The sequence below is a fragment of the Oryzihumus sp. genome, from assembly GCF_036391795.1.
Taxonomy (GTDB): domain Bacteria; phylum Actinomycetota; class Actinomycetes; order Actinomycetales; family Dermatophilaceae; genus Oryzihumus.
This window is the reverse complement of sequence record NZ_DASVZH010000155.1, coordinates 1-48,819: the sequence shown is the minus strand read 5'-3', so window position 1 is coordinate 48,819 and position 48,819 is coordinate 1. Positions and strand designations below refer to the sequence as shown.

55 protein-coding genes are annotated in these 48,819 nt (G+C 73.2%); 17 read left to right on the top strand and 38 right to left on the bottom strand.

Going from position 1 to position 48,819, the window contains the following annotated elements:
- Window positions 1-110 precede the first annotated feature (110 nt).
- On the top strand, window positions 111-659 hold the full coding sequence (locus VF825_RS09365) for a hypothetical protein (protein ID WP_331112515.1): 549 nt from the start codon (window positions 111-113) through the stop codon (window positions 657-659).
- Window positions 660-712: 53 nt separating this feature from the next.
- On the opposite strand, the gene VF825_RS09360 is transcribed toward VF825_RS09365, so the two are convergent.
- From VF825_RS09360 to VF825_RS09340, 5 genes are all read right to left on the bottom strand, one after another.
- Window positions 713-1,135 (bottom strand): arsenate reductase ArsC, encoded by a 423-nt coding sequence (locus tag VF825_RS09360; protein ID WP_331112513.1) that lies wholly within the window; start codon window positions 1,133-1,135, stop codon window positions 713-715.
- 11 nt (window positions 1,136-1,146) lie between these two features.
- A complete protein-coding gene (locus tag VF825_RS09355) occupies window positions 1,147-1,929 on the bottom strand; it encodes an aquaporin (RefSeq protein WP_331112511.1) in 783 nt (260 codons plus the stop codon).
- A complete protein-coding gene (locus tag VF825_RS09350) occupies window positions 1,929-2,267 on the bottom strand; it encodes a metalloregulator ArsR/SmtB family transcription factor (protein ID WP_331112509.1) in 339 nt (112 codons plus the stop codon). Before VF825_RS09350 ends, VF825_RS09355 begins: the two co-directional genes overlap by 1 nt.
- Window positions 2,268-2,342: 75 nt before the next feature.
- Window positions 2,343-2,843, bottom strand: coding sequence for an ArsI/CadI family heavy metal resistance metalloenzyme (locus VF825_RS09345; RefSeq protein WP_331112507.1), 501 nt, complete (start codon window positions 2,841-2,843; stop codon window positions 2,343-2,345).
- 29 nt (window positions 2,844-2,872) lie between these two features.
- Complete coding sequence (locus VF825_RS09340; protein WP_331112505.1) at window positions 2,873-3,082, bottom strand: hypothetical protein; 210 nt, start codon at window positions 3,080-3,082, stop codon at window positions 2,873-2,875.
- 93 nt (window positions 3,083-3,175) lie between these two features.
- On the opposite strand from VF825_RS09340, the gene VF825_RS09335 reads away from it, so the two are divergent.
- Window positions 3,176-3,538 carry a metalloregulator ArsR/SmtB family transcription factor gene (locus tag VF825_RS09335; RefSeq protein WP_331112503.1) on the top strand — a complete coding sequence of 121 codons (363 nt, stop codon included), beginning with the start codon at window positions 3,176-3,178 and terminating at the stop codon, window positions 3,536-3,538.
- 82 nt (window positions 3,539-3,620) lie between these two features.
- The gene (locus VF825_RS09330; protein WP_331112500.1) at window positions 3,621-4,751 is read left to right on the top strand and encodes an ArsO family NAD(P)H-dependent flavin-containing monooxygenase; all 1,131 of its coding nucleotides are present in this window, start codon (window positions 3,621-3,623) and stop codon (window positions 4,749-4,751) included.
- A 1-nt stretch (window position 4,752) separates the two neighbouring features.
- On the opposite strand, the gene VF825_RS09325 is transcribed toward VF825_RS09330, so the two are convergent.
- Window positions 4,753-5,277, bottom strand: a complete 525-nt coding sequence (locus VF825_RS09325; RefSeq protein WP_331112498.1) for a DinB family protein — start codon at window positions 5,275-5,277, stop codon at window positions 4,753-4,755.
- A 96-nt stretch (window positions 5,278-5,373) separates the two neighbouring features.
- On the opposite strand from VF825_RS09325, the gene VF825_RS09320 reads away from it, so the two are divergent.
- Together VF825_RS09320 and VF825_RS09315 are read left to right on the top strand one after the other, a co-directional pair.
- Window positions 5,374-6,114, top strand: coding sequence for a class I SAM-dependent methyltransferase (locus VF825_RS09320; RefSeq protein ID WP_331112496.1), 741 nt, complete (start codon window positions 5,374-5,376; stop codon window positions 6,112-6,114).
- Window positions 6,115-6,228: 114 nt separating this feature from the next.
- Window positions 6,229-6,792 carry a DUF4234 domain-containing protein gene (locus VF825_RS09315; protein WP_331112494.1) on the top strand — a complete coding sequence of 188 codons (564 nt, stop codon included), beginning with the start codon at window positions 6,229-6,231 and terminating at the stop codon, window positions 6,790-6,792.
- Between the two features lie 48 nt (window positions 6,793-6,840).
- On the opposite strand, the gene VF825_RS09310 is transcribed toward VF825_RS09315, so the two are convergent.
- From VF825_RS09310 to VF825_RS09295, 4 genes are all read right to left on the bottom strand, one after another.
- Entirely contained in the window at window positions 6,841-7,329 is a 489-nt protein-coding gene (locus VF825_RS09310; protein ID WP_331112492.1) for a GNAT family N-acetyltransferase, read from the bottom strand.
- 37 nt (window positions 7,330-7,366) lie between these two features.
- Entirely contained in the window at window positions 7,367-7,888 is a 522-nt protein-coding gene (locus tag VF825_RS09305; RefSeq protein ID WP_331112489.1) for a GNAT family N-acetyltransferase, read from the bottom strand.
- A 15-nt stretch (window positions 7,889-7,903) separates the two neighbouring features.
- Window positions 7,904-8,737: a class I SAM-dependent methyltransferase gene (locus VF825_RS09300; RefSeq protein ID WP_331112487.1), complete on the bottom strand. Its 834-nt coding sequence runs from the start codon at window positions 8,735-8,737 to the stop codon at window positions 7,904-7,906.
- A 73-nt stretch (window positions 8,738-8,810) separates the two neighbouring features.
- Window positions 8,811-9,317 (bottom strand): hypothetical protein, encoded by a 507-nt coding sequence (locus VF825_RS09295; RefSeq protein ID WP_331112485.1) that lies wholly within the window; start codon window positions 9,315-9,317, stop codon window positions 8,811-8,813.
- Window positions 9,318-9,585: 268 nt separating this feature from the next.
- On the opposite strand from VF825_RS09295, the gene VF825_RS09290 reads away from it, so the two are divergent.
- Window positions 9,586-10,074 carry an FBP domain-containing protein gene (locus VF825_RS09290; RefSeq protein ID WP_331112483.1) on the top strand — a complete coding sequence of 163 codons (489 nt, stop codon included), beginning with the start codon at window positions 9,586-9,588 and terminating at the stop codon, window positions 10,072-10,074.
- On the opposite strand, the gene VF825_RS09285 is transcribed toward VF825_RS09290, so the two are convergent.
- The 9 genes from VF825_RS09285 to VF825_RS09245 all read right to left on the bottom strand — a co-directional run bounded on the left by VF825_RS09285 (window position 10,071) and on the right by VF825_RS09245 (window position 16,596).
- A complete protein-coding gene (locus VF825_RS09285) occupies window positions 10,071-10,241 on the bottom strand; it encodes a hypothetical protein (RefSeq protein WP_331112481.1) in 171 nt (56 codons plus the stop codon). The two genes, VF825_RS09290 and VF825_RS09285, sit on opposite strands and share 4 nt — an antisense overlap.
- A 48-nt stretch (window positions 10,242-10,289) precedes the next feature.
- Window positions 10,290-10,982 (bottom strand): peptidase E, encoded by a 693-nt coding sequence (locus tag VF825_RS09280; RefSeq protein ID WP_331112521.1) that lies wholly within the window; start codon window positions 10,980-10,982, stop codon window positions 10,290-10,292.
- Between the two features lie 15 nt (window positions 10,983-10,997).
- Window positions 10,998-11,642, bottom strand: a complete 645-nt coding sequence (locus tag VF825_RS09275; protein ID WP_331112479.1) for a class I SAM-dependent methyltransferase — start codon at window positions 11,640-11,642, stop codon at window positions 10,998-11,000.
- Entirely contained in the window at window positions 11,639-11,881 is a 243-nt protein-coding gene (locus tag VF825_RS09270) for a hypothetical protein (protein WP_331112477.1), read from the bottom strand. Before VF825_RS09270 ends, VF825_RS09275 begins: the two co-directional genes overlap by 4 nt.
- Before the next feature lie 74 nt (window positions 11,882-11,955).
- Window positions 11,956-12,744 carry a DUF5995 family protein gene (locus tag VF825_RS09265; protein ID WP_331112475.1) on the bottom strand — a complete coding sequence of 263 codons (789 nt, stop codon included), beginning with the start codon at window positions 12,742-12,744 and terminating at the stop codon, window positions 11,956-11,958.
- A complete protein-coding gene (locus tag VF825_RS09260) occupies window positions 12,732-13,034 on the bottom strand; it encodes a hypothetical protein (protein WP_331112474.1) in 303 nt (100 codons plus the stop codon). Before VF825_RS09260 ends, VF825_RS09265 begins: the two co-directional genes overlap by 13 nt.
- A 78-nt stretch (window positions 13,035-13,112) precedes the next feature.
- The gene (locus VF825_RS09255) at window positions 13,113-15,893 is read right to left on the bottom strand and encodes a penicillin acylase family protein (RefSeq protein ID WP_331112472.1); all 2,781 of its coding nucleotides are present in this window, start codon (window positions 15,891-15,893) and stop codon (window positions 13,113-13,115) included.
- Window positions 15,894-15,942: 49 nt separating this feature from the next.
- Complete coding sequence (locus VF825_RS09250) at window positions 15,943-16,419, bottom strand: NUDIX domain-containing protein (RefSeq protein ID WP_331112470.1); 477 nt, start codon at window positions 16,417-16,419, stop codon at window positions 15,943-15,945.
- 9 nt (window positions 16,420-16,428) lie between these two features.
- Window positions 16,429-16,596, bottom strand: a complete 168-nt coding sequence (locus VF825_RS09245) for a hypothetical protein (RefSeq protein ID WP_331112468.1) — start codon at window positions 16,594-16,596, stop codon at window positions 16,429-16,431.
- Between the two features lie 702 nt (window positions 16,597-17,298).
- Between VF825_RS09245 and VF825_RS09240 the strand changes: the two genes are divergently transcribed.
- On the top strand, window positions 17,299-17,925 hold the full coding sequence (locus VF825_RS09240; protein ID WP_331112466.1) for a HAMP domain-containing sensor histidine kinase: 627 nt from the start codon (window positions 17,299-17,301) through the stop codon (window positions 17,923-17,925).
- A 353-nt stretch (window positions 17,926-18,278) separates the two neighbouring features.
- Here the strand turns inward: VF825_RS09240 and VF825_RS09235 are convergent, their stop codons facing one another.
- Together VF825_RS09235 and VF825_RS09230 are read right to left on the bottom strand one after the other, a co-directional pair.
- Window positions 18,279-19,043 (bottom strand): 3-hydroxyacyl-CoA dehydrogenase, encoded by a 765-nt coding sequence (locus tag VF825_RS09235; RefSeq protein WP_331112464.1) that lies wholly within the window; start codon window positions 19,041-19,043, stop codon window positions 18,279-18,281.
- Window positions 19,044-19,078: 35 nt separating this feature from the next.
- On the bottom strand, window positions 19,079-20,230 hold the full coding sequence (locus VF825_RS09230; RefSeq protein ID WP_331112462.1) for an acyl-CoA dehydrogenase family protein: 1,152 nt from the start codon (window positions 20,228-20,230) through the stop codon (window positions 19,079-19,081).
- A 56-nt stretch (window positions 20,231-20,286) separates the two neighbouring features.
- Between VF825_RS09230 and VF825_RS09225 the strand changes: the two genes are divergently transcribed.
- Window positions 20,287-20,862, top strand: coding sequence for a hypothetical protein (locus VF825_RS09225; RefSeq protein ID WP_331112460.1), 576 nt, complete (start codon window positions 20,287-20,289; stop codon window positions 20,860-20,862).
- A gap of 14 nt (window positions 20,863-20,876) precedes the next feature.
- Here the strand turns inward: VF825_RS09225 and VF825_RS09220 are convergent, their stop codons facing one another.
- Complete coding sequence (locus VF825_RS09220) at window positions 20,877-22,121, bottom strand: MFS transporter (RefSeq protein ID WP_331112458.1); 1,245 nt, start codon at window positions 22,119-22,121, stop codon at window positions 20,877-20,879.
- Window positions 22,122-22,201: 80 nt separating this feature from the next.
- Between VF825_RS09220 and VF825_RS09215 the strand changes: the two genes are divergently transcribed.
- Together VF825_RS09215 and VF825_RS09210 are read left to right on the top strand one after the other, a co-directional pair.
- Window positions 22,202-22,711, top strand: a complete 510-nt coding sequence (locus VF825_RS09215; RefSeq protein ID WP_331112456.1) for a MarR family winged helix-turn-helix transcriptional regulator — start codon at window positions 22,202-22,204, stop codon at window positions 22,709-22,711.
- Window positions 22,712-22,778: 67 nt separating this feature from the next.
- On the top strand, window positions 22,779-23,435 hold the full coding sequence (locus tag VF825_RS09210; protein WP_331112454.1) for a DUF421 domain-containing protein: 657 nt from the start codon (window positions 22,779-22,781) through the stop codon (window positions 23,433-23,435).
- On the opposite strand, the gene VF825_RS09205 is transcribed toward VF825_RS09210, so the two are convergent.
- The 3 genes from VF825_RS09205 to VF825_RS09195 all read right to left on the bottom strand — a co-directional run bounded on the left by VF825_RS09205 (window position 23,382) and on the right by VF825_RS09195 (window position 25,721).
- Window positions 23,382-24,164: an SGNH/GDSL hydrolase family protein gene (locus VF825_RS09205; RefSeq protein WP_331112452.1), complete on the bottom strand. Its 783-nt coding sequence runs from the start codon at window positions 24,162-24,164 to the stop codon at window positions 23,382-23,384. The genes VF825_RS09210 and VF825_RS09205 overlap by 54 nt on opposite strands.
- The gene (locus tag VF825_RS09200; RefSeq protein WP_414695811.1) at window positions 24,161-24,850 is read right to left on the bottom strand and encodes a uracil-DNA glycosylase; all 690 of its coding nucleotides are present in this window, start codon (window positions 24,848-24,850) and stop codon (window positions 24,161-24,163) included. Before VF825_RS09200 ends, VF825_RS09205 begins: the two co-directional genes overlap by 4 nt.
- Window positions 24,851-24,926: 76 nt before the next feature.
- Window positions 24,927-25,721 carry an MBL fold metallo-hydrolase gene (locus VF825_RS09195; RefSeq protein ID WP_331112448.1) on the bottom strand — a complete coding sequence of 265 codons (795 nt, stop codon included), beginning with the start codon at window positions 25,719-25,721 and terminating at the stop codon, window positions 24,927-24,929.
- 150 nt (window positions 25,722-25,871) lie between these two features.
- On the opposite strand from VF825_RS09195, the gene VF825_RS09190 reads away from it, so the two are divergent.
- From VF825_RS09190 to groL, 4 genes are all read left to right on the top strand, one after another.
- A complete protein-coding gene (locus VF825_RS09190) occupies window positions 25,872-27,233 on the top strand; it encodes a pyridoxal phosphate-dependent decarboxylase family protein (RefSeq protein ID WP_331112446.1) in 1,362 nt (453 codons plus the stop codon).
- A gap of 106 nt (window positions 27,234-27,339) precedes the next feature.
- Window positions 27,340-27,627 (top strand): DUF3263 domain-containing protein, encoded by a 288-nt coding sequence (locus VF825_RS09185; RefSeq protein ID WP_141786931.1) that lies wholly within the window; start codon window positions 27,340-27,342, stop codon window positions 27,625-27,627.
- Window positions 27,628-27,709: 82 nt separating this feature from the next.
- Window positions 27,710-28,174: a hypothetical protein gene (locus VF825_RS09180; protein ID WP_331112442.1), complete on the top strand. Its 465-nt coding sequence runs from the start codon at window positions 27,710-27,712 to the stop codon at window positions 28,172-28,174.
- Window positions 28,175-28,368: 194 nt separating this feature from the next.
- Window positions 28,369-29,994 carry a chaperonin GroEL gene (gene groL / locus VF825_RS09175; protein WP_331112440.1) on the top strand — a complete coding sequence of 542 codons (1,626 nt, stop codon included), beginning with the start codon at window positions 28,369-28,371 and terminating at the stop codon, window positions 29,992-29,994.
- A 100-nt stretch (window positions 29,995-30,094) separates the two neighbouring features.
- On the opposite strand, the gene VF825_RS09170 is transcribed toward groL, so the two are convergent.
- From VF825_RS09170 to VF825_RS09160, 3 genes are all read right to left on the bottom strand, one after another.
- Window positions 30,095-30,985: a hypothetical protein gene (locus VF825_RS09170; RefSeq protein WP_331112438.1), complete on the bottom strand. Its 891-nt coding sequence runs from the start codon at window positions 30,983-30,985 to the stop codon at window positions 30,095-30,097.
- Entirely contained in the window at window positions 30,982-31,515 is a 534-nt protein-coding gene (locus VF825_RS09165) for a SigE family RNA polymerase sigma factor (protein ID WP_331112436.1), read from the bottom strand. The genes VF825_RS09170 and VF825_RS09165 overlap by 4 nt, the downstream gene beginning before the upstream one ends.
- Window positions 31,516-31,683: 168 nt before the next feature.
- Window positions 31,684-31,977 (bottom strand): WXG100 family type VII secretion target, encoded by a 294-nt coding sequence (locus tag VF825_RS09160; protein WP_331112434.1) that lies wholly within the window; start codon window positions 31,975-31,977, stop codon window positions 31,684-31,686.
- Window positions 31,978-32,098: 121 nt separating this feature from the next.
- On the opposite strand from VF825_RS09160, the gene VF825_RS09155 reads away from it, so the two are divergent.
- The gene (locus VF825_RS09155) at window positions 32,099-32,875 is read left to right on the top strand and encodes a DUF4031 domain-containing protein (RefSeq protein ID WP_331112431.1); all 777 of its coding nucleotides are present in this window, start codon (window positions 32,099-32,101) and stop codon (window positions 32,873-32,875) included.
- 6 nt (window positions 32,876-32,881) lie between these two features.
- On the opposite strand, the gene VF825_RS09150 is transcribed toward VF825_RS09155, so the two are convergent.
- From VF825_RS09150 to VF825_RS09115, 8 genes are all read right to left on the bottom strand, one after another.
- Window positions 32,882-33,532: a hypothetical protein gene (locus VF825_RS09150; protein ID WP_331112429.1), complete on the bottom strand. Its 651-nt coding sequence runs from the start codon at window positions 33,530-33,532 to the stop codon at window positions 32,882-32,884.
- A 13-nt stretch (window positions 33,533-33,545) separates the two neighbouring features.
- Window positions 33,546-35,585: an AAA family ATPase gene (locus tag VF825_RS09145; protein WP_331112427.1), complete on the bottom strand. Its 2,040-nt coding sequence runs from the start codon at window positions 35,583-35,585 to the stop codon at window positions 33,546-33,548.
- A gap of 139 nt (window positions 35,586-35,724) precedes the next feature.
- Window positions 35,725-37,020 (bottom strand): S1C family serine protease, encoded by a 1,296-nt coding sequence (locus VF825_RS09140; protein ID WP_331112425.1) that lies wholly within the window; start codon window positions 37,018-37,020, stop codon window positions 35,725-35,727.
- A gap of 50 nt (window positions 37,021-37,070) precedes the next feature.
- On the bottom strand, window positions 37,071-38,549 hold the full coding sequence (locus tag VF825_RS09135) for a HAMP domain-containing sensor histidine kinase (protein ID WP_331112423.1): 1,479 nt from the start codon (window positions 38,547-38,549) through the stop codon (window positions 37,071-37,073).
- Between the two features lie 11 nt (window positions 38,550-38,560).
- The gene (locus tag VF825_RS09130) at window positions 38,561-39,268 is read right to left on the bottom strand and encodes a response regulator transcription factor (protein ID WP_331112519.1); all 708 of its coding nucleotides are present in this window, start codon (window positions 39,266-39,268) and stop codon (window positions 38,561-38,563) included.
- Window positions 39,269-39,318: 50 nt separating this feature from the next.
- Window positions 39,319-39,999 (bottom strand): HAD family hydrolase, encoded by a 681-nt coding sequence (locus VF825_RS09125; protein ID WP_331112421.1) that lies wholly within the window; start codon window positions 39,997-39,999, stop codon window positions 39,319-39,321.
- 39 nt (window positions 40,000-40,038) lie between these two features.
- A complete protein-coding gene (locus VF825_RS09120; protein WP_331112419.1) occupies window positions 40,039-41,691 on the bottom strand; it encodes a DNA repair helicase XPB in 1,653 nt (550 codons plus the stop codon).
- 143 nt (window positions 41,692-41,834) lie between these two features.
- Window positions 41,835-42,542, bottom strand: a complete 708-nt coding sequence (locus tag VF825_RS09115) for a hypothetical protein (protein ID WP_331112416.1) — start codon at window positions 42,540-42,542, stop codon at window positions 41,835-41,837.
- A gap of 84 nt (window positions 42,543-42,626) precedes the next feature.
- On the opposite strand from VF825_RS09115, the gene VF825_RS09110 reads away from it, so the two are divergent.
- Window positions 42,627-43,562 carry a hydroxymethylglutaryl-CoA lyase gene (locus VF825_RS09110; protein ID WP_331112517.1) on the top strand — a complete coding sequence of 312 codons (936 nt, stop codon included), beginning with the start codon at window positions 42,627-42,629 and terminating at the stop codon, window positions 43,560-43,562.
- Window positions 43,563-43,649: 87 nt separating this feature from the next.
- Here the strand turns inward: VF825_RS09110 and VF825_RS09105 are convergent, their stop codons facing one another.
- Entirely contained in the window at window positions 43,650-45,527 is a 1,878-nt protein-coding gene (locus tag VF825_RS09105; RefSeq protein ID WP_331112414.1) for an Ig domain-containing protein, read from the bottom strand.
- Between the two features lie 214 nt (window positions 45,528-45,741).
- Here VF825_RS09105 and VF825_RS09100 point away from each other — a divergent pair, with 214 nt between their 5' ends.
- Window positions 45,742-46,509: a TrmB family transcriptional regulator gene (locus VF825_RS09100; RefSeq protein WP_331112412.1), complete on the top strand. Its 768-nt coding sequence runs from the start codon at window positions 45,742-45,744 to the stop codon at window positions 46,507-46,509.
- Between the two features lie 82 nt (window positions 46,510-46,591).
- On the opposite strand, the gene VF825_RS09095 is transcribed toward VF825_RS09100, so the two are convergent.
- The coding region (locus VF825_RS09095; RefSeq protein ID WP_331112410.1) for a helicase-associated domain-containing protein at window positions 46,592-48,819 on the bottom strand (2,228 nt) is incomplete at its 5' end.

Here is a 48,819-nt window from a genome sequence, read left to right as displayed (position 1 = left end):
ATCGCGGGTGGCCGGCTCCTGCTCGCCACGGCAGCAGCCCAGGCGGACATGGCTCGCCCGAACCCGACAGCTGCCGGACGCCGGGCCGCTTCCTCGGGCAGCATGGCCCCATGACCGAGGTCCGGGGGGACGTACTGGCTGAGCCGACCACACCACGCCGCCAGCTCTGGCTGGTCCTCGCCGTGGCTGCAGCCCTGGCGATGGCCATCCCGTGGGTCGTGGCGGCCTCCCGGGGCGACCGCGCCGGCGGCGACCCGGGCGGACTGCGCCTGCAGGCCCTGCGGCAGGTGGCCGCTGCGCTCCCGGCCGGTGCCGACGTCGAGCAGCGCACCGAGGCGGCCCCCCTCTGGGGCTCCTGCGACGGCAGGCCGGGGACCGAGGGCTGGAGCACCGTGCTCGTCGCGTACCAGTTCACGGCCGGGCTGCCGAAGCAGAGGGTCCGGGCGCACGTGGCAGCGGAGATGACGGCGCTGCACTGGACGGCCGCGGGCAGCTCGCCCTCACCACTGGGGCCGGTGCTGGAGTGGACCAGGGACGTCCGGCCCGGCGTCCCGGCTCACGCCCAGCTCTCGCTCGGCCAGAGCGGGCCGGGGCACGCGCCGTACTGGGAGCTCACCGCGATGGCGCCACCGGAGGGTAAGGCAGCCTCGGGCTGCTGACCCCGCGACCCGGCGCCCCGGCATACCCCTGGTGGCGGCGCTCCCAGCGCCGCCTAGCGGGCCGGCCTGCCCGGTGTGGCCAGGAGCTCGGCGACCAGCGCCTCGACCCGGGACCGGATCTCGTCACGGATCGGGCGGACCGCCTCGACGCCCTTGCCGGCCGGGTCCTCCAGCACCCAGTCCTCGTAGCGCTTGCCCGGGAAGAACGGGCAGGTGTCGCCGCAGCCCATGGTGATGACGACGTCGGAGTCCTGGACCGCCTCGGTGGTCAGGACCTTGGGCGTCTCGGCGGCGATGTCGATGCCCTCCTCGGCCATGGCCGCCACGGCCGCGGGGTTGACCTGGTCCGCGGGCTCGGACCCGGCCGAGCGGACCTCGATCCGTCCGCGGGACAGGTGGGTCAGGTAGGCCGCGGCCATCTGCGAGCGGCCGGCGTTGTGGATGCAGACGAACAGGACGCTGGGCTTGGGGGTCATCGGCTGGCCTTTCAACGAGTTCGGGCCGCGTGGGGCGCGGGCTCGGTGGTGGCGGGCGGGCGGCTGACACCGTGAGGAAGGACGACGTCGTCGGCCACGGTGGCGACGTCGGGGTGGAGCAGCCGCACCAGCGCCAGGCCGACCGCACCGCCGACGACTTGGGCGACGACGAACCCCGGGACGGAGGCCGGGGCGATGCCGGCGAAGGTGTCGGAGAACATCCGCCCGACGGTCACCGCCGGGTTGGCGAAGGAGGTGCTGGAGGTGAACCAGTACGCCGACCCGATGTAGGCGCCGACGGCCGGTGCCGCCAGGGCTGCGCGACCTGTGCGGGCGAGGGCGAAGATGAGCGCCACCAGCCCGGCCGTGGCCACGACCTCCCCGAGCCAGAGGTTGGCGTGGGTGCGGTCGTGGGTGGCCAGGTGGGTGGGCACGTCGAACATGAGGTTGGCCAGGACCGCGCCCGCGACGGCGCCTGCCACCTGCGCCAGCGTGTAGGCCCCCAGGTCCCGCCCGCTGAGGCCGGTCCCGGTGCGGCGGCCCAGCAGCCAGTCCGCCGCGGAGACCACGGGGTTGAAGTGGGCGCCCGAGACCGGCCCGAACATGAGGATGAGCACGGTCAGGCCCAGCACGGTGGCGGTGGAGTTCTCCAGCAGCTGCAGCCCCACGTTGCCCGGCGAGAGCTGCTGGGCGGCGATGCCCGAGCCGACGACCACCGCGACGAGCATCGCGGTGCCCACCAGCTCGGCCACGAGCCGGCGACCCAGCCCGGGGGCGGAGGCGGACCCAGCCATCAGCAGGGCCTGCGCGGGGCGGTGCGGGCGGCCTGGGCCAGGGCGGCGAACTGGGCCGCGACGGCGTCGAGCGCCTCGGGCCGCAGCCGGTAGTAGGTGTAGCGCCCGCAGGCCTCGGTCTCGACGACCCCGGCCTCGCGCAGCTGGCGCAGGTGGTTGGACACAGCCGTCGGCAGTGCCCCGGTGGCCGCCGCCAGGTGGCAGGTGCACAGCTGCTCGGCGGCCAGCAGGGACACCAGCCGGGCGCGCAGCGGGTCGGCGAACAGCTTGACCGACGGCTGGTCCAGCACCGGCGGGTCGGCCGGACGCCGGTGATTCAGGTCAACGTGAGTAGTCATCGCACCATGAATCGTCGTGGCGCCCGGCCGCTGCCGTCAAACGAACACTCGGTGAACCCGGCAGGGTCGGCGCGGTCAGCAGCAGCCGGCCGCCGCCGCGGGCTCGTCGGCCCCACCGGCCCCGGTGGCGGTCCCGTCGGCGGGGGCGCTCGTGCCGCAGCACCCGCCGGCGGTGGCGGCCGGTCCGGCGCCGTGCCCCTCGAGCTCGGGCTGTGCGTCGGCCAGGACGACGTAGTTCTCCCACCGCTGCCCGTCCGGTCCGGTGACCCAGTGCTTGGACTGCCGGGCGTAGCAGCACACCACGTCCCCCTCCGTCTCCAGGCCCAGGCCGGCGGCCTCGAGCCGGTCGGCCTGCTCGGCGACCTCGTCCATCGTGGCGCGCTCGACCCCGAGGTGGTTCAGCGTGCCGGTCGCGGCCGGGTTCTCGAACAGCACCAGCTTCAACGGCGGGTTCTCCACCGCGAAGTTGGCGTAGCCCGGGCGGCGCTTGGCCGGCTCCGTCGCGAACAAGGTGGAGTAGAAGTCCACGGCGGCGTCGATGTCGTTGACGTTCAGGGCGAGCTGGATGCGGGACATGGTGGGTGCCTCTCGGGTCGGGGTGAGGGTCAGGCGCAGCAGGCGGCGGGGGAGGAGGGTGCGCGACGGGTGGCGCTCGCAGCCTCGCGGTGCAGGGGGCGGGTCAGCGCCGAGACGGCCGAGGTGAGCCAGGCGGTACGCGCGGGTGCGGGCTCGCGCAGCCAGGCGCGGATGGCCGTCCGCTGCACCTCCTCGGCGCGGGCCAGGGCCAGGGCGTGGGTCGTGGACACGGGCAACATCGACTTCTCCTTCGGTGAGCGGGACGACCTCTTCGATGTTCATAGAATCCCTAGATATTTGACGTTCGTCAAGAAGGTTGCGAGGATTTCTTCATGCCCAAGCCGTTGCCCCTCCTGCAGGACGCCTCACCGATCTGCTGCGCCCCGCTCGGTGCGCCCGCGACCCGGATGTCCCGGGACGACGCCGTCGGTCTCGCGGTGCGGCTCAAGGCCCTGGCCGACCCGGCCCGGCTCCTGCTGGTGGACCACCTGCTCTCCCAGCCGGACTACGAGGCCTGCACCTGCGACCTCGCACCGGTGGTCGGCCTGTCCGAGCCGACGACCAGCCACCACCTCAAGCAGCTGCTCACCGCCGGCCTCGTCACCAAGCGCCGGGACGGCATGAACGTGCACTACCGCCTGGTGCCCAAGGCGATGAACGCCCTCTCCCGCGTCCTCGACACGGGCTGCTGCTGATGGCCGGCCCCCTGGCCGGTGGCGCCGGCCCCGCCGAGCTCGCCGGGGACCGCCCAGCGTCGGCCGTGGTGTCCTGGCGGGCATGAGCGCGCCCGGGCCGCACGCGCCGGACCAGGCCGCCACACGGCATACCGATGTCCTGGTCATGGGCGGCGGCCAGGCCGGGCTGGCCGCCGGCTACCACCTTCGTCGGGCGGGACTCGAACCTGGCGGGGGCTTCACGATCCTGGACGCGGCGCTCGAGCCGGGCGGTGCCTGGGCGCGCATGTGGCCGAGCCTGCGCGCGTTCTCCCCGCCGGAGTACTCCTCCCTGCCCGGGTGGCTGATGCCGAGGTGGGACGGCGAAGCCTTCCCGCCGGCCGCCCACGTCGCCGACTACCTGGCCAGGTACGAGGCGCGCTACGAGCTCCCCGTCCTGCGGCCGGTGCGGGTCCGGTCGGTCTGCCGCCAGGACGGCGACCCGGGCGGGCTGCTGCGCGTCGACTCCGATGGGGGAGCGTGGACCGCAGGTGCCGTCATCAGCGCGACCGGCACGTGGGCGCGCCCCTTCGTGCCGCACTACCCGGGGCAGGAGCTGTTCCGGGGGCAGCAGCTCCACACGGCCGGCTACCGCAGCGCCGGAGCGCTCGCCGGCCAGGACGTGGTGGTCGTCGGCGGCGGCAACTCGGCCGCGCAGCTGCTGGCCGAGATCTCCACGGTCGCCCGCACCACCTGGGTCACGCCCCGCCAGCCCCGCTTCCTGCCGGACGACGTCGACGGGCGGGTGCTGTTCGAGGTCGCGACGGCCCGACGCCGGGCCCTGGACGCCGGCAGGGCGGACACCGGTGGTGTCGCCAGCCTGGGCGACATCGTCATGGTCCCCAGCGTGCGGGAGGCCCGGGCGCGTGGCGTCCTCGTCGCGCACCCGATGTTCGAACGGCTCACCGCGGAAGGGGTGGCGTGGTCCGACGGGCGCCGGTCGCGGGCGGACACGGTCCTGTGGTGCACGGGTTTCCGGCCGGCGCTGGGTCACCTCGCCCCGTTGGGGCTGCGGGGGCCGGACGGCCACATCGCCACCGACGGGACGCGGGCGATCGGCGAGCCGCGCCTGCACCTCCTCGGCTACGGGGACTGGACCGGTCCGGCCTCGGCAACGCTCATCGGGGTCGGCCGCACCGCCCGTGACGCGGTCAGCGAGATCGTCCATCGCGGCGTGGTGGCCGCTTCTTCGTGACTCATGCCGAGGCGCCCGGGAGGGTCAGCTGACGGCGGTGGTGGTCATAGTGCTGGGTGGCGTAGTGGTAGACGTCGCCGACGGTCATGACGTCCGTGAAGTAGGGGTCCCAGCCGACGGGGAAGTGCATGCCGCGGGCCAGGGCCGCGTCGCTCTCCCGCAGGAGCCTGGCCTGCAGCCGCGCGATGACGTGGTCGAGCACCCGTTCCATGCCGGCGTGGCCGAGCACACGGGCACCGCCGAGCGACCCGACGTAGTTGACGACGTGGAACGGCTTGGTCGCCGCGTTGAGGGCGGCCGCGAACCGTCGCGAGACCCCGCGTGGCGCCCGGGACAGCACGTGGACGAGCACCAGCAGGGTGCGCACGACGAGGTAGCCGAACAGCATGTGGAAGAGCAGCTGCTCGTTGGTCCACCGGGTGCCGTCCGTCCCGGCCCGCAGGTCCGCGCTCGTGGCGGTGTCCAGCAGCCGGTGGAAGTCCAGGCGCGCGCGTTCCATCTCGGCGACGATCGGCTGCCGGTCCACGTGCACCTCCCGGGTCGGGCGGGCTCCCCTGGTGAACGGTACCCGCGGGATGCCGCCGTTGGCGGGTGGTCGTCCCGCTGGCTACCGTGCGGCCCCATGGCTGACGAGCTGTATGACGATCCTCGCCTCGTCGCGCTCTACGACGTCCAGAACAACGGGCGCTGGGACGTCGACCACTACCTGGCCCTGGCGCGCCGCCTCGACGCGCGGCGCGTCGTCGACGTGGGCTGTGGCACCGGCACCCTGGCGATCGAGCTGGCCGAGCGCGCCGACCACGTCACCGGTGTCGACCCGTCCGCCGGGATGCTGGGCGCGGCGCGCGCCAAGCCGGGGGCCGAGGCCGTGGCGTGGCTGCAGGGCACCGCTGCCGACCTGCCCGAGCGCGGCTTCGACCTGGCCGTGATGGCCGGCCACGTGGCCCAGGTGTTTGTCACCGAGGAGCACTGGGCGACCACGCTCGGACACCTCGGCCGGGCTCTGGTGGCCGGCGGGGTGCTGACGTTCGAGACGCGCAACCCGGCGATGCAGGCGTGGAAGGGATGGACTCCCCAGCGCTCCCGGGCCGCGGCGGTCATCGACGGCCGGCTCGTTGAGTCCTGGCACGAGGTGAACGACGTCGGTGACGGCACGGTCAGCTTCACCACGCACTACGTCCTCGGCGCCGACCCGACCGATCACGTCGAGAGCCGAAGCGTGCTCGCCTTCCGTGACCTGCCGACGCTGGAGCGGACCCTCGGGGCCGCGGGCTTCGCGATCGAGACCGTCCATGGCGACTGGGGCGGCTCGGCGTTCACCGACGGCAGCCCCGAGATCATCGTGAGCGCACGCAGGGGCTGACTTCCCTGAAAAGGGCCATGCGGCAACGGATTCGCTGCCATGCTTGCCCGGCTTCGTTGAGCCCCGCCCGTGGCACCACAGGTGCCGGGGGCGCTTGCATGAAAGAGGACAGGCATGACCGAACAGGCTTCCCCTGAGCCGGCGACCGTCGACTCGCCCGGGCACGAGCTGGCGTTGAGCCAGCCTGCACCGGTGCAGATGGTGCCCCAGCTCCAGCCCGAGGCCCAGTCCCAGTTCCAGGGCCACGGACAGCTGCTGCCGCAGCCACCCGCCATCCTCGCCGTCGGCACGATGATGAAGCGCCGCAACGTCTTCGCCGTGTGGCTCGGTCTGCCGCTGGTCACGCTCGGGATCTACAACCTGGTGTGGTGGTACAAGGTCAACGCGGAGATGGCCGCGTTTGACCGCCGCCACCCCGTGAACCCCGCCGCGACCCTCCTGGCCTTCCTGTTCGGGTGGATCCTGGTGGTCCCGCCCTACCTGGCGGTCTACGGCACCGGCCAGCGGATCGCCGAGAGGCAGCGTGCGGCCGGTCTGGCCCCGACCTGCTCGCCGGCGCTCGGGATCGTGCTGGTCTTCGTCCTCGGGCTGCACACTCTCTACTACCAGTCCGAGCTCAACAAGATCGTCGACCACTACGGCGCCCCCGCCGGCGCGCAGGTCTCGCTGGCTGCCTGATCGAGCGCCCACGGCAGCGCCCGACTCGGGGGCTGCCGTGGGCCCGCCTCACCCGGGCTGCCCGGCTGGGCGAACGCCACCCAGGCGGCGCTCGAAGCACAGCGAGGTCGCCGACCCGACGTAAGGACCGAACGCCGGGATCGGCGCATAGCCCGCGCTGGTGTAGAGCCCGATGGCCTCGGCCTGCAGCGGTCCGGTCTCCAGCCGCAGCACCGTCCAGCCCCGCGCGAGGGCCTGCGCCTCCAGAGCGCCCAGCACCAGCCGCGAGACGCCATAACCCCGGTGCGCGGGCGCGACATACATGCGCTTGACCTCGGCGACCTCGTCACCGAGGTGACGCAGCGCGCCGCACCCCACCGCCTCGCCCGAGGCGTCGCGGGCCAGCAGGAACACGCTGACGTCGGCCGCGCTCGGCTTCGTGCCCGGCTCGACGTCGCCGTCGTAGGCCGCGATCAGCTCGGCCCGCTGGGCCGCGCGCAGCCGCTCCCCGTCGGGGCTGTCCCATGGTTCGACCTCCACGACGAAACCCGTTGTCACCACTGCGTTCTGCTCCTGTGTATGCCGTGTGGCCGGCTCAGCCGCCCAGCTCGGTCGCGGGGTCGATCCGCCAGTGGTTGGTATGCAGCAACCGACCGGCGAAGTCGACGTCACACGGGCCGACGAAGGTGAAGCCGAGCGAACGGCAGAGGCCGTTGGACGGCGCGTTCGTGGCGCCAGGGAAAGCATGCACCAGCCCCCACCGGCCCTCGTGGCGTGCCCGCTCCAGGAGATCCCGGACCGCCGCCTTGGCCAGGCCTCGACCCTGGAACTCCGGCAGGATCATCCAGCCCACCTCGGAGACGGTCTCGCCTGGGGACTCCTCGTCCTCGTGCGACCACAGCACGACGCAGCCGGCGGCCTCCTCCGGCCGGCTTTCGTCAGGCACGACCATGAGGATGAGCGACTCGCCGGACTCGGCGGCCGCGACGTCGCGGGCGACCTTGTCCTCGATGCCATCGCGCGGCAGCGGGCCGCCGAGTTCGCCCATCATCGCCGGGTCACAACGCATCCGCACGTAGGCCTCGACGTCGCCGGGCTGGACGTTGCGCAGCAGCATGACGGGCTCCAGGGCTCAGGCGGCGGCGAAGCGCAGACGCAGGATCGGCAGGCCGGTCAGCCCGAGGGCGCGCACCCGCGCCGACCGGTTGACCACGGGGGCGACCCAGCCGTGCAGCACGCCCCGACCGCGCGGCGGGACCAGCTCCTGGACCTCGTCGACCCCGGGGATCGCCAGCAGCCGACGGCGCTCGGACGCATCGAGGGCCCACGGCATCGGCGGGGTGACATAGCCCTGCCTCGTGCGCATCTGCCCGGCCCGGGTGCGCCGGCTGAACCACGGCGGCACCCCGTCGAGCACCGTCTCTGCGCCCGGGAACCGTTGCGCCAGGGCGGCTACGAGGCCGTGGACCTCCTCGGGCTGGAGGTACATCAGCAGACCCTGCGCCGTGACCAGCACGCCGCGGCGGGGGTCGACGCGGTCCATCCACGCCGGGTCCAGCGCCGACACCGCCGCGACGGACTGCCGCCCGGTGGCCGGACCCAGCAGCCGGGTGCGCACGTCGACGGTCTCGGGCAGGTCGACCGTCAGCCAGTGCACCCGACCGTTGTCGACCCGCCAGAACTGCGTCTCCAGCCCCTCGCCGAGCGCCACGACGGTGCCGTCGGGGTGGGTGCGCAGGAACCGGCGCACCTCGCGGTCGAACGTCGCCGCCCGCAGGGCCTGCCACTGGCCGAGCTCGCCGGAGCCGAACCGCGCCGCGAACGGGTAGTCGATCGCCTCGACCAGCTCGACCGCCTTGGGGTCGCGCAGCACGGGGTGGTCCTGCCGCGCCTCGCTCGCTCGCTGGTAGAGGTTCCACAGCAGCGTCTCGGGCACGCCGCCGAGGTCCACCTGCACCGGGTCCATGTCGTGACCTCCCCGCCGAGGCACGATCGCGCCTCCCGGCCGAGCCTAGCCACGCGTGGTGACAAGCGAGCGGTCAGCGCAGGGCCTGGCGTCCCCGGTTCGAGCGCAGCGCGGCCCGCGTGCCCGGGGCGGGAGGAGCGACCGTACGCCGGCTCGACCGCACCTGGGCGACGCGCACCCGGGTGCGCGTGGCCCGGGCGGCACGTCGCTCGCCGAGCCCGGTGGGTCGCTCGGCGGGCGGCACGCGCTGCGCTCGCACGGGGCCCGGCTGGACCTCCATGCCCGGCCGGCGGGTGGCGTGCCGGTGCCCGGCCAGGGCCCAGGCGAGCAGGGCAGCGGACAGGACGCCCGCGAGGAAGATCCCGCCCAGGGTCAGGGTCAGCTGTCCCCGGGACAGCGAGACGGCCGAGCTGGGCCGGCTGCCGCCGACGGCGAGGATCACACCGGTCGACAGCAGCGCCAGTGCGCCCACGGCCGCCCCGAACCGGAGCCGGAAGCCGGCCCCTCTCCCCGCCGACGTCCCGACCGCCGACACCCCGGCCGCCGTGCGTCTGGCCGCCCTGGTCCCTTGTGCCCCCATGACCCGTCCCTCATGCCGATCCATTGACTCCTGTCGATGGATACCGCAGGGCGGCGCCGCCCGTGGGGCGATCCGGGCAAGTTCACAGGCGACACGCTGGCGACACGCCGACAGGTGGACCGGTCAACTGATGAGGGACCTGGGCAGGTAGCCGAACCGGTCCGCACCACAACGGAATCGATGCGCCGATCCCGTACTGCGGCTCTCCCGTGCGCGCAGCCGGATATCCGGTCGACGCCTGCCGGTCGGGGCTGGCACCGTGGCCGCCATGGAGCCGCTCACCGCTGCCGCCATCCGCGGCAGCTTCGTCAACCTGTCCAAGACCCAGGCCAAGGCGCTGAACCTGCCGGCGGGGCTGGACACGACCGACTGGGACACCCTCGACTACCTCGGCTGGCGCGACCCCAGGGCGCCGGCGCGCGCCTACCTGGTGACGTGGCGCGACGGGACGCCGCTGGGCCTGTCGCTGCGGGCACCGTCGACCAGCGCCAGCCGCGGCTCGGCGCTGTGCAACCTGTGCTGGTCGGCGCACAAGCCCTCCGACGTCGTGCTGTTCGTCGCGCCGCGGGCCGGGTCCGCGGGCCGGGAGGGCAACACGGTCGGCACCTACATCTGCGCCGACCTGGCCTGTTCGCTCTACGTCCGGGGGCTGCGGCCGCTGGAGCTGCCGCAGGGGGAGTCGATGGTGGAACCGGCTGAGCGAGCCCGCCGCCTGACGGACCGGCTCGGGGCGTTCGTGGACCGGGTGCTGGCCTAGGCAGGCAGGGCGCGGCGGGTGGCCACCGTCAGCAGGGCCTCCTCGTCGCTCATCATGTCGAGCTCGGCGAGGGAGATCGTGCCGTCGACCAGGCTCTGGGCCACGAGCTCGACCGCCGATGCGGGGTACGGGCTGGGACCGGGGAGCCGGGACCGCAGGGGGGTCACGGAGTGGTGCACCGCCGCCTCCAGGGGATGAGGGGGGAACTTGATGGCTCAACCTTCGCAGTGGGGCAGCACGCGGGTGGTGGGCTTTACCAAGTCCTGACCCTTGCTCCGAGTGGCTGCCTCGGGGCCTGACCCGGATGCTCGGTCGCCGAGCAGGCGGGCCTCCAGCCGCTCCTCACGCCACGAACCCTGGCCGTCGGGCTCGACCCACCAGCCGCAGGCGCCGTCGACGACCGTGACGACCTCGCGCAGCTCGGTGCCCACGTAGTGCAGCCCCACCCCGTCCTCGCTGGCGTAGCCGGCGGGGACCGCCCCCGAGGCGACGGCCGCGCGATACACCGCGCGGCGCGGCTGCTCGGGGAAGTTGTCGTGCACGCCGTTGCTGAACGGCAGCCAGCCCAGCGTGTCGGTGACCGTGTCGAGCGCGTCGCTGAAGGAGTCGGTCGGGCCGCCGAGGTGCCAGCACAGGCTGCCCGCGCTCTGCCCGGCCAGCACGACGCCCGCCTCCCAGCACTCCCGCAACAGCTCCGGTATGCCGTGGGCACGCCAGACCGCCATGAGGTTCACGACGCTGCCGCCACCGACCCAGACCGCGTCCTGGGCGAGCAGGTGCTCACGCACGTCCGGCACGTTGGGCTGGGTGAACAGGGTCAGGTGGCTGGTCGTGACGTCGTCCCGGTGCGCGAGGGCCCGGTGGAAGCTGTCGATGTGCGCCGGGTGGTCCCCGCTCCCGGTCGCGATGTAGGTCGCGTGACCTCAGGTGGTGAAGGTGAACAGGCGCCGCCCCTGTCGCACCGGCCGGGGTGTCCCGGCATACCGGTGCACGCCGACGCTGAACAGCACGTCGTCCGGCGCCTCGAACGCAACCTCCGCGAAACCGTTGCCGGACAGCCAGTTCCGGATCGCCGGGGTCAGGTCGGGGTCGCGGCGGGACCGGGTCCACACCACCGTGGCGTCGTCGGCGCACAGCTCAGGCAGCGTGGCGAGGGTGCGCTCGACGTCGGCGTCGCTGATGTTGCCGAGCACGCCGCACAGCAGCACCAGGTCGGCCGGGACGGCGTCGGCCCAGAGGTCGACCAGTGCCGCATCGCCCTCGAGCACGCGCACCCGGGCCGTGGCCAGGGTGGCCGCGCTCGCCCGGGCCGTCGCCACGAGTCCCGCGTCCAGCTCGACGAGGGTGGCCTCGACGTCGTCCCGATCGCCCCGGTCGCGCAGCACGCCGAGCAGGTCGCGCCCGTCGCCGGCGCACAGGCTCAGCACCCGCGCTGGCACGCCACCGCGACCCTCCAGCCACGCCCCGATGTGTCGCTGCACGATCGCCAGCCGCCGGGACAGCGGCGACGTCGGGTCCGTGTAGGGCTCGTGCCAGGCCTGCCAGTCGGTGGATGCGTCGGTGCTCACGCCAGCATCTTCTCCAGACAGATCCCGTCCGGCCCGTTGGCGTCGGGGTCCCGGGCGACCTCGACGAAGGTGCCCCGGTCCTCGATGCTGCGCCGCACCACCTCGGGGGACCGCCAACGGGCCAGGCCGTAGGAGACGAAGTCCGCGCCGGCGATCGGCCCGTAGGTCGCCGGCCAGGTGCGCAGCCCGACCAGGCGCACGGCATACGCGTCCTTGGCGTTCGCGAGCCGGACGTCCACGGCTTCACCCCCGGGTGGGTAGCGGTCCCCTTGGCGGAGGGTAGGTCGGCGGCCCGGGGCGCTACCGCATCGCTTCAGGGCCAGCGCTGGTCGGTGTCAGGCAGGCTCACGCCGAACCCCCGCACTGCCAGCTTCAGGATCACCGGTCCGGGCGCCAGGAGCTGCTCGACCTTGCCGGCGCTCAGGCGCGCCAGCTGCTCCAGGCCGTCGGCGAGGACGAAGGGGCCGCGCCGACGGGCCTGGTCGAGCACCATCGCGTTCGCCCACACCTTGCGGCGGGACTCCCGCAGGAACCGCTTGATGCCCAAGCGGTTGAGCGGGCCCACCAGCCGGTCGCTCAGGCTCGCCGTGCCGAGCGTGGAGAGGTGGTCGTCCTCGGCGCCGACCCGCGAGGACAGCACCGTGTCGATGTGCCGGTGGTCCACGTGCCGCCAGTGGACCAGGGCGGGGTCGTCGAGCTCGGCACTGCTGATGACGGCGAGCAGGGCCTGGGGCAGGTCGAGGTTGATGTGGGCGTTCATGCCGAGCAGGACGTGGCGCAGCGGCGGCAGGTCGCGGGCGTCGAAGGCCGCCTGCCACGGCAACGGTGCCGGGTCGCCGCGGCCGTGCGCCTCCAGCGCGTCGAGGTACAGCTCGGCGAACACGACGTCCCACCGCTCGACCCATTCCGGGTCCCGGAACGTGCCGGCCGCGAGCTCGTCGCGGACGGCGGCCGTGGTCCGGGCATAGGTGGACAGGAAGAACCGCTTCGGATCACGGGCCGACTCCAGGGGCGCGAGCAGCCGCTGCATCCGGTCCAGGACCGTGTCGATGCCGGCGCCGGTGCGACCCGGCCCCGGCTGCGCGGGGATCAGCGGGTCCACTCCTCGACCACGTCGAGGTTGGAGAACGTCGGGGGAGCATCGCACAGGGCCGCCATGCGGGCCGCGAAGTCGGTGGTGTCCGCCCGCTCGGAGTTGGCCATCGCCTCCTGGTAGGAGGGGAACTCCACGATGTTGACGTACCGGTTCGGGTTGTCGCGGTCCCGGGCGACGACGCCGCGGGTCGGGCCACCCGGTCCGCCCTCCCGCTCGGCCCGGTAGTCGTCGACGAGCTTCTGCAGCTCCTCGAAGCGGGAGGTGGTGAACTCGATGATCTGCACGAACCCGGCCATGGCCGCTCCTTCTCCACAGGTGCGACCACGGTCCCTCCGCCGGGTCCACGGGGGATCCGGCGAAGGGACTACGCCGCGTCAGCGCGCCGTGGTGAAGTGCACGACCTGCTGGAACGTGGGCCGGTTCTGCCAGTCGATCGGCCGCACCCCGACCAGGCCGGCGGTGGTGTGGCGGATGTCGTCCAGGTGCTTGTCGTAGGTCAGCGCGTCCACGTCCGTGACCTTCTGGGCGGCCAGGGCGCGCTGGACGGCGGCGGTCAGGGACGCGAGGACGGTGTCGGCGCACCCCGCCCGGTCGCCGCACAGCGACGCCGTCCGGGTGCCGGCCGGCCCGTGCCCGAGGGCGCGGCGCAGCTCGGCGTCGACGTAGCCGTACCAGGCGATCTCGTTCCACGAGGAGCCCTTGCCCTCGCGCGGGTGGTCGTCGAGGGCCTTGGGCAGCTGGTCCACGAGCGAGCCGAGCACCGGGCGCAGCACGTCCTTGGGCAGCGCGCCGGGGGAGGAGTCCGGCACGGCCTCGTGCTGCGGCTGCCACCACTCGTCGAACAGCGCGATCGCGGCCTGGTCGGTGTAGTGCCCGCTGCGGGCCCGGTCGACGCGGTGCGCACCGTCGGCCAGCCAGCGGCGCAGCAGCGCCACCGCCTTGCGGGTCTGCGGGTCGCTGCCGCCGTCCCCGAGGACGGCGAGCAGCGCGGGCAACGTGTACCGCGCGCGGCTGTCGACGGTCGCCGCGTCCGCGACCGCGCCCACCAGCCGCGGGACGGTCGCGTGGCCGGTGGCGGCCAGGGCGGCAACCCGGTCGGCCAGCGCCCGGGAGCGGTAGACCGAGTTGTACCCCCACACGTTGTCGGCGGCGGAGAAGCCGGGTGCCTGCTTGTTGTTCCACGAGACGAGGTAGCCCGAGGGCGGGTTGGCCTGCTGCACGTGGCCGCTGGTCGGCACCCACCCGGTCCAGTCGTAGCGGCTGTCGCCCCAGCGCGGGAAGTCGAGGTCGGTCCCGGCGGCCCGCTGCGGCAGCCGGCCCGAGCCGAAGTAGGCGATGTCCTTGTCGTTGGCGAAGAACCAGTTGAACGTGTAGTCGATCCCGCTCATGGCCCGGTTGAAGGAGGCCGGGTCGTGCACCTGCGCCGGGTCGTTGACCCGGGCGAAGCCGATCACCGAGTCCACCTCGTGGCCGTAGGTGCTGCGCTGCAGCACCAGCGCCACCGGTATGCCGTGCACCGTCACCCGGGACTGCACGATGCCGTGCCCGGTGCGCAGGACCTGCATCCGCAGCTGCTGGGGCGGGTTGGTGGCCCCGGCGTTGGGCAGCGCCGTCTCCTCGTGCACCCAGGAGGTCATAGCCACGCAGCGCCCGTCGGCCAGGTAGTGCGTGCTGTGCACCGTCGGGGCGGAGCCGTCGGGCTCGCACAGCCGCTCGGCGACGGTGTCGACGATGTCGCTGCTGGCACTCGTGGCGCTCCACGCGTAGTCCAGTCCGCGGCCCAGCTCGACCACCAGTGAGGTGCCGGCGAAGGACACCCCGCGGGCGTGGATGCCCGGTCCGTTGAGGACCTCCTCGCTGAGCAGCTGCGGAGCGTAGTAGCCGGTCTGCGGTCCGAACACCACCGTCGGGTGGCCGTCCGCCGAGCGCGAACCGGCAATGAGGGCAGCGTTGCTCGCGCCACGGGTGGTCAGCGGCAGGAAGGACTCGTGGGGCATGTCCAGGCCGAGCGTGGGGGGCGCGTGGGCCAACGGGGGTGCGCCGCCACCGACGTCCGAGCCGGTGCCGTCGGCGGTCGGCCCGGCCAGGTCGGGCAGGGCCACGCCGGGCTGCGCGGGATTGGGGTCACCGCCGCCGTAGGGGGTGCGCACGCTGGCCGTGGTCGGCGCCTCCGGGTCGTTCTTGGCGCGCAGGTCGCGGTAGTAGGCCAGCCCCCGCGCCGCGCCGAAGCGGCCCTGGAGCTGCTGCAGCCAGCGGGCGTTGTCGGCCTCGCCGCCGCCGCCCTTGCCGAAGATGCCGCCGACGAGGGAGGCGACGTAGACCAGGTCGGCACGGGTCCAGTCCTTCGGGGCCTTCTGCAGCGCGGCGTACTCCGCCGGGCAGTGCAGCCCGGTGGGCAGGTTGGCCGGGCAGAGGGCGTGCTGGGCGGCGTTGATCCCGGCCAGGTAGGCATCGGCTCGGGCGAGCAGGGCCCGGCCCTCCTCGCCGTAGCGCTGGACCACGCCGTCGAGCTGGGCTTCTGCCTCGGCCGGGGTGTAGGCGGCGATCTGGAGCTGGTGCCGGTCCATGGCGGTGTTGCCCGCGGTGGGGCCGAGGAACTCCGCCGCACGGGCGGCCCCCGCGTGGCGGAGCACGTCCTGCAGGAACATCCGGTCCATCGTCCCGGCGTAGCCCGCGCCGAACGCGACGTCCTCGGCGCTCCGCCCGTCCACGTAGGGCACGCCGTAGGCGTCCCACCGGATGCGCACCCCCGGCTTGGGCGTGGCACTGCGCACCACCGTGTCGGGGGTGAAGCCGGCGCGCTTGTAGAGCCGGCCGACGTCCCCGGCGCTGACGGAAGCCGGGTCGAGACGGTTCAGCCCGTCATACATCTCGAGCTGGTCGGCGAAGTTCGGCGGCGCGTTGCGGCCCTCCACCGCGACGCGGCCCTGGGGGTCGCCGGCGACGACCGTGGCGAGCTTCGCGGCGTCGATGCTGCCGGACTGGCCGGGCGGCAGGACGTTGCGGACGGCGGACTCCAGCGGGTCCGGTGTCCCGGCGGCGGTGGCCCCGGGGGCGACGGCGACCACGGCGGTGGCGAGCCCGGTGAGCAGAGCCAGGGCCAGGGCAGGGCGACGGGCGGAGCGGTCACGACAACGGAGCAGCACGGACGGCATCGGTCCTCCTCGCGGGTGTGACCGGGGTAACGAGGAGGGGTGCCCGGGGTTACTCGCCGGTAGCCACGATGTGGGACGCGAGCCGGTCGAGGAAGACCCGCTGGCCCGACACCAGCTTGGCCCGGGCCGTATCCAGGTCCAGCCAGGCGACCCGGTCCAGCTCGGGGAACAGCTGCCGGCGCCCGCTGCGCGGCGGCCACTCCATCTCGAAGGTCCCGAAGGTCGCCGCGTCGACGTCGAGGTCGGCCGCCAGGGCGAAGACCCGCACCACCTTGCCGCTGGGCTGGCGTGCCTCGCCGAGGTCGGCCCACGCGCCGTCCGGCACGGGCAGGCCGAGCTCCTCGGTAAACTCGCGGCGGGCGGCGTCGTGCGGCGGCTCGGACTCCTCGTGCTCGCCCTTGGGCACCGACCAGCCGCCGTCGTCCTTGCGCGCCCAGAACGGCCCACCCATGTGGCCGAGCAGCACCTCGGGCACACCGTTGCGGACGCGGTGCAGCAGGATCCCGGCGCTGCGCGGCCTGCCCATGGGGCGAGGCTACTGGGGCAGCGGCACCAGGCCGAGAAGGTTGCCCTCGCTGTCGCGGAACCATGCGGCCCTGGCCGAGCCGATGGTGGCGATCCCGGTCGCGGTGTCAAAGCCCGGCATGTCGGAGTAGCTCTCGACCTCCACCCCGCGAGCCCTGAGGTCGGCCACCTCGGCCACGACCAACCGGGTGACGTGCTGCGTTCACCGGACGCAAACGGCACCATTCGGGCAGAATTGCCGACGCCATGGAGAGCCTGTCGCCACCCCTGACCGACGTGACCGCGGTCGACATCGTGCGCGTGGCGGCGCTGGACGCATACGACGTCATCGGCCGGCCGCCGGAGCCCGAGCTCGAGGCCCTCGTCGAGCTGGCGGCCCTGGTCTGCGGGGTGCCGACGGCGGTCATCAACCTCATCGACGAAACCCACCAGCATCAGGTGGCGGCGTTCGGCATCGGGCCCTCGATCTGCACCCGCGAGGACTCCATGTGCGACATCACCATGCAGGAGCAGCGGCCGGTGGTCCTGCCCGACGCCCGGCTCGACCCGCGCTTCGCGCAGAACCCGTTCGTCACCGGGGTCGTCGCCTCGCTGCGCTTCTACGCCTCGAGCCAGGCTGCGCACCCCTGCGGGTGTCACGATCGGCACCCTGTGCGTCTTCGACGAGGTCGAGCGGCACCTCACCCCGGCCCAGGCGGGGGCCCTCGACGCCCTCGCCCGGCAGATCGTCGACATCCTCGAGCTGCGCCGGCGCACCGCGCTGCTCGAGCGGTCGCTGGACGAGCTGACCCGGGCCCGGGTCGAGCTCAGCCGGTCCAACGACCAGCTCGCCGCGTTCGCCGACCAGGTCAGCCACGACCTGCGCAACCCCCTCACCGCGGTGATTGGCTACGTCCAGGAGCTCGCGGACCTGCCCTCGGTGGCCGCCGACCCCGAGGGGCGCTGGCTGGCCGAGCGGGCCGGGCAGTCGGCCGCCCGGATGCACGCCCAGATGACCGAGCTGCTCGACTACGGCCACGTCGGGGGCCGGCTCGGCAGTGAGGACGTCGACCTCGGCCGGGTGGCCTACCTCGTGCGCGATGACCTGGGGGACCTCGTCCGCGCCGGCGGGGCCGACCTCGTCATCCACACGCTGCCGGTGGTCCGCGGGGACGAGCACCAGCTGCGTTCGGTGCTGCAGAACTTCATCTCCAACGCCCTCAAGTTCACCCTCCCCGGCGTGCCCGCCCGGGTGACGGTCTCGGCCCGGCGAGGCGAGGCCGGGTCCCGGGTCGAGGTCGCCGACCGCGGGGTGGGGGTCCCCCTCGAGCAAGCCGCCGGGGTGTTCACCTTGTTCGAGCGCACCGGGCAGGTCGACGTCGAGGGTCACGGCATCGGCCTGGCCACCTGTCAGCGGATCATCGAGGCGCACGGCGGCCGGATCGGCCTCGAGCCGCGCGCCGGGGGCGGCACGGTGGCGTGGTTCGAGCTGCCCGACGCCGGGACCGGAGTTTGGGGACAGCCCTGACCTGCAGGTATCGTCCTGCCAGCAAAGTGAGACCCCGCCAAGTATGAGTTGGCGGGGCCTCCTTTTTGTCCGGGGGTGACGCTCTCGGGCTTCGGCCAGTGCGCCCTGTCCACCCGTCCGTCACGGCGGGTCCGTCGGGTTGCCCCTTCGGTCTGGACCTCGTTTGCTGGCCGATCCGCCTCCGTTGCCGAAGGCGTGAGTCCTTTGTATGCCGGCCCGTCACCACCTGACAGGGACCTTGGTCACCAGCGCCATCCCTCATCCCGACCGGACGCACCAAACGGCCCGAATCCGCTCTCGCGAGGGCGGATCCGGGCCGTTTCGTGCGTCCACCGCCGGGGGGACCGGGTGGGTCAGCGCGGGGGCATCCGCAGCGCGCCGTCGAGGCGGATGACCTCGCCGTTGAGCATCGGGTTGTCGACGATGTGTGCGACCAGGGAGGCGTACTCGCTCGGCTTGCCCAGGCGCGAGGGGTGCGGCACCTGCGCCTCGAGGACCGCCTTCACGTCGCCGGGCAGCCCGGAGAGCATCGGCGTCTCGAACGTGCCGGGGGCCACCGTGACCACCCGGATGTCCTTGTCGGCGAGGTCGCGCGCGGCCGAGAGGGTGAGGCCGACGACGCCACCCTTGGACGCGGCATACGCGGCCTGGCCGACCTGTCCGTCGTAGGCGGCGATCGAGGCGGTCATGACCACGACGCCGCGGTCGCCGTCGACCGGCTCGTTGTCGAGCATCGCGGCGGCGCCCAGGCGCAGCACGTTGAACGTGCCGACCAGGTTGATGTCGATGACGCTGCGGAACGTCTCGAGGTCGAGTGGGCCCTTCTTGCCCACGACCCGGCCGGGGGTGCCGACGCCGGCGCAGTTGACGACGACGCGCAGGTCGCCGAGCTCCTTGGCGGTGTCGATCGCGGCCTGCACCTGGGCCTCGTCGCGCACGTCCGCCGGGGCGAAGCGCGCGTGGTCGCCGAGCTCCTCGGCCAGGGCCTTCCCGTTCGAGGAGGGCAGGTCGACGATGACGACCGAGGCGCCGCCGTCGTGCAGGCGGCGGACGGTGGCCTCGCCGAGGCCGGAGGCGCCACCGGTGACGAGCGCGACGGTGGAGTCGTTGATGTTCACGGAGATTCCTCGCTGGGGGTGTCGGGGACGGGAGGTCAGCCGCGCAGCAGCTGACGGGCGATGACCAGGCGCTGGATCTGGTTGGTGCCCTCGAAGATCTGGGTCACCTTGGCCTCGCGCATGTAGCGCTCGACCGGGAAGTCCTGCGTGTAACCGTAGCCACCGAGGACCTGGACCGCATCGGTGGTGACCTTCATCGCGGCGTCGGTGCACACGAGCTTGGCGATCGCGGCCTGCTTGCTGAAGGGCCGGCCGGCGTCGCGAAGCCGTGCGGCGTGCAGGTAGGTCGCGCGGGCCGAGGTGACCGCGGCCTCCATGTCGGCCAGCAGGAACGACAGGCCCTGGAACTCGCTTATCGCCCGGCCGAACTGCTTTCGCTCGGACGCGTAGCCCGCCGCCACGTCCAGCGCCGCCTGAGCCAGGCCCGTCGCCGCCGCGGCGATCCCGAGCCGGCCGGAGTCCAGCGCGGACAGCGCGATCGACATGCCCATGCCCGGCTCGCCGACGAGGCGGCCGGCGTTGACGAAGGCGTCCTCGAAGTAGACCTGGCGCACCGTGTCGCAGGCCAGGCCCATCTTGCGCTCGGGCTCGCCGAAGCTCAGACCCTCGGTGCCGGCCGGCACGACGAAGCAGGACAGCCCCCTGCTCGGGTGGTCGCCGGTGCGGGCGAAGGTCGTGTAGAAGTCCGCGTGGCCGGCGTGGGAGATCCACGCCTTGGTGCCCTTGAGCCGGTATGCCGAGCCGTCACCGACCGGGTTGGCCCGGGTGGAGATCGCGGAGACGTCGGAGCCGGCCTGGGGCTCGGACAGGCAGTAGGCGCCCAGCATCGAGCCGCCGAGCATCTCAGGCAGCAGCTCGGCCTTCTGGGCGTCGGTGCCGAACTGGGCCACCGGGTAGCAGGTCAGCGAGTGGACGCTGACGCCGACGGCGACGCTCATCCAGGCCGTGGCGATCTCCTCGACGACCTGCAGGTAGACCTCGTAGGGCTGTCCGCCGCCGCCGACCTCCTCGGGGTAGGCCAGGGACAGCAGTCCGGCGTCGCCGAGCAGCCGGAACGTGTCGCGCGGGAACTCGGCCCTCGCCTCGGCGGCCGAGGCCTTCGGGGCGAGCTGCTCGGCGCAGATCTCGCGCGTGAGCTCGATGAGGTCCTGAGCTTCCTCGGTGGGCATGAGACGGTCTGCGGGCATGGCTGGAACGATACTTCACGCGATACGTCAGTATCGCTTTCCGTATGATCCGTGACATGCCCGCGACACTGACCGCCCGGCAGGGCGACCTGCTCGACCGGCTCACCGACCTGGTCGTGGCCGAGGGCTTCGCGCACCTGACCCTGGACGACCTCGCGGGGCGGCTGCGCTGCTCCAAGACCACGCTCTACGCGCTGGCCCCGAGCAAGGACCAGCTGGCGGTGCGCGTGGTCAACAACTTCTTCCGGCGCTCGACCACGTTCGTCGAGGCGCGGGTGGCGCAGCGCCGCGCGCCGCTGCGCCGGATCGAGGCCTACCTCGAGGCGGTCGCCGAGGCCCTGCGCCCCGCCTCGCGGCAGTTCATCGACGACATCGCCGGGTTCGAGCCGACCCGGGCGACGTACCGCGACAACGCCGTGGCGGCCGCCCGACGGGTGCGCGAGCTGGTCGACGAGGCCGCGGCCGAGAAGGCCGTGGCCCAGGTCGACGCGGCGTTCGTGGCCACGTGGGTGGGCGTGACGATCGAGGCGATCCAGCGTGGGGAGTTCGCCGAGCGCGCAGGGCTCGGCGACGCAGCGGCCTTCGAGGAGCTCGGCCGCCTGGTCAGCCGGGCGCTGGCCCGCCCCGTTTGAGCACTACTCGCCTGTCAGGCCGGGTCGGGCTCCACGGCCCTGGCCAGGGCGTGGGTCGAGTCGAGCCGCCGCACGCTGCCGGAGAGCAGGGGCGCGAAGCTCGACACGACGAACACCACTGCGGTGGCGGCCAGGGTGTGGCCCAGGCCGAAGGCGGCGGCCAGCGGCCCCGCCACCGCGTTGCCCGCAGGGATGCCGACGAACGAGGTGAGCTCATCCCAGGACGACACCCGGGCGAGCACCCCGTGCGGCACCTGGTCCTGCACGACCGTCTCCCAGCACGCGTTGAGGAACGCCAGCCCGAGCATGGCCACCACGGCGCTGGCGACCACGGCCCACAGGTGGTGCGCCGGCCAGGCGTAGGCGGCGGCGAACAGCCCGGTGAGCGCGAGCCCGGCGTTGGCGGCCAGGAGCGGCCGGCGCGGGCGCACGGCCATGGCCAGGAAGCCGCCGAGCACGCCGCCGATGCCGATCGAGCTGCCGATGACCCCCACGGCCGTGGCCCCGCCCAGCCGGTGGATCGCCACCACCGGCCCCAGCACGGCGAGCACGCCCCAGGCCGTGTTCCACACGCCGTGACCAAGGAGGTTCTTCCAGTACCAGTCCCGCGACCGGACCTCGGACCAGCCCGCGACCAGCTCGTGCCACAGCGGCCGCCGCGCTGCCCGGGTCGCCTGGACCCGCACCAGCGCCACGGTGACCGTGGAGACGACATAGGTGGCGGCGTTGGCGATGAAGGCCGCGGGCGCGCCGACGGTCGCCACGAGGATGCCGGCCAGGGCCGGCCCGGCGATGTTGGCCCCGCTCTGCAGCAGCCCCATGAACGCGTTCGCGGCGTGACGGTCGGCCTCGGGGACGACCAGTGGCTGGAGCGAGGCCAGGGCCGGCCGGAAGAAGGCGCCTGCTGCGCCGGTGACGACGTAGAGGGCGCACAGCGCGGCGGTGGAGGGGTGACCCTCGGCCAGCTCGGCGGCGAGCAGGAGCTGCGTGGCTGCCCGCACGAGGTCGCAGAGCACCATGAGCCGCTGCGGGCGCAGCCGGTCGGCCCAGACGCCGCCGAGGAGCATGAGCGCCATGCGCGTGGCCATGCCGGTGCCGATGACGATTCCCAGGTCGGAGGCGGTCCCGCCGCGCTGCACGATCGCCACTGCCAGCGCCACGGTCACCAGGGCGTCACCCAGCCAGGACAGCCCCTGGCCTGCGGCGAGGAGGCGGAACGGGGCTGAGCGCAGTGGCGCGAGGGCGGGGGCAAGGGCCATGCGGCCAATGTAGTTAGGCAGTAGATAGTTAGCAAGCTAATTATCAGATATCTGACTGTCAGGCCTGCAAGAATCGGCCCATGGCTCGCATCACCGACTCGGTCGACCAGCACGTGGAGCGCTGGCTCCCGGCACTGCCGCAGCTCGATGCCGAGGTGGAGGGCACGATCACCCGGATGCAGCGGCTGCTGTGGCTGCTGAAGCGGAGCAAGGTCCAGGCCTGGGCCACGCAGGGCGTGACGGACGCCGACGTCCAGACCGTGCACACCGTCATCTCCTGCGAGCTGTCAGGGGTGGAGGCCACCCCCGCGCTGCTGGCGGAGAAGTGCCAGGTGACCCGGGCCGGCATGACCAGCCGCCTGGACCGGCTCGAGACGGCAGGGCACCTGACCCGGCACCCCGACGCCGAGGACCGCCGGCGGGTGATCGTCCGCGTCACCCCCGCCGGCCGGACGATGTGGGAGACCGCCCTAGAGGTCGGCATCCGGCTCGAGGCCGAGATGCTCGACCACCTCAGCCCGCACCAGCGCACCCAGCTGAACCAGATCCTCCGCACGCTGCTCTCCGGCGTGGAGGCGCGACCGGACTGAGCCCGACGGCATACCGTGGCCGGCGGAGCGTCGCGGCCGGCGACGACCGGGCATGGAGGCGAGCAGCGTGGCTGGCAGTGCACTCATCGGCGGGGTCGTCCTCGCATCGGGCCAGAGCTCGATGTGGCAGGACATGTTCACGTTCCAGATCCCGCCGGCGGAGAAGGTCATCCGCACCGTCGTGGTCTACCTGTTCATCGGCGTGCTCATCCGGGTGGCGGGCAAGCGCATGATGGCCCAGCTCAACTCCTTCGACCTCGTGGTCGTGCTGCTCCTGAGCAACGTGGTCCAGAACGCGATCATCGGGCCGGACAACTCCCTCAGCGGCGGGTTGCTCGGCGCCGCGGTGCTGGTGCTGTTCAACGCCCTCATGGACCGGGTCGCGCTGCTCGGCCCGCGCTCGACCTGGCTGTTCCAGGGCAGCCCGACGGTGCTGGTCACCCACGGCAAGGTCGACGAGAAGGCGGTCCACCGGGTCGGGCTGCGGGACCACGAGATCATGAGCGCCCTGCACCATCAGGGCGCCGACGGCCCGAACGAGGTGCGCCGGGCAGCGCTCGAGCCGGGTGGCACGTGGAACATCGAGCTGATGCGCGACGAGCAGGCGGCCAGCCTCGGCGACCTGCGGCAGGCCGTGATCGACCTGCAGCGCCACATCGACGCCCGGTTGTCAGCCCTCGAACGGGGTGATGGTCGGCCGCTTGGCGGAGAGGGCATCTCCTGAGGACTGCCCGCGCAGCCGGCGCTGCACCCAGGGGGCGACGTACTCCCGGGCCCATCGCACGTTCTCCCGGAAGGAGTCGGCCCGGCCGATCGGCGGGGCCGGCGGCAGCGGGGTGGCCCACTCGGTGTCGTCCGGCTCGAAGCCCAGCGTGGTGAACGCGTTGAGCGCGACCCGGCGGTGCCCCTCGGTGGTCATGTGGATCCGGTCGGAGGCCCACAGGCGCCAGTCCCGGAGCGCGTGCATGCCCCACTGGTCGATGACGAAGGCCTCGTGTCGTCGCGCGATCGACCAGATGTGCGCGACGTAGGTGGCGGCCCGGCCCCGGGTCATCTTGACCAGCGGCGCCTCGCGCGGGTCCACCGGCGTGGCCATGAGCACGTCCGCGCCCGTCGCCCGGATCCGCGCGACCGCGTCCTCCAGCCGGGCGGCGAGGCCGTCGATGTCCGCGCGCGGGCGCAGGATGTCGTTGCCGCCGCCGACGATGCTGACCAGGTCGGGCCGCAGCGCCAGGGCCTCGTCCAGCTGCCGGCCGACGATGTCGTCGAGCAGCCGTCCGCGCACCGCGAGGTTGGCGTAGCCGAAGCCCTGCTCCTGCTTGCGGGCCTCCAGTGCCAGGTGCGCGGCGAGCCGGTCGGCCCATCCGATGTACGCGTTGTCGCGCGCCGGGTCGGGGTCGCTCATGCCCTCGGTGAACGAGTCGCCGATGGCCACGTAGCGGGACCAGGTCACGAGAGCCTCCAGTCGACGGGCCCGGCGCCCTGAGCGACGAGCAGCTCGTTGGCGCGGCTGAACGGCCGCGACCCGAAGAAACCGCCCCGGGCCGAGAGGGGCGAGGGGTGGGCGCTCTCGATCCGCGGCACCTGCCCCAGGGCCGGGCCGAGGTTCCGCGCGTCGCGGCCCCACAGGATCGCCACGAGCGGTCCGCCGCGCTCGACCAGCGCCTGGATCGCCTGGGCGGTCACGGTCTCCCAGCCCTTGCCGCGGTGGCTGCCCGCGGCGCCGGGGCGCACGGTCAGCACCCGGTTGAGCAGCAGCACCCCCTGGTCGGCCCAGGGGGACAGGTCGCCGTTGGGCGGGGTCGGCAGGCCCAGGTCGGTGCCCATCTCGGCATAGATGTTCTGCAGGCTGCGCGGCACCGGCCGCACGTCGGGGGCCACCGAGAAGGACAGGCCGACCGCGTGCCCGGGGGTGGGGTAGGGGTCCTGGCCCACGATGAGCACCTTGACCTCGTCGAGCGGACGGCTGAAGGCGCGCAGCACGTGCTGGCCGGCCGGCAGGTATCCGCGGCCGGAGGCCACCTCCGCGCGCAGGAAGTCCCCCAGCCGGGTCACCTCCGCGGAGACGGGCTGCAGCGCCTCGGCCCACGTGGGGTGGACCAGCTCGGTCAGGGGCTTGGCGACGGGCACGGTGGTCAATGTAGGTGACCCGATGGCCGGTCGCGGAGCCCGGTCCGGTCGGTCGGCCCGGTGAGTCGCCAGGTCAGAGGCCAGGTCAGTCGGCGTGGCTCGCGCCGAGGTGGCGGTAGCCGCGGTGGACCGCCACGGCCAGCCCCTCGGCCGGGAACGGCCACGGTCCCCGGGACAGGGCGTCGGCCTCGGGGACGTGCGCCGCGACGAGCAGGCGCAGGTGGTCGGCCACCTCGGTGACGTCACGGGCCTGCTGCGCGACGAAGGCGACGTCGACCACGTCGCCGTGGCCGGGCACGACGCTGGTCACCGGGTCGAGCAGGCTCGCGAGCCGCTCGAGCGTGGGCCCCCACTCCAGCGGCCAGCAGTCGGGGCCGAAGGACGGTGGGCCGGACTGCTCGACCAGGTCGCCGGCGTAGACGACGTCGGCGTCGGGCACCAGCAGGACCGCGTCCCCGTCGGTGTGCCCGCGGCCCAGGTGGCTGGCCTGCACCTCGCGGCCGCCGAGGTCGAGGCTCCACCGGTGGGCGAAGACGGTGTCGGGCACCACCTTCTCCTCCGTGGCCAGGGGCGCCTCGGGCTCGGGGCCGCCACGCTCCAGGGCCAGGGGCACCGCCGCGTGGGCTACCACCGGGCAGCCCGGGAACGCGGCGTTGCCGCCGACGTGGTCGAAGTGGGCGTGGGTGTTCATCACCGCGAGCACCGGCAGCGCGGACAGCTCGCGCACGTGGGCGGCCAGCTCTCGGCCCTGCGAGGCGTCCGCCCGGGTGTCGACCACCAGCAGGCCGTCGTCGCCGGCGACCACCCCGCTGGAGACGTCCCAGGGCGCGTAGCGGCGCACCCAGCAGCGGTCGCCCAGCTCGACCCAGTCGGTGCTCATGGCGCCAGCGTGGCAGCCGCCGACGTGGTGTCCAACCGACGATCGTCACGGGACTTCGGGCGCGGTTCCGGGCCCGGAACGGCACGATGATCGTCGCTCCGCGCCTTCGCGGTGCGGAGGCATCAGCGCAGGCCACCTAGACTCGCCGCCGTGCATGGCTTCGATGAGACGACCGAAGAGCTCGGTCAGGCGATCCTCAAGTACGCCGAGGAGCGGCTCAGGCTCGACCCGGTGCCGCTGGACGGCCCGCGGACCAGGGAACAGCTCGACGCGGTCGCCGGCGAGACGATCACCCCCGACGGCATGGGCGGCCTGGCCGCGCTGAAGCTGTTCGAGGACGACCTCGCCCCGGCGTGCATCTCCACCGACCACCCGCGCTACCTCTCCTTCATCCCGTGCGCCCCCACCGAGGCCGCGACGCTGTTCGACCTCGTCGTCGGCGCGTCCTCGATCTACGGCGGGTCGTGGCTGGAGGGTGCCGGCGCCGTGCACGCCGAGAACCAGGCGCTGCGCTGGATCGCCGACCTCGCCGGCCTGCCGCCGCAGGCCGGCGGGGTGTTCGTGCCCGGCGGGACCGTCGGCAACCTCTCCGCCCTGGTGGCGGCGCGCGCGACGGCGCGGGCACGGCATACCGGTGAGGGGCCGCGGCCCAACAAGGTGGCCGGCACCGTGGGAGCCCACTCCTCGATCAAGTCCGCCTGCGACGTCATGGACGCCGAGCTCGTCGGTGTCGAGGTCGACGGGCGGCAGCGGCTGACCGGCGACAACCTGCGCCGGGTGCTCGAGGCGGAGGGGCCGGAGCACTTCTTCGCCGTCGTCGCGACGAGCGGCACGACGAACTTCGGCATCGTCGACGACCTGGCCTCCGTGGCCGAAGTGTGCCGCGAGTACGGCATCTGGTTCCACGTCGACGGGGCCTACGGCGGGGCCGGGCTGGCGGCACCGAGCGTGCGTCACCTCTATGCCGGCATCGAGCACGCCGACTCCTTCATCGTCGACCCGCACAAGTGGCTGTTCGCGCCGTTCGACTGCTGTGCGCTGCTCTACCGCGAGCCGGCGCTGGCCCGGGCCGCGCACACGCAGAAGGCGTCCTACCTCGACGTGCTCACCGAGGCGCCGGAGTGGAACCCCACCGACTACGCGGTCGGCCTGACCCGGCGCGCCCGCGGCCTGCCGTTCTGGTTCTCCCTGGCCGCGCACGGCACCCGCGCCTACAGCGCCGCGGTCGAGCGCACGCTCGAGGTCACCCGCTTCGCCGCCGCCGAGATCGAGCGCCGCGACTACCTCCAGGCGCTGCGCGAGCCGGACCTGTCGGTGATCGTGTTCCGCCGGCTGGGCTGGTCCCCGGCCGACTACCACGCGTGGAGCGACCGGATCCTGGCCGAGGAGTTCGCCTTCGTGGTGCCGACGTCGCACGACGGTGAGACGGTGGCGCGGTTCGCCATCGTCAACCCGAACACCACCGAGGACGACATCGCCGCGATCCTGGACTCCATGGCGGACCCGGCATGAGCCTGCGACACCCCCGCACGGGCCCCGCCGGACCCGCCCGAGTGAATGACACTGCTGTGATTCGGCCGGTACGATGAACCCGCACGACGAGCCACGGGAGGGTCGCATGAGCGCCGCAGCAGAGGTCACCCCGACATCCGCCGAGGAGCTGAGCGAGCGGGACCGCGAGATCATCGCCTTCGAGCGCCAGTGGTGGAAGTACGCCGGCGCCAAGGAGCAGGCGATCAGGGAGCTGTTCGACATGAGCGCCACGCGCTACTACCAGGTGCTCAACGCCCTGATCGACAGCCCGGCCGCCCTCGAGGCCGACCCGATGCTCATCAAGCGTCTGCGCCGCCTGCGTGCGAGCCGCCAGCGGGCCCGCTCGGCCCGCCGCCTCGGCGTCCAGCTCTGACCACACCGACCGAGCCCGCCCGGCACGCCGCCCGGCGGGCTCTGTCATGCCCGGCCCTGCCTGTCGTGCAAGGGTGGTGGCCATGAGCGACGTCGTCGACTGGAGCACCCCCGAAGGCCTGCGAGCGGTCCGCGAGTCGCTCGCCGCGACGATCCCCGGCTGGACCGACCCCGCCGCGTATGCCGTGGGCATCGGTGCCGGGGCCGACTCCCGTGAGGTCGGCTTCCCGCACGTCAACGCCGGCGGCGCCCACCTGCTGCCCGCGGTCGTCCTCGCCAAGGTCATCGGGCACGAGGGCGGCACCGCGACCTACGACCTGACGGTCGACCAGCTGCGGACCGCGGCCGAGACCCTGGCCCCGGCGGAGGCCTGCACGGCGTACGACCACCCCAACCTGTGGGCCTGGCGGGACCTGCTGGAGCAGGTCGGTCCCGAGCCGGCCCTGACGCTGACGGCGGTGTTCGTGGGGGACCTCGACGACCCGGCGGCGTCCGAGGCCGACGCCGCGATGAGGGACGTCATGGAGCGGCCGTCCGCCGACCGCTGAGCGGACCCGGAGGGCATTTGCACTCGGTGGGGTCGAGTGCTAATCATTGGGTTAGCACTCTCATCCTGAGAGTGACAATCTCGACCGTCTGTCGAGGACCGGCGAACGCAGCGACGTGAGCTGCCGGACCCGGTCCGTCCGTCGCGGGCGTCCGGCGGTCACCCGAAGATTTTCGCGTGGGAGGAACCACCCGAATGGCCAAGATCATCGCTTTCGATGAGGAGGCTCGCCGCGGTCTCGAGCGGGGTATGAACACCCTCGCCGACGCCGTCAAGGTGACCCTCGGTCCCAAGGGCCGCAACGTCGTGCTGGAGAAGAAGTGGGGCGCCCCCACGATCACCAACGACGGTGTCAGCATCGCCAAGGAGATCGAGCTCGAGGAGCCGTACGAGAAGATCGGCGCCGAGCTCGTCAAGGAAGTTGCCAAGAAGACCGACGACGTCGCTGGTGACGGCACCACGACCGCCACGGTCCTGGCCCAGGCGCTGGTGCGCGAGGGTCTGCGCAACGTCGCCGCCGGCGCCAACCCGATGGCCCTCAAGCGCGGCATCGAGAAGGCCGTCGAGGCCGTCTCCGCCCAGCTGCTGACGATGGCCAAGGACGTCGAGACCAAGGAGCAGATCGCCTCCACCGCCTCGATCTCCGCCGCTGACCCCCAGATCGGCGAGATGATCGCCGAGGCCATGGACAAGGTCGGCAAGGAAGGCGTCATCACCGTCGAGGAGAGCAACACCTTCGGCCTCGAGCTCGAGCTCACCGAGGGCATGCGCTTCGACAAGGGCTACATCAGCCCCTACTTCGTGACCGACACCGAGCGCATGGAGACCGTGCTCGAGGACCCCTACGTCCTCGTGCTCAACTCCAAGATCAGCAACGTCAAGGACCTGCTGCCGCTGCTCGAGAAGGTCATGCAGTCCGGCAAGCCGCTGGCGATCATCGCCGAGGACGTCGAGGGCGAGGCCCTGGCCACGCTGATCGTCAACAAGATCCGTGGCACCTTCAAGTCCGTCGCCGTCAAGGCCCCGGGCTTCGGTGACCGCCGCAAGGCCATGCTGCAGGACATCGCGATCCTGACCGGTGGCCAGGTCATCTCCGAGGAGGTCGGCCTCAAGCTCGAGAACGCCGGTCTGGACCTGCTGGGCACCGCCCGCAAGGTCGTCGTCACCAAGGACGAGACCACCCTCGTCGAGGGCTCGGGCGACTCCGACCAGATCCAGGGCCGGGTCAACCAGATCCGCGCCGAGATCGAGAAGTCGGACTCCGACTACGACCGCGAGAAGCTCCAGGAGCGCCTCGCCAAGCTCGCCGGCGGCGTGGCCGTCATCAAGGCGGGTGCGGCCACCGAGGTCGAGCTCAAGGAGCGCAAGCACCGCATCGAGGACGCCGTCCGCAACGCGAAGGCTGCCGTCGAGGAGGGCATCGTCGCCGGTGGTGGCGTGGCCCTGCTGCAGGCCACCGACGCCGCGTTCGAGAAGCTCGAGCTCGAGGGTGACGAGGCCACCGGCGCCAACATCGTGCGCGTGGCGGCCGAGGCCCCGCTCAAGCAGATCGCGATCAACGCCGGTCTCGAGGGTGGCGTCGTGGCGGAGAAGGTGCGCAACCTGCCTTCCGGCCACGGCCTCAACGCCGCCAACGGCGAGTACGTCGACCTGATCGCCGAGGGCATCATCGACCCGGCCAAGGTCACGCGTTCGGCCCTGCAGAACGCCGCCTCCATCGCGGCGCTGTTCCTCACCACTGAGGCCGTCATCGCCGACAAGCCCGAGAAGGCAGCCCCGGCTGCCCCGGGTGGCGGCGACATGGGTGGCATGGACTTCTGATCCTCACGGGTCAGCAGGTCTGAGCAACGCTCGAGAGGGCGGCTCCCCCGCGAGGGGGAGCCGCCCTCTGCGGTGCGGCGGCCGCCTGCCGGGCGCGCCGTCAGTGGCCGAGGATGCGCATCCCCTGGGGCTGGACCCGGATCGTCACCCCGTCGGGGCCGGTCAGGGTGACCGGCGTCTGCTCCGATCCGCCGGGGATGCCGCCCGGGAAGTACTGCTGCCACTCCGGGCCGCTCCAGGCGCCGTCGGGCCCGGAGTTGAACCGCGACCGGTCCGGGGACGGGTAGACCATGACCTCCCACGTGCTTCGCAGCAGGTCGAAGTGACCCACCATCGAGTCCGGCAGGACCTGGTCACCCCTGCGCGCCACCCAGACGCCCCGCGCCGTGACCTTCAGGGCCTGGGGCACCAGCGCCGGCAGCGGGAACGCCCGCACGATCCGGGTGCGGGTCGGGTCCATCAGGAGCAGCTCGCCGTAGTCGAGCGGCGCGATGGTGCCGGGGTTCCTGCTGTCGACGGTCCCTGATGATGCCATCTGGAAGGACGGCTGCATCCGCTCCGCCGTGGCCTCGGGCAGCCGCGACACCACCCACGCGCCGTCCGGGCCGTCCTGGACCATCAGCGGGTCGACCCGGTCGCGCACGCTCAGGGCCGCGATCTCGGGAAGCACATGGTCCCGGCGCGCATCCGTCGCCGACTGGCTCGGCCCCGTCGAGGCAGTCGGGGGAGGGGTGAACGGGGCGATCGGCGGCACCAGCGGCGGCGTGGACGGCACCGCCGGGCGGGAGACCTCGGGCCCGCGGTCGGTCAGCCGTGTAGCGGTCAGCCCGCCGGCCACCAGCACCACCGCGGTGAGGCCCGCCGCGACCGCCCGTTGCCGGCGTCGACGGGACTCCGAACGCTGCAGGACCCCTGGCAGGAGGTCGGTGTCGTGCACTCCGGTCGCGGCCTGACGCAGACCGTCCCGCAGCAGCTCCAGGCTCTCGGTCATGGCCGGCTCCTCTCGGGGGTCTGGTGGGTGTGCTCCAGCAACTCGGGTGCCACGACGCGCAGGCGGGCCAGGGACCGGGCGGTCTGGCTCTTGACGGTGCCCAGGGAACAGCCGAGCACGGCCGCCGTCTGCGCCTCGCTGAGGTCCTCGAAGAAGCGCAGCACGATGACGGCGCGCTGGCGCGGGGTCAGCCGCGCCAGCGCCTGCTCGACGGTGAGCCGCAGCGCCGTGCCGGAGCTGGGGTCTGCGCCGCGCGTCTCGGGCAGGTCGGCCACGGGTGACTCGGCAACCCGGCGCCGGCGCCACCAGCTGACCTGCAGGTGGTACATCACCTTGCGGGTGTAGGCCTCGGCGTTGCCGGTCTCCTCCAGGCGCCCCCACGCCCGGTGGGTCCGGGCCAGTGCGGTCTGGACGAGGTCCTCGGCCAGGTGCTGGTCGCCGGTGAGCAGGTAGCCCACGCGCAGCAGGGCCCGCGTCCGCCCCCGCACGAACGCCTCGAACTCGCCGTCGTCGCGGTCCTGTCCTGCCACGTGCCGTGCCCCCTTGTCCCGCGGTCGGTGTCACCCTCCCTGACGCGACCTGCACCCCGAAGGGTTGCAGGTCGCCGACGGTGGTCTGACCCGGGTGCCCACCCGGTGGTGCCCGGCACGCGTCGGAGGGCGTCCCCTCGCAGGGAACGCCCTCCGTGATCGACCGGGTCAGCCGCTGAACATCGCGGTGTTCTGCTGCTCGGCCTGGTTGTAGGAGCTGCCCGCCTGGGCCAGGGCCCGGCTGATGTGGTCGAGCGACTCGCGCACCCGCATCTGGGTGGCCCTCCACTCGGTGACCACGCCCTGGAACCGCTGCGACGCCGACCCCTGCCACGCGTCCTGCAGACCGGTGAGCCGGCTCATCATCGCCGCGACCTGCGCGTCGACCTCACCGGAGATCCGCCGGATGTCGCCCGACGCGGCAGCGATGCGCTCGGTGTCGACGCTGAACTGACTGCTCATGGTTGCCATCCCCCTGTCCAGCCGGGGCCCGGCTGGCCCGCGGCGTCCCTGCGAACCTAACCTGAGCGGCGGGACGCCCCGGGGTTATCCACATCCGGCCCGGGACGACGGGAGGAGCGCCGTGGCGATCTGGATCGACCCGCCGCGCTGGCCCGCGCACGGCCGCCTGTGGAGCCACCTCATCAGCGACACCTCCTACGGCGAGCTGCACGACTTCGCCGCGGCACACGGCATACCCCGCCGGGGGTTCGAGGGGGACCACTACGACGTGCCCGAGGAGCGGTATGCCGCGCTGGTCGCCGCCGGGGCCCGCCCGGTGGCGGGCACCGAGCTGGCGCGGCGGCTGCGCGACAGCGGGCTGCGCTTCCCCAAGCGCAAGGGGGAGTGGCCGCTGGCCCGCCACCACGACGTGATCACGACCCTCGACCTGCCACACCGGCTGGACGTCGTCGCCTCCCGGCTGCCGCCGCCGGAGGAGCAGACCGCGGCGGCCGCGGTGTTCGTCCTCGACGCGCTGGGCGACTTCCTGCTGGTCCACTCGGTCGTGCGCGACGCCTGGGGCGCTCCGGCCGGTGGGCGCGAGCCCGGCGAGAGCGTGCGCGCGGGCGCGGTGCGCGAGGTCCATGAGGAGAGCGGGCTGGTCATCGAGGAGCACGGCCTGCGGCACTGCGGCTACGAGCGGGTCACCATCGACGGGGACGCCAGCGCCCACCGCTGGCCGCACCGGCGCAACTACGTCGCCTGCTTCACCTACCGGCTCGACACGGTCCGCCCGGTCGTGATGCCCCGGCTCGACGACGTCGACGCCGCCGAGTGGGTGGACGAGCTGGAGCTGGAACGCCGCTGCGCCGGGGAGTTCTGGTGGCCGATGGTCGAGCGCCGGGACCTGTGGCCGTGAGCCGGCTCAGCGCAGGCGGGCGAGCTCGCGGCCGAGGTTGACCCGGGCGGCCGCCTCCCACTCGCGCAGCGCCGCGGTGGTGCGGTAGATGCGGTCCCGGTGCAGCAGCGGCTCGAGGATGGCGGCCCGCCCGGCGCGGTAGGCGTCCTCGTCGATGTGGGCGTACTCCTCGCGCACCTGCGCGCAGTACTCGTCGAAGCGCTCCTGGGGGGCCGACAGCACCCACAGGTCGGCGTCGTGGAACGCCGACCCGACGGGGTCGTCGCCGTCGAGGTCGTGACCCGCGGTCATCTCGACCAGGGTGGCCACCGTCCGCCGGTGGTCCTCGTCGAGACCCAGCTGCCGCAACGACTCCCGGGCCAGGTCGGCGCTCGCGGCCTCGTTGGCCCCGGGCAGCGCGCGCGGGTCGTAGACCGCGTCGTGGAACCACGCGGCGACCCGGCCGAGGGTGCCGCCGCGGTCGTCGACGGCGCCGGCGAGCTCGAGGTCCTCCAGCGCCCAGAACATCTCCACCAGGTGCGTGGTGGTGTGGTAGCGCCGGGCCGGCTCGGTCCAGCGCGCGAGCAGGCGCGACCCGACGGCGGTGACGGTGTCGTTGTGGGCGGCCGGTGCGAGGCTGCGGACGTCGAGGGTCCACCACGTGATGAGGGCAGGCACGGGCGCCAGTGTGTCAGGCGGCGAGCTCGTCCGGCAGGTCCAGCGCGTGCAGCACGGTGAGCGCCGAGACGGCGCGCGTGAGGATGACGTAGAGCCGGCGCAGGCCGGTGCGGGGGTCCGGCTCGGCGGCCGCGATCGCGGTGGGCTCCAGCACCACGACCCGGTCGAACTCCAGGCCCTTGGCCACCGTGGCCGGCACCAGGTCGACCTGGTGGTCGACGTCGCCGTGGTCGAAGCCCAGGACGCCGTGGTCGATCCCGTTGCGGGACAGGGCCTTCGAGGCCTCCTCCAGGTCCGCGTCGGGCACGATGACGCCGACCGACCCCGGCTCGAGGGACATCGCCGTGACCGTCTCGGCGAGCCGGTCCAGCAGCTCATGGGCGGCCACCCGGGTGATGTCCAGGCGGCCCGGGTTCTCACGGACCGACTTCGGGGCGCCCAGGCCGGGGGCCATCGACGGCAGCAGCTGTGCCGCGTAGTCGATGACGCTGGCCGGCACGCGGAACCCGCGGTCGAGGACCTCGACGTGGCCGCCCGGCTTGCCCAGGTGCGCCAGGGAGGCCTCCCACGAGTCGGTCGCCCACGGGGTCGTGCCCTGGGCGATGTCGCCGAGCACCGTGGCGGACCCGGTCGAGCAGCGACGGCCCACGGCGCGCAGCTGCATGGGGGACAGGTCCTGCGCCTCGTCGAGGACCACGTGCCCCAGGCTGCCGGTGCGCGAGAGGTGGTCGGCCAGCTCGTCGAGCAGCACGCAGTCGTGCACCGACCAGCGCGCAGAACCCTTGGTACGCGGCGGGTTCGGCCACACCAGCAGCTCGTGCTCTGCGGGGTCGAGCAGGTCCTCGGCGTGCCGGGACAGCGCTGCGGCGTCGGCCAGCAGCCCGAACAGCACCGCCTTCGGGTCGAGCGTCGGCCAGACCTGCGCGGCATACCGCTTGACCGCCGTGCTGCGGGCCACGGCGTCCTGGACCCGGTCGTCGGGGGAGTCGCCGGCGGCCTCCATGCGCAGCAGGACGGCGTGGGCGAGCCGCTGGGGCAGCATCTGCCGCGCCGCCTCGTAGCGCACCCCCCGGGTGCGCAGCTCGCCGATGATCTCCTCCACCTCGTATGCCGGGACGCGCCACTTGCGCGCGCCGCGCGGCACGACGAGGGCGTCCTGCGGGGTGCCCACGTGCGACCACACGGCACGTCGCAGCAGCTCGGCCATGCGCGGGTCGCCCTTGAGCACCGCGGTGTCCACCGGGTCGGCGCCGCGCACCGGCACCGAGGCCACGAGCTCCTCGATGGTGGCGTGGCGGACCTCGACCTCTCCGAGCGCCGGCAGGACCGCGCCGATGTGGTCGAGGAACGCGCGGTTGGGGCCGATGACCAGCACGCCGGTGCGGGCGAGCCGCTCGCGGAAGGCGTAGAGCAGCCAGGCGGCGCGGTGCAGGCCGACCGCGGTCTTGCCGGTGCCCGGCGCCCCCTGGACGCAGACGGTCGTGCCGACGTCGGCGCGGACGATCTCGTCCTGCTCGGGCTGGATGGTCGCGACGATGTCGCGCATCGGCCCCTCGCGCGGGCGCTCGATCTCGCTCGCCAGGATCTGGCTGCGCACCTCGTGCTCGGCCCGGTCGGTCAGGTGCTCGTCCTCGTAGGCAGTCAGCTGGCCGCGGTCGATGCCGAAGCGCCGGCGCAGGGTGACCCCCATCGGCGCGGTGCGCGATGCCCGGTAGAACGCCGTGGACACCTCGGCGCGCCAGTCGATGACGACGGGGTCGCCCTGCTCGTCGGCGACGTGCCGGCGGCCGATGTACCACCGTTCCATCCCGTTGCCGTCGCTGCTCGGGTCGGCCGAGGCATCCCGGTCGATCCGGCCGAAGAACAGGGTCGAGGTGGGGTCGTCGGCCAGGGAGGCCGCGCGCCGGTGCAGGGTGGCCGCGAGGAACTCGCTGGAGACGCGGTCGCCGCCGTGGGCCTCGAGGGAGAGCGTCTGCTCGCGCATCCGGGCGAGCTCGGCCCGGGCCCGGGCGAGGTGGTCACGTTCACGCTCGAGCTCGGGGGACACCGACATGACGACAGACGCCTTCCTCGGGCAGGTGCAGGGGGAGCCGTGCAGCCTAACCCGGGGAAGGCGTCCGCCGGTAGCCGTATGCCTGTCGCCACAGGCGGGCCGCGGACGGTGCCGGACGGGCCCGGCACCGTCCGTCCGGCTACTGGTTGCTGTCCGGCCGCACCGCGAGGGTGACGGGGACCTGCAGCTGCTTGCCGCCGCGGATGACGGTCAGCGTGACCTTCTCGCCGACGGTGCGCTCGCGGATCTGCGCCACGAGGGACTCGGCGCTGGAGACCGGGGTGCCGTTGACGGCGGTGATCGCGTCACCGGTCTTCAGCCCGGCGTCCGCCGCCGGGGTGCCGGAGACGACCTGGCCGATCTGGGCGGCCGACCGCCTGGCCGAGCCGTCGGTGACCGTGGCGTCGCGCGAGCTGACCCCCAGGTAGGCGTGCTGGGCCTTGCCCGTCTGGATCAGCTGGTCGGCGATGGCCTTGACCTCGTTGACCGGGATCGCGAAGCCGATGCCGATGTTGCCGCTCTGGCTGCCGGAGGAGGACCCCGAGACCGAGGCGATCGAGGAGTTGATCCCGACCAGCTGGCCGCCGGCGTTGACCAGGGCACCGCCGCTGTTGCCCGGGTTGATGGCCGCGCTGGTCTGGATCGCGTTGGTCACCACCGGCTCGCCGGTGGACCCGCCGAGCTGGTCGCCGCCGGAGGAGTCCTGGGTGGTCACCGGCCGGTTGAGGGCACTGACGATGCCCGTGGTGACGGTGCCGGCGAGGCCGAGCGGGTTGCCGACGGCCATGACCGGCTCGCCGACCGTGAGCCTGGTGGCGTCACCGAAGGCGATCGGCTTGAGGTCGCTGGGGGCGTTCTGCAGCTTGATCACGGCCAGGTCGGTGGCGGGGTCGGTGCCCACCACGCTGGCGGAGTAGCTGCGCTGGTCGTTGAGCGTCACCGTGATCTGGCTGCCCTGTCCCAGGCCGCTGACGACGTGGTTGTTCGTCACGACGTGGCCGGACTTGTCGATGATGACGCCGGAGCCCTTGGCGCTGCCCTGCTGGCTGTCGATCGAGATCGACACGACGCTCGGCACGACCACCCCGGACGTGGCGGCCCAGTCGGGGGCCGAGGGGTTGGCCTGCACGACCGGCGCCGACGGGGACGCGCCGAGGGAGCTGGTCGAGGTGGTGGCCGTGGTGGTGTCCGTGTGCGTCACGGCGTACGTCGTGCCACTGGCGAGGACTGCCGCGAGGACCGCCACCGAGACGAGCTCGACCAGGCGGCGCGGCCGCCGGTCCCGGTCGGCGCCGGCCTTGGTCCAGACCGGCGGGGGCGGGGTGGACGGGGTCTGCGGAGCCGCCGCCTGCGACGGCCCAGCGGTGTGCTCGCCGTACCAGAGGGGCTGCGTCGGCTGCGGCTCCGAGGTGGGGGGCACGGGTCCGTACGTCATGTCGGTCACTCCTTCGCGGGGCTTGATGGATCCAGTCAACCCCGGCGAGGTCAAGCCTTGCTGGACGCTTTCTGGGAGTTCGCTGTGGGCAGGTCGACGACGAAGGTGGCGCCGCCGCCGGGCGTCTGGGCGACCCCGACCTTGCCATGGTGGGCGTTGACGATGGCGGCCACGATGGCCAGGCCCAGGCCGTTGCCACCGCCGTGGCCGCGCATCCGTGAGGGGTCCGCCCGGTAGAACCGCTCGAACACGCGTCGCGCCGCGGCCGGGTCCACGCCCGGGCCGTGGTCGCGCACCTCGAGCAGCGCCCGGCCGGGCACGCGCGAACCCACGGCCACCTCCAGCGGGGTGCCGGGCGGGGTGTGGTTGATGGCGTTGCCGACGAGGTTGGTCAGCACCTGGCGCAGCCGGGCCTCGTCGCCCTCGACGGTCGTGGGGTGCAGCTCGCCGTTGAGGCCGTGCAAGGTGATCGCCCGGCTCGGGTCCAGCGCCTTGGCGTCCTGCACGGCGTCGGCGGCCAGCACGGTCAGGTCGACCGGGGCGAAGGCGATCGGGCGCTGGTCGTCCAGGCGCGCCAGCAGCAGGAGGTCGTCGACGAGCACACCCATCCGCTTGGCCTCGTCCTCGATCCGGCGTATCGCGGACGCGACGTCCTCGGGCTCGGTGACCGCGCCCTGGCGGAACAGCTCGGCGTAGCCACGCACGGCCGCCAGCGGGGTGCGCAGCTCGTGCGAGGCGTCGGCGACGAACTGGCGCATCCGCTCCTCGGAGGCCTCCCGCACCGCGAAGCTCTGCTCGATCTGGGCGAGCATCGCGTTGAGCGACCGGGACAGGCTGCTCACCTCGTCCTTGGTCGTCCGTTCGGGGATGCGTCGCGTCAGGTCCCCGCCGGCGATCGCCGCAGCCGTGTCCTCGATCTGGGTCAGCGGGCGGAACGCCCGGCGCACCGCGAACCAGCCGATGAGCGCACAGGCCAGCATGACGCCCAGGCCGATGACGAGCAGCGACTCCTTCATGTCCGTGAGCGAGGCGTCGACGTCGAACAGCGGCACCGCGATGGCGTAGATGACCGCCTCGCCCTCGTTGGTGATGCCCGCGCCGGCGACCATGCGCCAGCGGCCGTCCCCGTCGGCGGAGGGGACGGTGAACGGCTCGTGGGTGCGGACCCTGCTGTCGGCCAGCGTCAGGTGCGGCACGAGCGGATGCTGCTTGGCCTCTGCCGTGGACGGCGGTCCGGAGATGACCGTCCCGTCGGTGGGGAAGATGAACCGCGTGGCGTAGTTGGTGGGGATGCCCCGGCGGCTGTCAAGGGTGCGTGCCACCTGGCTGATCGTGGGGCCCGCCGCCGTGCGCAGGTCGGCGTCGACGGCCGTCATCAGGGACCGGCGCATGAGGAACAGCGCCGTGACCCCCGTCAGGGTCAGGGAGACGAACAGCAGGATGAGCACCACCGCGACGAGGCGCACGCGCAGCGGCAGGGCCTCGAACGGCTTGGCGAGCCGCTCCGCCGGCCGGCGGTTCCCACGCACCGGCTCACCCGTCATACGGCCTCGGGCGGCAGCCGCAGCACGTAACCGACACCCCGCTTGGTGTGGATCAGCGCGGGGTCGTCGGCGTCGACCTTGCGCCGCAGGTAGGAGATGTAGGACTCGACGATCCCGGACTCGCCGCGGAAGTCGTAGTCCCAGACGTGGTCGAGGATCTGGGCCTTGGACAGCACCCGGTTGGGGTTGAGCATGAGGTAGCGCAGGAGCTTGAACTCGGTCGGCGAGACGTCGATGACGCGGGTGCCCCGGCGCACCTCGTGCGAGTCCTCGTCGAGCTCGAGGTCGTGGAAGCGCAGCGTGGCGTCCTCGGCCACCTCGCCGCGGGTGCGGCGCAGCACGGCGCGGATCCGCGCGACGACCTCCTCGAGGCTGAACGGCTTGGTGACGTAGTCGTCCCCGCCGACGGTCAGCCCCTTGACCTTGTCGTCCAGGGAGTCGCGCGCGGTGACGAACACGATCGGCAGCAGCCGGCCGGAGTCGCGGAGCTTGCGGGTGACGGTGAAGCCGTCCATGTCGGGCAGCATCACGTCGAGCACGACGAGGTCGGGGGAGTGCTCGCTGGCCTGGCGGATCGCCGTGGCGCCGTCGCCGGCCACGTGGACCTCGAAGCCGGCGAAGCGCAGCGACGTGGCCAGCAGCTCGCGGATGTTGGGCTCGTCCTCGACGACGAGCAGGCGCGCCTCAGGTGTCGTGGTCGTCACGAGCACGAGTGTGTCCGTCAAGCCTGAGAGTTTGCTGGGAGGTTCCTGCGTCAGGATGACGGGCGGGCTGTGGCCAGCGCGGACCAGTCGGCGTCCAGGAGGTCGCCCGGGCCGTCGACCACCAGCACCGCTCCCGCCTCGGTGAGCTCGTCGACCCCGAAGCCTCCCGTCCGGACCGCCACGCACGGGGCGCCGATCCGGGCCGCGGCCTCGACGTCGTAGGGGGAGTCGCCGACCGTGATGGCGTGGGTGCCGCCCGCCTGGCGCAGGGCGACCTGCAGGATGTCCGCCGCCGGCTTGGACTCCTGCGCGTCCTCGGCGGTGGTCACGGCGTCGAGCAGGTCCTCCGCCTCCAGCAGCGACACGGCCTGACGGGTGTGGTCCGGCTTGCCCGAGGAGGCGAGGGCGACCCGGAAGCCCTTCTCCTTGAGCCGGGCGATGAGGTCGTGCGCCTGGGGCAGCGGTGCGATCTCGGCGCGCATCGGCTCGTACTCCCGCTCCCACGCCTGCCGCAGCTCGTCCCCGAGCCGCTGCTCGACCTCGTCACCGGCGACCTCGGCGACCAGCCGGTCCCCGCCCATCCCGATGGCCCGGTGCACGTGCCAGAGCGGCACGTCCACACCGCACGACCGGAAGGCGCGGTGCCACGCAACGGCGTGGTGGTAGGTCGTGTCCATCAACGTGCCGTCGACGTCGAGGAGCACGGTGTCCGCACGGGGAGCCTCAGCCATGGACCCACCCTGACAGCGGCGGCGCGGTCCCGCGACCGCTCAGGCGGGGTCGCCCTCCGCGAGGACGTCGTCGGCGTCGACGATCCGGTAGGCGTAGCCCTGCTCGGCCAGGAACCGTTGCCGGTGGGCGGCGAAGTCGGCGTCCACGGTGTCGCGGGAGACCACGGTGTAGAAGTGCGCGGTGCGCCCGTCGCCCTTGGGGCGCAGGACCCGGCCGAGGCGCTGGGCCTCCTCCTGCCGGGAGCCGAACGTGCCGGAGACCTGGATGGCGATGCTGGCCTCGGGCAGGTCGATGGAGAAGTTGGCGACCTTGGAGACCACGAGCAGGCCGATCTCGCCGGTGCGGAACTGCTGGAACAGCTTCTGGCGCACCGTCACCGACGTCTCCCCGGTGATCACCGGGGCGTCGAGCCGCTCGGCCAGGGACTCGAGCTGGTCGAGGTACTGGCCGATGACCAGCGTGGGCTCGCCGCGGTGCTTCTCCACGAGGGAGGCGACGACGCGGTCCTTGGTGGTGGAGCAGGACGCGAGCCGGTAGCGCTCCTCGGCCTCGGCCATGGCGTAGGCCATCCGCTCGCCGTCGGGCAGGGTGACCCGCACCTCGACGCAGTCGGCGGGGGCGATGTAGCCCTGTGCCTCGATGTCCTTCCATGGCGCGTCGAAGCGCTTGGGCCCGATCAGGCTGAACACGTCGGCCTCACGGCCGTCCTCGCGCACGAGGGTGGCGGTGAGCCCGAGCCGGCGCCGGGCCTGCAGGTCGGCGGTCATCCGGAAGATCGGGGCGGGCAGCAGGTGGACCTCGTCGTAGACGATGAGGCCCCAGTCGCGGGCGTCGAGCAGGTCCAGGTGCGGGTAGACGCCCTTCCGCCGGGTCGTCAGCACCTGGTAGGTCGCGATGGTGACCGGGCGGATCTCCTTGCGGGCGCCGGAGTACTCCCCGATCTCGTCCTCGGTGAGGCTGGTGCGCCGCACGAGCTCGTCGCGCCACTGGCGCGCCGAGACCGTGTTGGTCACCAGGATCAGCGTCGTGGCCTTGGCCTGCGCCATCGCGCCCGCGCCGACGAGGGTCTTGCCTGCGCCGCACGGCAGCACCACGACGCCGGACCCGCCGTGCCAGAAGCCGTTGACCGCCTGCTCCTGGTAGGGCCGCAGTGCCCACCCGTCCTCGGCCAGGGCGATCGGGTGGGCCTCCCCGTCGACGTAGCCGGCGATGTCCTCGGCCGGCCAGCCCACCTTGAGCAGCTGCTGCTTGAGGTGCCCCCGCTCGGAGGGGTGCACGACCACCGACGCGTCGTCGAGGCGCTCACCCAGCAGGGGCTGGATCTTCTTGTGCCGCAGCACCTCCTCCAGCACCGGGCGGTCGGTGCTGTGCAGGACCAGGCGCTCGCCGTCCTTCTCCAGGCGCAGCCGGCCGTAGCGGTCCATCGTGTCGGCGACGTCCACGAGCAGGGCGTGCGGCACGGCATACCGGCTGTGCGTGATCAGCGCGTTGACCACCTGCTCGGCGTCGTGGCCGGCGGCGCGGGCGTTCCACAGACCCAGCGGCGTCAGCCGGTAGGTGTGGACGTGCTCGGGGGCGCGCTCGAGCTCGGCGAACGGGGCGATCGCCCGGCGCGCCTCCTCGGCGCGCGGGTGGTCGACCTCGAGCAGCAGGGTCTTGTCGCTCTGGACGATCAGGGGGCCGTCGGGCACGCGTCCTCCTCACTCACGGGTGGTGGGGCCGGCGCAGCGCCGGACACGGGGTCAACGCCGTCGGGAGGCCGGGGCTTCCCGACTGGACAAGCTGACCGAGCGGTACCGGGCGGGCAGCTGACGGTCGGTCAACCCGGGCGACGTCAGTAGGTGCCGTTGTAGCTGTTCCCACCGGAGCTGTTGACCGCGATCACGGCGATGACGATGCCGAGGAGGATGAGCACCGCCCAGTTGGCGGCGTAGACGATCCAGCCGATGCGGGCCAGGCGCCGGGACTTCTCGGGGTCTGCGGTGTGCGAGGACAGGCTGATGATGCCGAGGATCAGGCTGGGCACGCCGACCGTGAACACGGTGCCGAACATGGTCAGCGCCGAGATGACCGTGAGCACCACGGCGGAGACGTTGGTGCCGGTGCCGCGGGCATAGGGGTTCTGGTAGTAGCCCGGTGTGCCCGGCGGCTGCTGGCCGTGCTGGCCCCAGTACGGCTGCTGGCCGTAGGGAGCCTGCTGCTGGCCGTAGGGCTGCTGGCCGTACTGCTGGGCGAAGGGCTGCTGGGGCGGGTAGGGGGTGGGCTGGCCCGGCTGCGGGGGCGCGTAGGGCGACTGACCCGGCTGCTGCCCATAGGGGTATGCCGTGCCCTGGCTCGGGGGTGCCGGCGGGGCCGCGGGGGGAGGGGTGGGCGCGGCCGGCCCCTCGGGGGCCACTGGCTGCGCGGCCGGGGTGCCGCTGCCCGGCTCGGACGAGCCGGCGGAGGGCGGCTCCTGGGACATGGGAGCAGTCGGGTCGGCCCAGAGCGGGGCGGTGGGGTCCGACGGGTTCTCGTCGTCGCGCGGCGTGGTGGAGTCGCTCATGAGTCCTCGTGCCTTTCACGGTGGCCCTCCCACGGGCCTAGGCTGCTCAACCTACCAACCGTGGACCCTGGACCGGAGGTGCTCGTGCGACGACCGCAGCGGGAGACGGTGGACGGCCTGCCCGGCCGGGTCACCATCTACGAGGTCGGCCCGCGCGACGGGCTGCAGAACGAGAAGGCCGTGGTGCCGGTCGAGGTCAAGGCCGAGTTCGTCCGGCGCCTCCTGGCCGCGGGGCTGACCACGGTCGAGACGACCTCGTTCGTCCCGCCGACGTGGGTGCCGCAACTGGCCGACGCCGAGGAGCTGCTCGGCCTGCTCGGCGCCGACGGCAGGGGCCGGACACGCCCGGTGCTGGTGCCCAACGAGCGTGGGCTGGACCGCGCGCTGGCCCTCGGCGTCGAGGCGGTGGCCATCTTCGGCAGCGCCACGGAGACCTTTGCGCGCAAGAACCTCAACCGGACGGTGGCGGAGTCGGTCACGATGTTCGCCCCGGTGGTCGAGCGGGCCCGGACCGAGGGGGCGTGGGTGCGCGCCTACGTCTCGATGTGCTTCGGCGACCCGTGGGAGGGCGAGGTGCCGATCGCCCAGGTGGTCGACGTGGCCCAGCGCCTGATGGACCTCGGGTGCGACCAGCTCAGCCTCGGCGACACCATCGGGGTCGGCACCACGGGGCACGTCCAGCGGCTGCTGGACGCGCTGGACGCCAAGGGGGTCGGCGCCGACCGCATCGGCGTGCACTTCCACGACACCTACGGCCAGGCGCTGGCCAACACCATCGCCGCGCTGCGCCATGGCGTGACCGTGGTCGACGCCTCCACCGGCGGCCTGGGCGGCTGCCCCTACGCCAAGAGCGCCACCGGCAACCTCTCCACCGAGGACCTGGTGTGGGCCCTGGACGGCCTCGGCATCGAGACAGGGGTCGACCTCGAGGCCCTGGTGTCGACGAGCACGTGGATGGCCGGGCAGCTCGGCCGTCCCTCGCCGTCCCGGGTCGTCAAGGCCCTGGCCGGCTCGGACTGAGGTGCGACTGACGCTCTGGTGACCACACGGCAAGGGGCGGGCACCTCTCGGTGCCCGCCCCTCGGCATACCTGCCGGTGCCCCGGTGTCAGGACAGGTTGACCGCCGTGTCGTCGAGGACGAACGAGGTCTGCAGCGAGGAGTCCTCGGTGCCGGTGAAGCTGATGCTCACCGTCTGGCCCGCGAACGAGGAGACGTCGTAGGACTTCAGGACGTAGCCGCTGCCGGCGTTGAGGTTGGACAGCGTGCTGAGGGTGGTGGACCCGGCCTTGACGGTCAGCGTGTCGTAGGCCGTGGTGGTGGTCGTCTCAGCCGTGTCGATGTGGACGTAGAACGACAGCGTGGCGTGGCAGCCGGAGGGGATGGTCACCGACTGGGAGACCGTGTCGGTGTGGCTGCTGCCGTAGCCGTCCAGCCAGGCGTCCCACGTGCCGCTGTGCGTGGGCTCGCTGGCGCCGTTCTGGCCGATGACGCCGGAGGAGGCCGACCACACCGTGTTGCCGGACTCGAAGCCGGGGTTGCCGAGCTTCTGGCCGGAGCAGCCGCCGCTGGTGGAGCTGATCGTCCAGCTGAAGCTGGCGGTGCCCTTGGCGCCGGTGGTGTCCGTGGCGGTGACCACGGTGCTGTAGGTCGCCGCGGTCGTCGGCGTGCCCGAGATCAGGCCGGTGGAGCTGTTGATCGACAGGCCGGCCGGCAGCCCGCTCGCGCTGTAGGTCAGCGTCTGGCCGGAGGCCGAGTCGGTCGCGGTGATCTGCAGGCTCGTGGCGGTGCCCACGGTGCCGGTCTGGTTGCCGGGGTTGGTCACCGTGACGGTGTTGCCGGTGCTGCCGCCGACCGTGGCGTGGGTGATGTCGCAGCGGTTGGTGTCGTTGGACCAGGTGCTCTGCATGGCATAGGAGCCGTTGCCCATGCTCACGTTGGCCGAGGCGCCCTGACCGCTGGAGATCCACGCGCACTCGTCGGCGTTCTCCTGGCCGTTGTAGCTGCTGCCGGTGACCTGGTTGGTCCAGCCGCCGGCCGGGTTCTGGTCGGAGATCGTCTCGGCGTACTCGTGGCCCTCGACCATGGTGTAGCCGTCGAGCGTGCCGGCCGAGCCGGAGTTCACGAAGTTCTGGCCGCAGCTGGTGCCCTGGTCCATGACGTAGGGCATGTTGGTGAAGGCGATGTCGCCGTAGGAGGAGGAGACGCCCACGTCGCCGTTCCAGTCGTGCCAGGCGCAGAAGCCACCGGTCTTGTAGTTGTCCGGGTTGAGGCCCTTGGCCGAGAGGATCACGTACTGCGTGTAGCGGTTCGAGGAGGCGGAGGTGTTGCCGAAGTGTCCGGCCGCCTTGACCGCCTCGGTGCCGAGCTGGGCACCGGTCGCGGCGCTGGGCTCGGAGGCGCTGTTGTCGTACCAGACCCCCGCGAGGTTGCCGCCGGTCGGGTAGCCCACGTGCGGGGCGCCGGACGGGCAGGTGGTGGAGCCGGTGGTGACCAGTGGCCCGTCGCAGTACTGCGTCATGACCCCGGACCAGCCCTCACCGCCTGTGCCCAGGCCCTTGAACAGGTTCTGCAGCCTGGGGGCACCGCCGGCGGTGTCGCTGGAGAACGTCAGGTTGCCGCTGCTGTCGGTGCCCTGCGTGCCCCACTGGGTCCCCCAGAAGACGAGGTAGACCTTGGGGGTGCCGCTGGTGACGCCGATGCCGTCGACGCCGCCGCCGTAGGCGAGGGTCTGCTGGCCGGTCGCTGCCGTCGCGTTCTGCGACGCGTGCTGCTGGGCCCAGGTGTTCATCTTCTGCTGCTGCTCGACGGTGGGGGTCACACCGTGGCGGTAGCTGTGGCCGGCCGCCGGGGAGTAGGGGTTGGACGGGGTCCCGTCCGGAGCGGCGAAAGCCGGGGAGGCGGCCAGGCCCGCGGCGATGCTGAGGGCGAGGCCGGTCAGGCCGGCCAGCGCACTGGTCCGCCCTGATCTGAGAGACAGCGACATCGGAGTTCCTCTCGCGGAAGTGGTGCAAGGATCCGTAGTCACCACCGGTTGGTGGTGGCAGCGAGCGGAAACGTATTGACGGAGGTGCATGGCCCTCCCCCCGTGAAGGTTCCGGATTCGTATGCCGTGTCCATGGATTCGGCAGGCAAGGCGACCCTTCCCTGCCGGGCCGGGTCGGGCCCCCGACGGGCCCCCGGGCACTACGGTGGGCGCCATGCCGGACCCCAGCCTTCACCTGCACCTGCACCGGATGGTCGCGCTGGGCCTGAACACCTACGAAGCCAAGGCCTACCTGGCGCTGGTGCTGCGGGAGAGCTGGGCCGCGACCGATCTGGCCAACCACGCCGGGATCCCCCGGCAGCGCATCTACGACGTGCTCTCGCGCCTGATGCAGCGTGGGCTGGCCCGCGACCGCCCCGGCCGGGTCACCCGCTACAGCGCCACCGACCCCGACACCGCCATCCAGCGGCTCATCGCGGTGCAGCGCCAAGAGCTCGACGAGCTCAGCACCCGTTCCCAGGACCTCGCGCTGACGCTGCGCCGGGCGTGGGAGCGAGGCCAGGGGGAGGGGGAGGCCCCGGTCCGCGCGGAGGTGCTGCGGGAGGCCGCGCTGGCCGGCGTGCGCAGCCGCGAGCTGGTCGACTCGGCCCGGGCGGAGCTGTGCGTCCTCGTCCCGGCGCAGGAGGGCTGGCTGCTGCCGGACCCGGACGGTGTCACCCGCCTGCACGAGGACGGGGGGCTGGTACGCCTGCTGGTCCAGGGCCCGGTCGAGCACCTGGGCGCGCTGCGCGACGCCGGCGCCGAGGTGCGCGGCACCGACCACGCTGCGATGGGCCTGGTCCTGGCCGACCGTCGGACCGTGCTGGTGCGCCTCGCCTCCGCAGGCGGGGCCACGGACCTGGTGGTCGAGCACGAGGCCCTGGCGGCGAGCCTGCAGGTCACCTTCGAGGAGGCCTGGGAGCGCGCCGCCCGGCAGGGGTGACAGCCGCCTTGGCGCAGGACCGTGCCGCGGGAGGCGATGGACGCCCGCCTCTGAGCGGCACCACCCTTTGCACCGAGGGGGTTCAGGCGGAGGCGGCGCCGGTGACCCGGTGGATGGAGAAGGCCCGCTCGACGTTGGAGCCCTCGACCGTGCCGTAGGCCCGGCCGCCCTCGATGCGCCTGGGGTAGAACAGGATCCGCGTGGCGCGCCCCTCGGCGTCGGCGTAGCCGATCCACACGCCGTCGCGCTCGGCGGCCGCCTCACGCAGCAGGGCCAGGGTCACCGTCGGGTCTGTGGACGGCAGCGGGCCGCGTCCGGGCTGCTGGTCCTGGCGTGCCCGCTCGAAGTCCGCCGACTCCTCGCCGGCCCGCAGCGCGGAGACGAGGGCCTCGGCGAGCTCCTCATCGACCTGTTGCACGGCCGTGGGTGTGGCCGGCTGGCGTCGCGCCGGGGTGCGGTGGTGGGAGGTGGGCGGGACCACGACGCCGCCGTCCATCGCCTCGGCGACGGGGGCGAACCCGCTGTCCCGCAACATCTCCAGGACCGTGACCGAGTCGACCGGGGAGACCAGGACGGTGGGCGCGATCCGGCGCAGCTGCAGCGGGGCCAGGGCGCGCTCGGCGACCATGGTGTCGAGCACCGCCTCGTCGTCGCTGCGCACGTAGGTCGACGCCGAGCCCACCCGGGTCTGCCCGTGCCGGCGCGCCACGTCGCCGACGAGGTAGGCCAGGGGCTGGGGGACCGGCGTGGTGCTCGAGTCCTGGAGCATCGAGAGCACCTGGGCGCTGGTCCAGCCCGAGTCCAGGGCCCGGCGCACGCTGGCGGCGGAGAAACGGTGCACGGTGGCGCCGCCCCGGGACTCCACGTCGGCGACCAACCGCATGAACTGCGCCAGCCGCCCCTCGAGCCGGCCCGGCGCGACGGCGGTCAGGTCGGCCTGCAGCAGCACGTGCTCGACAGGGGCCGGCAGGTCCCCGGCCATGGCGGCGGCAGCGGTGTCCTCGTCCCCGGCGACCAGGGCTCGACCGGCCGCGCCGAGCGCGCCCCGGCCGGTCACCCCGAGCCACTCGGCCTCGCGCAGCACCGCCGCGACCACGGCGTCCACGTTGGCGGGGGTGCGCAGCGGCCGCCGCCAGCCGATCCGGGCGCTGAGGCTGGCCCGGTCCGGGGCCTCGCCGACCGGCAGCGCGGCCAGCTCACGCAGGACGTCCCAGCGCAGCTGGCGGCACATCGGCCAGAGCACGTCCGAGCTCAGGGCGTTGACGGTGCCCCCACCGGGGGCCTGGCCGCCGACCAGGTGCGGCGCCCGGCCCGTCGCCAGCCACGCGGTGGCCAGCTGCACCCACCGCTCGGCGGAGGGGCGCTGCTGCCACTCGTCGTAGGCGGGAGTCGGGGCCCAAACCGGTTCCAGGGCACCGTCGTCGGCCACCAGGCCCGCGGCGAAGGCAGCCTCCACGAGGAAGGCCGCACGGTCGGCATCGACGTCGAGGATGCTTCCGACCCGGCGCAGGTCGCGCACCGACAGGCCGCCGGCCCGCAGCACCCGCGGCGGGCGCGGGCCCCAGTCGGCGGCGAGCTCGTCGACGAGGCCGAGCAGGTCCGAGGCTTGGCCCCCCGCCGCGGCGTCGACCGAGGCGGCGGTGTGGGTGGTGGTCGTGAGGGGAGCCGGCTCGAGAGCGAGGTCACGGTGCAGGCGGCCGCCGCGCAGGTGCAGGGCCACCTCCCGGGGCAGGCAGACCTGGTCGCTCGTCAGCGGGGTCAGCAGGTGGTGGGTCAGCAGCCACCCCCCGGCGAAGGACATCGGACCGGCGGGGCTGAGCACGCCGATGGGCGGACCCCAGGCGAGCCGGTCCAGCACGGCCCGCGCGTCCGGCGGGGCCTCCGCCAGGGTGCGGTCCAGCGCCTCGGGGGTGGCCAGCTCCTCGGGCAGCGCGCCGCGCTGGTCGGCCATCGAGGGGCCGAGCCCGGCGGGATAGGGGCCCATCACGTCGGTGACCGTGCGGACCACGTGCCAGCCGTCCACGCCACGCCAGACCAGGGCCCGCTCCCAGAGCGGCTCGACGTGCCGTAGCAGCACCCGCGGGCCGAGCCCCAGCAGCGAGGCAACAAGGTCCATGTCGACCGGGTCCCCGGCGACGACGAGCGCCTCGAGCACCTGCAGCCCGCCGCGGTCGAGGCCGTCGAGAGCCCGCTGCACCGAGGCCCGGGTCGAGGCCCGGGCGGCCAGCGAGGTCAGGTCGGCCGGGGCCGGCCGGGCCAGGTCGGGGCGCCGGGAGATCAGGGTCCGCAGCTGGGCGTCGGAGCGGCCGC

What these genes read in the sequence shown, in the direction of transcription:
- VF825_RS09365 (WP_331112515.1), top strand. Translation starts at nt 111, where the DNA reads ATGACCGAGGTCCGGGGGGACGTACTGGCTGAGCCGACCACACCACGC.
- VF825_RS09360 (WP_331112513.1), bottom strand. Translation starts at nt 1,135, where the DNA reads ATGACCCCCAAGCCCAGCGTCCTGTTCGTCTGCATCCACAACGCCGGC.
- VF825_RS09355 (WP_331112511.1), bottom strand. Translation starts at nt 1,929, where the DNA reads ATGGCTGGGTCCGCCTCCGCCCCCGGGCTGGGTCGCCGGCTCGTGGCC.
- VF825_RS09350 (WP_331112509.1), bottom strand. Translation starts at nt 2,267, where the DNA reads ATGACTACTCACGTTGACCTGAATCACCGGCGTCCGGCCGACCCGCCG.
- VF825_RS09345 (WP_331112507.1), bottom strand. Translation starts at nt 2,843, where the DNA reads ATGTCCCGCATCCAGCTCGCCCTGAACGTCAACGACATCGACGCCGCC.
- VF825_RS09340 (WP_331112505.1), bottom strand. Translation starts at nt 3,082, where the DNA reads ATGTTGCCCGTGTCCACGACCCACGCCCTGGCCCTGGCCCGCGCCGAG.
- VF825_RS09335 (WP_331112503.1), top strand. Translation starts at nt 3,176, where the DNA reads ATGCCCAAGCCGTTGCCCCTCCTGCAGGACGCCTCACCGATCTGCTGC.
- VF825_RS09330 (WP_331112500.1), top strand. Translation starts at nt 3,621, where the DNA reads ATGAGCGCGCCCGGGCCGCACGCGCCGGACCAGGCCGCCACACGGCAT.
- VF825_RS09320 (WP_331112496.1), top strand. Translation starts at nt 5,374, where the DNA reads ATGGCTGACGAGCTGTATGACGATCCTCGCCTCGTCGCGCTCTACGAC.
- VF825_RS09315 (WP_331112494.1), top strand. Translation starts at nt 6,229, where the DNA reads ATGACCGAACAGGCTTCCCCTGAGCCGGCGACCGTCGACTCGCCCGGG.
- VF825_RS09305 (WP_331112489.1), bottom strand. Translation starts at nt 7,888, where the DNA reads ATGCTGCTGCGCAACGTCCAGCCCGGCGACGTCGAGGCCTACGTGCGG.
- VF825_RS09300 (WP_331112487.1), bottom strand. Translation starts at nt 8,737, where the DNA reads ATGGACCCGGTGCAGGTGGACCTCGGCGGCGTGCCCGAGACGCTGCTG.
- VF825_RS09295 (WP_331112485.1), bottom strand. Translation starts at nt 9,317, where the DNA reads ATGGGGGCACAAGGGACCAGGGCGGCCAGACGCACGGCGGCCGGGGTG.
- VF825_RS09290 (WP_331112483.1), top strand. Translation starts at nt 9,586, where the DNA reads ATGGAGCCGCTCACCGCTGCCGCCATCCGCGGCAGCTTCGTCAACCTG.
- VF825_RS09260 (WP_331112474.1), bottom strand. Translation starts at nt 13,034, where the DNA reads ATGGCCGGGTTCGTGCAGATCATCGAGTTCACCACCTCCCGCTTCGAG.
- VF825_RS09255 (WP_331112472.1), bottom strand. Translation starts at nt 15,893, where the DNA reads ATGCCGTCCGTGCTGCTCCGTTGTCGTGACCGCTCCGCCCGTCGCCCT.
- VF825_RS09250 (WP_331112470.1), bottom strand. Translation starts at nt 16,419, where the DNA reads ATGGGCAGGCCGCGCAGCGCCGGGATCCTGCTGCACCGCGTCCGCAAC.
- VF825_RS09230 (WP_331112462.1), bottom strand. Translation starts at nt 20,230, where the DNA reads ATGCCCGCAGACCGTCTCATGCCCACCGAGGAAGCTCAGGACCTCATC.
- VF825_RS09225 (WP_331112460.1), top strand. Translation starts at nt 20,287, where the DNA reads ATGCCCGCGACACTGACCGCCCGGCAGGGCGACCTGCTCGACCGGCTC.
- VF825_RS09220 (WP_331112458.1), bottom strand. Translation starts at nt 22,121, where the DNA reads ATGGCCCTTGCCCCCGCCCTCGCGCCACTGCGCTCAGCCCCGTTCCGC.
- VF825_RS09215 (WP_331112456.1), top strand. Translation starts at nt 22,202, where the DNA reads ATGGCTCGCATCACCGACTCGGTCGACCAGCACGTGGAGCGCTGGCTC.
- VF825_RS09195 (WP_331112448.1), bottom strand. Translation starts at nt 25,721, where the DNA reads ATGAGCACCGACTGGGTCGAGCTGGGCGACCGCTGCTGGGTGCGCCGC.
- VF825_RS09185 (WP_141786931.1), top strand. Translation starts at nt 27,340, where the DNA reads ATGAGCGCCGCAGCAGAGGTCACCCCGACATCCGCCGAGGAGCTGAGC.
- VF825_RS09180 (WP_331112442.1), top strand. Translation starts at nt 27,710, where the DNA reads ATGAGCGACGTCGTCGACTGGAGCACCCCCGAAGGCCTGCGAGCGGTC.
- groL (WP_331112440.1), top strand. Translation starts at nt 28,369, where the DNA reads ATGGCCAAGATCATCGCTTTCGATGAGGAGGCTCGCCGCGGTCTCGAG.
- VF825_RS09170 (WP_331112438.1), bottom strand. Translation starts at nt 30,985, where the DNA reads ATGACCGAGAGCCTGGAGCTGCTGCGGGACGGTCTGCGTCAGGCCGCG.
- VF825_RS09160 (WP_331112434.1), bottom strand. Translation starts at nt 31,977, where the DNA reads ATGAGCAGTCAGTTCAGCGTCGACACCGAGCGCATCGCTGCCGCGTCG.
- VF825_RS09145 (WP_331112427.1), bottom strand. Translation starts at nt 35,585, where the DNA reads ATGTCGGTGTCCCCCGAGCTCGAGCGTGAACGTGACCACCTCGCCCGG.
- VF825_RS09140 (WP_331112425.1), bottom strand. Translation starts at nt 37,020, where the DNA reads ATGACGTACGGACCCGTGCCCCCCACCTCGGAGCCGCAGCCGACGCAG.
- VF825_RS09125 (WP_331112421.1), bottom strand. Translation starts at nt 39,999, where the DNA reads ATGGCTGAGGCTCCCCGTGCGGACACCGTGCTCCTCGACGTCGACGGC.
- VF825_RS09115 (WP_331112416.1), bottom strand. Translation starts at nt 42,542, where the DNA reads ATGAGCGACTCCACCACGCCGCGCGACGACGAGAACCCGTCGGACCCC.
- VF825_RS09105 (WP_331112414.1), bottom strand. Translation starts at nt 45,527, where the DNA reads ATGTCGCTGTCTCTCAGATCAGGGCGGACCAGTGCGCTGGCCGGCCTG.
- VF825_RS09100 (WP_331112412.1), top strand. Translation starts at nt 45,742, where the DNA reads ATGCCGGACCCCAGCCTTCACCTGCACCTGCACCGGATGGTCGCGCTG.